The organism is Candidatus Tisiphia endosymbiont of Nemotelus uliginosus, from assembly GCF_964264755.1.
GTDB lineage: Bacteria > Pseudomonadota > Alphaproteobacteria > Rickettsiales > Rickettsiaceae > Tisiphia.
Map to the genome: position 1 here is coordinate 230,686 of NZ_OZ183481.1, position 57,335 is coordinate 288,020.

The 57,335-nt window shown below is 32.4% G+C and carries 65 protein-coding genes, 2 tRNA genes and 4 pseudogenes (2 of these 71 only partly in view); 37 read left to right on the forward strand and 34 right to left on the reverse strand.

Features of this window, described 5'->3' with window-relative positions; translation table 11 throughout:
- Positions 1–165 carry the 5' end (the start) of a 2-polyprenylphenol 6-hydroxylase gene (gene ubiB, locus ACFELW_RS01120; protein ID WP_375330175.1) on the reverse strand. The gene continues 1,218 nt to the left of window position 1, outside the view, so the window shows 165 of its 1,383 coding nt (coding positions 1–165); the start codon lies at positions 163–165; the stop codon falls past the left edge of the window.
- Entirely contained in the window at positions 162–926 is a 765-nt protein-coding gene (gene ubiE, locus ACFELW_RS01125; RefSeq protein WP_375330176.1) for a bifunctional demethylmenaquinone methyltransferase/2-methoxy-6-polyprenyl-1,4-benzoquinol methylase UbiE, read from the reverse strand. The genes ubiB and ubiE overlap by 4 nt, the downstream gene beginning before the upstream one ends.
- Positions 927–1,262: 336 nt before the next feature.
- On the opposite strand from ubiE, the gene mutM reads away from it, so the two are divergent.
- The 5 genes from mutM to ACFELW_RS01155 all read left to right on the forward strand — a co-directional run bounded on the left by mutM (position 1,263) and on the right by ACFELW_RS01155 (position 4,315).
- Positions 1,263–2,081 carry a bifunctional DNA-formamidopyrimidine glycosylase/DNA-(apurinic or apyrimidinic site) lyase gene (mutM, locus tag ACFELW_RS01130; RefSeq protein WP_375330177.1) on the forward strand — a complete coding sequence of 273 codons (819 nt, stop codon included), beginning with the start codon at positions 1,263–1,265 and terminating at the stop codon, positions 2,079–2,081.
- Between the two features lie 230 nt (positions 2,082–2,311).
- Positions 2,312–2,704: a DNA-directed RNA polymerase subunit omega gene (gene rpoZ / locus ACFELW_RS01140; RefSeq protein ID WP_341759663.1), complete on the forward strand. Its 393-nt coding sequence runs from the start codon at positions 2,312–2,314 to the stop codon at positions 2,702–2,704.
- Positions 2,701–3,090: a holo-ACP synthase gene (acpS, locus tag ACFELW_RS01145; RefSeq protein ID WP_341759664.1), complete on the forward strand. Its 390-nt coding sequence runs from the start codon at positions 2,701–2,703 to the stop codon at positions 3,088–3,090. The genes rpoZ and acpS overlap by 4 nt, the downstream gene beginning before the upstream one ends.
- A 201-nt stretch (positions 3,091–3,291) precedes the next feature.
- Positions 3,292–3,366 (forward strand) — tRNA-Cys (locus ACFELW_RS01150).
- A 19-nt stretch (positions 3,367–3,385) separates the two neighbouring features.
- Entirely contained in the window at positions 3,386–4,315 is a 930-nt protein-coding gene (locus ACFELW_RS01155; protein WP_375330483.1) for a site-specific tyrosine recombinase XerD, read from the forward strand.
- A 10-nt stretch (positions 4,316–4,325) separates the two neighbouring features.
- On the opposite strand, the pseudogene ACFELW_RS01160 reads toward ACFELW_RS01155, so the two are convergent.
- The 3 genes and pseudogenes from ACFELW_RS01160 to pheS form a co-directional block, all read right to left on the reverse strand.
- Positions 4,326–5,396, reverse strand: a pseudogene (locus ACFELW_RS01160) (phenylalanine--tRNA ligase subunit beta); the annotation flags it as partial.
- 102 nt (positions 5,397–5,498) lie between these two features.
- Positions 5,499–6,809: pseudogene (pheT, locus tag ACFELW_RS01170) on the reverse strand (phenylalanine--tRNA ligase subunit beta); the annotation flags it as partial.
- Positions 6,806–7,855, reverse strand: coding sequence for a phenylalanine--tRNA ligase subunit alpha (gene pheS / locus ACFELW_RS01175; RefSeq protein WP_341759666.1), 1,050 nt, complete (start codon positions 7,853–7,855; stop codon positions 6,806–6,808). The pseudogene pheT and the gene pheS, both read right to left, overlap by 4 nt.
- Before the next feature lie 430 nt (positions 7,856–8,285).
- Between pheS and ACFELW_RS01180 the strand changes: the two genes are divergently transcribed.
- A complete protein-coding gene (locus ACFELW_RS01180; RefSeq protein WP_341759667.1) occupies positions 8,286–8,453 on the forward strand; it encodes a hypothetical protein in 168 nt (55 codons plus the stop codon).
- 182 nt (positions 8,454–8,635) lie between these two features.
- Here the strand turns inward: ACFELW_RS01180 and ACFELW_RS01185 are convergent, their stop codons facing one another.
- Positions 8,636–9,235, reverse strand: coding sequence for a bifunctional (p)ppGpp synthetase/guanosine-3',5'-bis(diphosphate) 3'-pyrophosphohydrolase (locus ACFELW_RS01185; RefSeq protein ID WP_375330178.1), 600 nt, complete (start codon positions 9,233–9,235; stop codon positions 8,636–8,638).
- Between the two features lie 323 nt (positions 9,236–9,558).
- Here ACFELW_RS01185 and ACFELW_RS01190 point away from each other — a divergent pair, with 323 nt between their 5' ends.
- A complete protein-coding gene (locus ACFELW_RS01190; protein ID WP_375330179.1) occupies positions 9,559–12,555 on the forward strand; it encodes an NB-ARC domain-containing protein in 2,997 nt (998 codons plus the stop codon).
- A gap of 20 nt (positions 12,556–12,575) precedes the next feature.
- Here ACFELW_RS01190 and lpxB read toward each other — a convergent pair whose 3' ends face one another.
- Both lpxB and ACFELW_RS01200 read right to left on the reverse strand, forming a co-directional pair.
- Complete coding sequence (gene lpxB / locus ACFELW_RS01195; protein ID WP_375330180.1) at positions 12,576–13,739, reverse strand: lipid-A-disaccharide synthase; 1,164 nt, start codon at positions 13,737–13,739, stop codon at positions 12,576–12,578.
- Position 13,740: 1 nt separating this feature from the next.
- Positions 13,741–15,303: a phosphoethanolamine transferase gene (locus ACFELW_RS01200; RefSeq protein WP_375330181.1), complete on the reverse strand. Its 1,563-nt coding sequence runs from the start codon at positions 15,301–15,303 to the stop codon at positions 13,741–13,743.
- Between the two features lie 40 nt (positions 15,304–15,343).
- Here ACFELW_RS01200 and ruvX point away from each other — a divergent pair, with 40 nt between their 5' ends.
- A complete protein-coding gene (gene ruvX / locus ACFELW_RS01205) occupies positions 15,344–15,811 on the forward strand; it encodes a Holliday junction resolvase RuvX (RefSeq protein WP_341759672.1) in 468 nt (155 codons plus the stop codon).
- 173 nt (positions 15,812–15,984) lie between these two features.
- Here ruvX and ACFELW_RS01210 read toward each other — a convergent pair whose 3' ends face one another.
- The 12 genes from ACFELW_RS01210 to ACFELW_RS01265 all read right to left on the reverse strand — a co-directional run bounded on the left by ACFELW_RS01210 (position 15,985) and on the right by ACFELW_RS01265 (position 23,304).
- The gene (locus tag ACFELW_RS01210) at positions 15,985–16,401 is read right to left on the reverse strand and encodes a nucleoside triphosphate pyrophosphohydrolase (RefSeq protein ID WP_375330182.1); all 417 of its coding nucleotides are present in this window, start codon (positions 16,399–16,401) and stop codon (positions 15,985–15,987) included.
- Between the two features lie 417 nt (positions 16,402–16,818).
- A tRNA-Met gene (locus tag ACFELW_RS01215) sits at positions 16,819–16,895 on the reverse strand.
- Between the two features lie 52 nt (positions 16,896–16,947).
- A complete protein-coding gene (rpmE, locus tag ACFELW_RS01220; RefSeq protein WP_375330183.1) occupies positions 16,948–17,175 on the reverse strand; it encodes a 50S ribosomal protein L31 in 228 nt (75 codons plus the stop codon).
- A complete protein-coding gene (gene rpmB, locus ACFELW_RS01225; RefSeq protein ID WP_341759675.1) occupies positions 17,172–17,465 on the reverse strand; it encodes a 50S ribosomal protein L28 in 294 nt (97 codons plus the stop codon). Before rpmB ends, rpmE begins: the two co-directional genes overlap by 4 nt.
- Positions 17,466–17,566: 101 nt before the next feature.
- Positions 17,567–18,313, reverse strand: a complete 747-nt coding sequence (gene dapB, locus ACFELW_RS01230; protein ID WP_375330184.1) for a 4-hydroxy-tetrahydrodipicolinate reductase — start codon at positions 18,311–18,313, stop codon at positions 17,567–17,569.
- Positions 18,310–18,792 (reverse strand): flavin reductase family protein, encoded by a 483-nt coding sequence (locus tag ACFELW_RS01235; RefSeq protein WP_375330185.1) that lies wholly within the window; start codon positions 18,790–18,792, stop codon positions 18,310–18,312. The genes dapB and ACFELW_RS01235 overlap by 4 nt, the downstream gene beginning before the upstream one ends.
- Complete coding sequence (locus tag ACFELW_RS01240; protein WP_094648650.1) at positions 18,780–19,511, reverse strand: ABC transporter substrate-binding protein; 732 nt, start codon at positions 19,509–19,511, stop codon at positions 18,780–18,782. Before ACFELW_RS01240 ends, ACFELW_RS01235 begins: the two co-directional genes overlap by 13 nt.
- A 132-nt stretch (positions 19,512–19,643) precedes the next feature.
- Positions 19,644–20,378, reverse strand: a complete 735-nt coding sequence (locus ACFELW_RS01245; RefSeq protein WP_341759678.1) for a coenzyme F420-0:L-glutamate ligase — start codon at positions 20,376–20,378, stop codon at positions 19,644–19,646.
- Positions 20,368–21,033: a CADD family putative folate metabolism protein gene (locus ACFELW_RS01250; RefSeq protein ID WP_375330186.1), complete on the reverse strand. Its 666-nt coding sequence runs from the start codon at positions 21,031–21,033 to the stop codon at positions 20,368–20,370. Before ACFELW_RS01250 ends, ACFELW_RS01245 begins: the two co-directional genes overlap by 11 nt.
- Entirely contained in the window at positions 21,030–21,629 is a 600-nt protein-coding gene (locus tag ACFELW_RS01255) for a dihydrofolate reductase (RefSeq protein WP_341759680.1), read from the reverse strand. The genes ACFELW_RS01250 and ACFELW_RS01255 overlap by 4 nt, the downstream gene beginning before the upstream one ends.
- A 9-nt stretch (positions 21,630–21,638) precedes the next feature.
- A complete protein-coding gene (gene folP / locus ACFELW_RS01260; protein ID WP_375330187.1) occupies positions 21,639–22,898 on the reverse strand; it encodes a dihydropteroate synthase in 1,260 nt (419 codons plus the stop codon).
- Positions 22,885–23,304, reverse strand: a complete 420-nt coding sequence (locus ACFELW_RS01265; protein WP_341759922.1) for a dihydroneopterin aldolase — start codon at positions 23,302–23,304, stop codon at positions 22,885–22,887. Before ACFELW_RS01265 ends, folP begins: the two co-directional genes overlap by 14 nt.
- A 357-nt stretch (positions 23,305–23,661) precedes the next feature.
- Here ACFELW_RS01265 and ACFELW_RS01270 point away from each other — a divergent pair, with 357 nt between their 5' ends.
- Complete coding sequence (locus tag ACFELW_RS01270) at positions 23,662–23,802, forward strand: hypothetical protein (RefSeq protein WP_375330188.1); 141 nt, start codon at positions 23,662–23,664, stop codon at positions 23,800–23,802.
- 75 nt (positions 23,803–23,877) lie between these two features.
- On the opposite strand, the gene ACFELW_RS01275 is transcribed toward ACFELW_RS01270, so the two are convergent.
- The 3 genes from ACFELW_RS01275 to ACFELW_RS01285 form a co-directional block, all read right to left on the reverse strand.
- On the reverse strand, positions 23,878–25,689 hold the full coding sequence (locus tag ACFELW_RS01275) for an AAA family ATPase (RefSeq protein WP_375330189.1): 1,812 nt from the start codon (positions 25,687–25,689) through the stop codon (positions 23,878–23,880).
- Between the two features lie 117 nt (positions 25,690–25,806).
- The gene (locus ACFELW_RS01280; RefSeq protein WP_375330190.1) at positions 25,807–26,484 is read right to left on the reverse strand and encodes an IS982 family transposase; all 678 of its coding nucleotides are present in this window, start codon (positions 26,482–26,484) and stop codon (positions 25,807–25,809) included.
- Complete coding sequence (locus ACFELW_RS01285; protein ID WP_375330191.1) at positions 26,427–26,684, reverse strand: hypothetical protein; 258 nt, start codon at positions 26,682–26,684, stop codon at positions 26,427–26,429. The genes ACFELW_RS01280 and ACFELW_RS01285 overlap by 58 nt, the downstream gene beginning before the upstream one ends.
- Positions 26,685–26,759: 75 nt before the next feature.
- On the opposite strand from ACFELW_RS01285, the gene ACFELW_RS01290 reads away from it, so the two are divergent.
- From ACFELW_RS01290 to ACFELW_RS01355, 14 genes and pseudogenes are all read left to right on the forward strand, one after another.
- Complete coding sequence (locus ACFELW_RS01290) at positions 26,760–27,062, forward strand: HNH endonuclease (protein ID WP_375330192.1); 303 nt, start codon at positions 26,760–26,762, stop codon at positions 27,060–27,062.
- The gene (locus tag ACFELW_RS01295) at positions 27,055–27,471 is read left to right on the forward strand and encodes an SMI1/KNR4 family protein (protein ID WP_375330484.1); all 417 of its coding nucleotides are present in this window, start codon (positions 27,055–27,057) and stop codon (positions 27,469–27,471) included. Before ACFELW_RS01290 ends, ACFELW_RS01295 begins: the two co-directional genes overlap by 8 nt.
- The gene (locus ACFELW_RS01300; protein ID WP_375330193.1) at positions 27,453–27,791 is read left to right on the forward strand and encodes an HNH endonuclease; all 339 of its coding nucleotides are present in this window, start codon (positions 27,453–27,455) and stop codon (positions 27,789–27,791) included. The genes ACFELW_RS01295 and ACFELW_RS01300 overlap by 19 nt, the downstream gene beginning before the upstream one ends.
- Positions 27,792–27,810: 19 nt before the next feature.
- Entirely contained in the window at positions 27,811–28,347 is a 537-nt protein-coding gene (locus tag ACFELW_RS01305; RefSeq protein ID WP_375330194.1) for an SMI1/KNR4 family protein, read from the forward strand.
- A gap of 2 nt (positions 28,348–28,349) precedes the next feature.
- Positions 28,350–28,580, forward strand: a complete 231-nt coding sequence (locus ACFELW_RS01310; RefSeq protein ID WP_341759684.1) for a hypothetical protein — start codon at positions 28,350–28,352, stop codon at positions 28,578–28,580.
- On the forward strand, positions 28,547–29,083 hold the full coding sequence (locus ACFELW_RS01315; protein WP_375330195.1) for an SMI1/KNR4 family protein: 537 nt from the start codon (positions 28,547–28,549) through the stop codon (positions 29,081–29,083). The genes ACFELW_RS01310 and ACFELW_RS01315 overlap by 34 nt, the downstream gene beginning before the upstream one ends.
- A 60-nt stretch (positions 29,084–29,143) precedes the next feature.
- Positions 29,144–29,413, forward strand: coding sequence for a hypothetical protein (locus ACFELW_RS01320; RefSeq protein WP_375330196.1), 270 nt, complete (start codon positions 29,144–29,146; stop codon positions 29,411–29,413).
- A 10-nt stretch (positions 29,414–29,423) separates the two neighbouring features.
- Positions 29,424–30,881, forward strand: coding sequence for an NADP-dependent isocitrate dehydrogenase (locus ACFELW_RS01325; RefSeq protein ID WP_375330197.1), 1,458 nt, complete (start codon positions 29,424–29,426; stop codon positions 30,879–30,881).
- Positions 30,882–30,930: 49 nt separating this feature from the next.
- A complete protein-coding gene (locus ACFELW_RS01330) occupies positions 30,931–31,227 on the forward strand; it encodes a Na+/H+ antiporter subunit G (protein WP_094649016.1) in 297 nt (98 codons plus the stop codon).
- Positions 31,224–31,532: pseudogene (locus ACFELW_RS01335) on the forward strand (hydrogenase subunit MbhD domain-containing protein); the annotation flags it as partial. The gene ACFELW_RS01330 and the pseudogene ACFELW_RS01335, both read left to right, overlap by 4 nt.
- Before the next feature lie 186 nt (positions 31,533–31,718).
- Positions 31,719–31,955, forward strand: a pseudogene (mbhE, locus tag ACFELW_RS01340) (hydrogen gas-evolving membrane-bound hydrogenase subunit E); the annotation flags it as partial.
- On the forward strand, positions 31,948–32,406 hold the full coding sequence (locus ACFELW_RS01345) for a Na(+)/H(+) antiporter subunit B (RefSeq protein WP_341748710.1): 459 nt from the start codon (positions 31,948–31,950) through the stop codon (positions 32,404–32,406). The pseudogene mbhE and the gene ACFELW_RS01345, both read left to right, overlap by 8 nt.
- 130 nt (positions 32,407–32,536) lie before the next feature.
- Positions 32,537–32,800 carry a type II toxin-antitoxin system RelE/ParE family toxin gene (locus ACFELW_RS01350; RefSeq protein WP_375330485.1) on the forward strand — a complete coding sequence of 88 codons (264 nt, stop codon included), beginning with the start codon at positions 32,537–32,539 and terminating at the stop codon, positions 32,798–32,800.
- Between the two features lie 11 nt (positions 32,801–32,811).
- Positions 32,812–33,117 (forward strand): DNA-binding protein, encoded by a 306-nt coding sequence (locus ACFELW_RS01355; RefSeq protein ID WP_341759690.1) that lies wholly within the window; start codon positions 32,812–32,814, stop codon positions 33,115–33,117.
- Positions 33,118–33,262: 145 nt separating this feature from the next.
- Here ACFELW_RS01355 and ACFELW_RS01360 read toward each other — a convergent pair whose 3' ends face one another.
- Positions 33,263–33,565, reverse strand: coding sequence for a hypothetical protein (locus ACFELW_RS01360; RefSeq protein WP_375330198.1), 303 nt, complete (start codon positions 33,563–33,565; stop codon positions 33,263–33,265).
- Positions 33,566–33,805: 240 nt separating this feature from the next.
- Here ACFELW_RS01360 and ACFELW_RS01365 point away from each other — a divergent pair, with 240 nt between their 5' ends.
- From ACFELW_RS01365 to ACFELW_RS01390, 6 genes are all read left to right on the forward strand, one after another.
- On the forward strand, positions 33,806–34,453 hold the full coding sequence (locus ACFELW_RS01365; protein ID WP_341748707.1) for a heme exporter protein CcmB: 648 nt from the start codon (positions 33,806–33,808) through the stop codon (positions 34,451–34,453).
- A gap of 112 nt (positions 34,454–34,565) precedes the next feature.
- Complete coding sequence (locus tag ACFELW_RS01370) at positions 34,566–35,009, forward strand: DUF2670 domain-containing protein (protein WP_094649011.1); 444 nt, start codon at positions 34,566–34,568, stop codon at positions 35,007–35,009.
- A 42-nt stretch (positions 35,010–35,051) separates the two neighbouring features.
- Complete coding sequence (locus tag ACFELW_RS01375) at positions 35,052–37,595, forward strand: N-6 DNA methylase (protein WP_375330199.1); 2,544 nt, start codon at positions 35,052–35,054, stop codon at positions 37,593–37,595.
- A gap of 150 nt (positions 37,596–37,745) precedes the next feature.
- The gene (gene petA, locus ACFELW_RS01380) at positions 37,746–38,273 is read left to right on the forward strand and encodes a ubiquinol-cytochrome c reductase iron-sulfur subunit (protein ID WP_094649207.1); all 528 of its coding nucleotides are present in this window, start codon (positions 37,746–37,748) and stop codon (positions 38,271–38,273) included.
- 6 nt (positions 38,274–38,279) lie between these two features.
- Positions 38,280–39,491, forward strand: coding sequence for a cytochrome b (locus ACFELW_RS01385; RefSeq protein WP_375330200.1), 1,212 nt, complete (start codon positions 38,280–38,282; stop codon positions 39,489–39,491).
- A complete protein-coding gene (locus tag ACFELW_RS01390) occupies positions 39,488–40,282 on the forward strand; it encodes a cytochrome c1 (RefSeq protein ID WP_375330201.1) in 795 nt (264 codons plus the stop codon). Before ACFELW_RS01385 ends, ACFELW_RS01390 begins: the two co-directional genes overlap by 4 nt.
- A gap of 270 nt (positions 40,283–40,552) precedes the next feature.
- Here ACFELW_RS01390 and lon read toward each other — a convergent pair whose 3' ends face one another.
- Entirely contained in the window at positions 40,553–42,892 is a 2,340-nt protein-coding gene (gene lon, locus ACFELW_RS01395; protein WP_375330202.1) for an endopeptidase La, read from the reverse strand.
- 92 nt (positions 42,893–42,984) lie between these two features.
- Between lon and ACFELW_RS01400 the strand changes: the two genes are divergently transcribed.
- A complete protein-coding gene (locus tag ACFELW_RS01400; protein WP_375330203.1) occupies positions 42,985–43,983 on the forward strand; it encodes a serine/threonine dehydratase in 999 nt (332 codons plus the stop codon).
- Between the two features lie 48 nt (positions 43,984–44,031).
- Here the strand turns inward: ACFELW_RS01400 and ACFELW_RS01405 are convergent, their stop codons facing one another.
- The 6 genes from ACFELW_RS01405 to erpA form a co-directional block, all read right to left on the reverse strand.
- On the reverse strand, positions 44,032–45,672 hold the full coding sequence (locus ACFELW_RS01405) for a glycosyltransferase family 8 protein (RefSeq protein WP_375330204.1): 1,641 nt from the start codon (positions 45,670–45,672) through the stop codon (positions 44,032–44,034).
- Positions 45,673–45,866: 194 nt separating this feature from the next.
- Positions 45,867–46,400, reverse strand: coding sequence for a hypothetical protein (locus ACFELW_RS01410; RefSeq protein ID WP_341759697.1), 534 nt, complete (start codon positions 46,398–46,400; stop codon positions 45,867–45,869).
- A gap of 39 nt (positions 46,401–46,439) precedes the next feature.
- Entirely contained in the window at positions 46,440–47,084 is a 645-nt protein-coding gene (locus tag ACFELW_RS01415) for a hypothetical protein (RefSeq protein ID WP_341759698.1), read from the reverse strand.
- Positions 47,085–47,208: 124 nt separating this feature from the next.
- Positions 47,209–47,565, reverse strand: coding sequence for a 50S ribosomal protein L20 (gene rplT, locus ACFELW_RS01420; RefSeq protein WP_341759699.1), 357 nt, complete (start codon positions 47,563–47,565; stop codon positions 47,209–47,211).
- Positions 47,566–47,592: 27 nt separating this feature from the next.
- Positions 47,593–47,796 carry a 50S ribosomal protein L35 gene (gene rpmI / locus ACFELW_RS01425; RefSeq protein WP_094648668.1) on the reverse strand — a complete coding sequence of 68 codons (204 nt, stop codon included), beginning with the start codon at positions 47,794–47,796 and terminating at the stop codon, positions 47,593–47,595.
- 153 nt (positions 47,797–47,949) lie between these two features.
- Positions 47,950–48,282 (reverse strand): iron-sulfur cluster insertion protein ErpA, encoded by a 333-nt coding sequence (gene erpA / locus ACFELW_RS01430; RefSeq protein WP_094649311.1) that lies wholly within the window; start codon positions 48,280–48,282, stop codon positions 47,950–47,952.
- A 441-nt stretch (positions 48,283–48,723) separates the two neighbouring features.
- Here erpA and ACFELW_RS01435 point away from each other — a divergent pair, with 441 nt between their 5' ends.
- The 4 genes from ACFELW_RS01435 to ACFELW_RS01450 all read left to right on the forward strand — a co-directional run bounded on the left by ACFELW_RS01435 (position 48,724) and on the right by ACFELW_RS01450 (position 52,964).
- The gene (locus ACFELW_RS01435; RefSeq protein WP_375330205.1) at positions 48,724–49,875 is read left to right on the forward strand and encodes a deoxyguanosinetriphosphate triphosphohydrolase; all 1,152 of its coding nucleotides are present in this window, start codon (positions 48,724–48,726) and stop codon (positions 49,873–49,875) included.
- 3 nt (positions 49,876–49,878) lie between these two features.
- Complete coding sequence (gene argS, locus ACFELW_RS01440; protein ID WP_341759702.1) at positions 49,879–51,612, forward strand: arginine--tRNA ligase; 1,734 nt, start codon at positions 49,879–49,881, stop codon at positions 51,610–51,612.
- A 118-nt stretch (positions 51,613–51,730) separates the two neighbouring features.
- Entirely contained in the window at positions 51,731–52,531 is an 801-nt protein-coding gene (locus ACFELW_RS01445; protein ID WP_375330206.1) for an SPOR domain-containing protein, read from the forward strand.
- A gap of 199 nt (positions 52,532–52,730) precedes the next feature.
- Positions 52,731–52,964, forward strand: a complete 234-nt coding sequence (locus tag ACFELW_RS01450; protein ID WP_341759704.1) for a hypothetical protein — start codon at positions 52,731–52,733, stop codon at positions 52,962–52,964.
- Between the two features lie 65 nt (positions 52,965–53,029).
- Here ACFELW_RS01450 and ACFELW_RS01455 read toward each other — a convergent pair whose 3' ends face one another.
- Positions 53,030–53,443 carry a helix-turn-helix domain-containing protein gene (locus tag ACFELW_RS01455; protein ID WP_375330207.1) on the reverse strand — a complete coding sequence of 138 codons (414 nt, stop codon included), beginning with the start codon at positions 53,441–53,443 and terminating at the stop codon, positions 53,030–53,032.
- 125 nt (positions 53,444–53,568) lie between these two features.
- Entirely contained in the window at positions 53,569–54,294 is a 726-nt protein-coding gene (rph, locus tag ACFELW_RS01460) for a ribonuclease PH (protein WP_375330208.1), read from the reverse strand.
- 194 nt (positions 54,295–54,488) lie between these two features.
- Between rph and grpE the strand changes: the two genes are divergently transcribed.
- Positions 54,489–54,968, forward strand: a complete 480-nt coding sequence (gene grpE, locus ACFELW_RS01465) for a nucleotide exchange factor GrpE (RefSeq protein ID WP_375330486.1) — start codon at positions 54,489–54,491, stop codon at positions 54,966–54,968.
- 159 nt (positions 54,969–55,127) lie between these two features.
- Here grpE and ACFELW_RS01470 read toward each other — a convergent pair whose 3' ends face one another.
- Entirely contained in the window at positions 55,128–56,006 is an 879-nt protein-coding gene (locus tag ACFELW_RS01470; RefSeq protein WP_375330209.1) for a glutamine synthetase, read from the reverse strand.
- On the opposite strand from ACFELW_RS01470, the gene pgeF reads away from it, so the two are divergent.
- Both pgeF and ACFELW_RS01480 read left to right on the forward strand, forming a co-directional pair.
- Positions 56,007–56,747, forward strand: coding sequence for a peptidoglycan editing factor PgeF (gene pgeF / locus ACFELW_RS01475; RefSeq protein ID WP_341759709.1), 741 nt, complete (start codon positions 56,007–56,009; stop codon positions 56,745–56,747). It abuts the gene before it with no gap.
- A gap of 21 nt (positions 56,748–56,768) precedes the next feature.
- Positions 56,769–57,335 carry the 5' portion of a hypothetical protein gene (locus ACFELW_RS01480; RefSeq protein ID WP_375330210.1) on the forward strand. 768 nt of this gene lie beyond the right edge of the window, so the window shows 567 of its 1,335 coding nt (coding positions 1–567); its start codon is at positions 56,769–56,771; the stop codon falls past the right edge of the window.

Genomic DNA, 57,335 nt, shown 5'->3' on the forward strand with positions numbered 1-57,335 from the left:
GTCTTTTGGTAGTTTAAATAAACCAATCGGATAAACTATTATGGTTATCATCCAACCAAGAATTCTTAACCTAGATGGTAATTTTATGGTACCTGGATAAGTCAGAATTTGCTGCTTGCTTACCACTCTTAATATATGCCAAAAATTCAATAATAAGCTAATCATTTATAACCACTATGAATAGCAGCGATTCCTAAGTGAAGATTCTTATAACTAACATCGCTAAATCCAGCATCCTTTAACATAATTGCAAAATTCTCCTGATCTGGGAATAAACTAATACTTTCTACTAAATATTGATAAGCTGCTTCGTTGTTTGCTACAATTTTACCAATCTTAGGAATAATATTAAACGAATAAAACTGGTATAATTGCTTCAGACCCTCATATTGCATTTTAGAGAATTCTAAACATAGAAATTTGCCCTTAGGCTTTAGTACGCTATAAGCTTCTTTTAGGGCATTGTCAATTTTTGACACATTTCTAATACCAAATGCTATAGTATAGCAATCGAAACTATTATCAGGAAAAGGTAATTTTTCCGCATCAGCTACGACATACTCTAATCCATGTAATATGTTACTATCAACAGCTTTATTACGAGCTATCGTCAGCATGTCTAAATTTATATCACACAAAGTGACTTGGGGTAATATATTTTGTTCCTTAGCTCGCTTTATTATCCTAAAAGCTATATCACCGGTGCCACTTGCAACGTCCAATATATTTGATGCTAAATTAGGAATTTGTCTAACAAATTGATCTTTCCATAAACGATGTATCCCTAAACTCATCAAGTCATTCATTACATCATATTCATTAGCAACGCTAGAAAAAATATCTCTAACCATATCTCTTTTCTGCTCAAAGGACACTTTGGAAAAACCGAAATTTACTTGACTAGGGAAGTCGTTATTATTATCCATATATTTCTACGAGTTTATATTGCAAATCATTATACCTCTTGCATAACCTAATCTAATTGGTAATTTTGTTGTCAAAACTCGTCTCCGTTCCTCACGTACATCTTAGTACGCTGCGGTACTCGACTTCATTTTTCCTAAAAATTCCTCAATTATCTTTAGGTTATGCAAGAGGTCTATTATACTCTTCTATTCTGAAGAATTATTTTAGTATATACTAATTATGATATGCACTAAGTATTTTATGAAAAATATTTCTCTGAGATGACTATTAGTGCTAAGTTGTTTATGTGATATACATGGTATATAATAAATTAACAATAGTAGTAAAATGTAAAAATGCCAGAACTTCCTGAGGTTGAAACATTAAAACGCTGCCTAGAACAGCGAATAGTAGGGGCTACCATAAATAAGCTTGATAAAAGACGGGATAATATACGCTATAGACTGAGCGATCATTTAGAATCAGATGTAAAATCAGCAAAAATTATCGCTCTAAAACGTCGAGCAAAATATTTGCTAATTGATCTAGATAATTATTATTCGATTATTGTCCATCTTGGTATGACGGGTAGACTAACACTACAACCTAGCGATTATCAGCTACAAAAGCATGATCATGTGATTTTTTCTTTGGGGACTTGTGAGAAATTAGTTTTTAACGATTCACGACGTTTCGGTATGATTTATACCGGGCAAACAAAGCTCCTTGAAGAAACATTTTTAGCGAATTTAGGCGTAGAACCTCTGTCAGAGGATATGTCTTATGAATATCTAAAAATAAAATTGCTGAATCGCTCTGTTCCGATAAAAAACTTGCTAATGGATAATCGGATTATTGTTGGTGTTGGTAATATATATGCCTCTGAGAGCCTTTTTATGGCTAAAATACATCCAGGCAGATTGGGTAGTAGTTTGTCAAACAATGAAATAAGTAATTTGTTGTTAGCTGTCAAACATGTCTTAACAAAAGCCATATCAGCAGGCGGAACTACTCTCAAGGATTTTGTTAGCGGCGATAGTAAACCTGGTTATTTCCAACAAGAATTACAGGTCTATGCACGAGAAAATCAAAACTGTTTGAACTGCCAGGGAATAATAAGGAAAATAAAGCAATCCGGTAGGGCTAGTTTCTATTGTGCTACTTGCCAAGAATAGACTTCTTGTAAAACTCTACTTCTGCTGGTAATTTGTGCGTCGATCCGGTACTCGAATCCTCACGTACATTAGAGTACGCTGCGGTTCTGCGTTCCGTGTCTCCTACAAATTCCTCAGCATAAGCGAGTTTTGCAAGAGGTCTAATAATAGGAAGTAAAAATTCTATCCTTGAAATATACTTAGTTACTAAGTATACTTAGTTGAATTCTGTAAAATAAAAAGAGAATGTTATGGCTAGAATAACGATTGAAGATTGTATTGGAAAAATTCATGATAGGTTTGAGCTGGTAGCTCTGTCGGCTCAAAGAGCAAATGATATAAATTCTGGTAGCAAAATGACCATTAGTAACGTTAAAGGTGATAAGGCAACTGTGCTGGCATTACGTGAAATAGCAGCTGGTCATGTAACAGTTTCTACCCTAAAAGCCCAATTGCTAAAACGCCTTCGAACAAAAAATAGAATCGATCCTATCGATGAAGAAAACACTGATTCTTCTCTTGATGAGGTTACAGAAGACTTTGATTATTTACCAAGTGGCTCAGATATCAGTGTTACTGAGGATTATTCTGATTTAGATGATCAAATGTTTGATGATAATATCAGTGATAACGAACAAAAATGATTATTGGCATTGGTACAGATATAGTACAAGTTCCAAGAATAGAGAGGATATTAAACCTATATGGTCAACGTTTTATAGACAGAATTCTTTCTAAAGAAGAAGTGCAAAAGCTAACCTCTCTAAGTAAAGACCGATATGGTTGTTTTTTGGCAAAAAGATTTGCTGCGAAAGAAGCAGTTAGTAAAGCCCTTGGTGTTGGAATTGGCAGAAATTTACGATTTAAAGACATCTCTGTATTAAATGATGATTTAGGAAAACCGTTTGTTTGGATTTGCCATCCTGAGAATCCAAACAAATTTGAACAGAATTTTGGACAAATTAAAATTCACTTATCTATTTCAGACGATTACCCAACTTCTGTAGCGTTTGCAGTCATTACCTCGTGAGCGTTCATGGAAAAAAGTTAAAGCACAAGGTCATTGCGAACGTACGTGAGCGTGGTAATCCTTTCTGAGTATTTTTGGATTCCCGCGTCGCTGTAAAGCGGTTCCTCGCTAATAGACGTCTTGCACTTTAAACTTTTTTCCATGAAGGTTCACAAATAAGTTGCCTTTTCCTCTAATATTGGTTAGGATTCAACGTCTTTGGGCTAGGTAGCAAAGTGGTAATGCCGTGGACTGCAAATCCTCAATGCGCCGGTTCGATTCCGGCCCTGGCCTCCACAAAAAATATACTAATATGATGGGGTTTATTGAGCAATTCCTAGAAATGATGATAGCTGAGCGTGGAGTAGCTAATAATTCCATAGTTAGTTATAAATGCGATCTATTAGATTTTCAGAAATTTTTATTGCAAAATAAATTATTAGAGCTAAATATTAAAGCTGAAAATATTAGAGATTGGGTCGAATATTTAGCAGAAAATGGCTTGCAAGCAAGATCAATTAACCGGAAGATATCAACTATAAAAAACTATTATGAATTTTTAATTAGCGAAAAACATACAAATTATAATCCTACTTTGATGGTAGATCTACCAAAATATCAAACTAAACTTCCTGCTACATTATCGATCGATCAAATCAAAACTTTACTTTTATATTGTAATCAAGATAAAAGCCCTGATTCCGTACGCCTAAAAGCAATGATTTATTTATTATATGCAAGTGGGTTACGTGTTTCTGAGCTTGTTAGTATTAGACTAACTGATATTTTAGTAAATCAAATATCCCAAAATATTAAAAGAATATTTTCTATAACCGGTAAGGGCAATAAAGAAAGAATGGTGATCATCAATGAACAGGCTGCCCTTAGTTTGCTAGATTATTTAACTATTCGCAGTAACTTTATCAGCAGAAAACATTTAAAAAGTCAAATTTACTTATTTTGTTCTTCTGCCGCTAGTGGTCATATGACTAGACAGAATTTTGCAATTCTTTTAAAACAAGCAGCTATTAAGGCTGGGTTAAATCCAGATAATATCTCCCCACACACTTTACGTCACAGTTTTGCTAGCCATTTGCTAGAAGGTGGTGCAGACCTTAGAGTAATTCAAGAACTACTTGGGCATGCTGATATTAGTACTACCCAAATATACACCCATATCCAAACAAAGCATCTAAAACTTGCCTTAGATCGTCATCCGCTTAAGTCAGCTATAATCAAACGCTGAGCGTTCACATTTATTCTCTTAATTTACCTTGGAATTTCTCGTAAGCAGTTGCAATAACTTCCTGGTTTAATAAATTTAAGTCTGCTTCATTTAACGTCCGATCATCTGCTTGAAATTGCACTTTAATTGCCACCGATTTTTTACCGGAAGGCAGTTTATCTCCTGAATAAACATCAAATAGATCAACTGATTTTATCAGTTTTTTATTAGAATTTTTGATATAAGCAATTATCTTGCCAACCGGTTGTTCTAGATCAACTACAAAAGCATAGTCTCTAAAGGTTGGTTGGAAGTCGGAAACAATAAACTCGTCTCTTTTAGCAAATTTTGCTTTAGCAAATGGTATATTGGCAATATTTATCTCAAAGGCAAATATCTGGCAGTCAATATCAAAATATTTTAATATAGAGGGATGAATTTGTCCAAAATATGCTATGACATTCTTACCAAGTTTTATAATGTTTGAGTTTGTCGGATGGTAATAAGGTAAATCAACAGGAGCAAATTGGCACTTATCAATAGGTAAACCTGTATAATTTAAAACATTTTCTAAGTCAGATTTAATGTCAAAAACATCTACGGGGCGGGCTGTAGAATGGCAATCTTTTTCGTTATATAGCCCACATCTTATCGCCGAAGCAAAAATCAATTCGCCATCGGATGTGCAAGAGTTAAAAATTGGTCCCAATTCCATCAAAGCAATATCTTTGATGGATCTTGTTAGATTCTTTTGCACTAATTTAAGTAATTTGGCAATGATGCTAGGTCGCATATAATTATTATCAACATTAATAGGATTTAGCAAAAATAGATCCTCTTTCATTGGAGCAAATAATTTTGCTATTTCACTATCCATGAATGAGTTTGTTACTACCTCATCATACCCGCAACTGGCTAAAATTCTTTTAATATCAGAAACTCTTCGTTGTTCTTTAGGTACAATCCTTGCTAGTTGTATCTCTGGTAATTTAACCGGCTGTAACTTGTCATAACCGTAAATACGAACAATCTCTTCAACAATATCTTCTTTAATTGTGATGTCATGTCGCCAGGAGGGTATGGTAAGTTTGAGGCTATCACCTATATAGTCAATTGATGAGAAGTTGGTGACGTCGTCGCTCAATGCTCGCCTATTACTTATAGGCGTCGCTCCATCGTTCCTAGCCCCAAATTCTCCTGAATTGACTATATCTATAATAAAACCAAGCTTCTTTAGAATATCACAAATCTCGGTTTTGCTTAGGTTTAGACCGGTTATTTTAGCTAGGCAATTGATAGGGAAGACCAGGGATTTTTGCTCAAGGGTGAGTTCCCCATTATACACTATATCAGAAATTTCACCTCCACAAATAGCTAAAATCATTTTACTTGCAATATTTAAGGCTTTTAAGGTAAATTTTTGATCAATATTACGTTCAAAACGATAACGCGAATCAGTATCAATCTGCAGACGCCTACCAGTTTTAGTAATATATTTAGCAGAAAAACATGCCGCTTCTAGCAGAATATTTTGTGTTTCAAGCCCACAGCTACTACTATCTCCTCCTATAATACCAGCAAGAGCAAGTACTTGTCCGTCATCTTGAACTACCAAATCTCCTGCATCTAAATCATATTCTTTGCCATTTAAAGCTGCAAATTTAGTTTTTTCTTTAAGAGTTGCAACTTGGATATTATCTAATAATTTACTTCTATCATAGGCATGCATTGGTTGTCCGAAGCTATATGATATGTAGTTAGTAACGTCTACTATAGCCGAAACTGGTTTTACGCCAATATTTTGCAATAATTGTTTTAACCAATCAGGGCTTAGCCTATTTTGTAAATTTCTTATTTCTCGAAATCCGAATAAAGGACACGCCTCTTTATTTTCTACTTGTAAACTCAAGCTAGATTTAAATTCTCCGGCAATTTCCGCTGTCTCTAGTTCTTTAAGTGTACCAATACCACTAGCAGCAAGATCTCTAGCTATACCATAGACGCCAAGAGCATCGCCACGATTGGGGGTAACATTAATATCAAAGACAGGATCGTTATACCCATAATATTGTATAAGTGACTCGCCTACTTTAGCCTCTTGCGGTAGTTCTATGATACCTTCTGAATTAGTACCAAGTAATAATTCCTCTTCCGAACATAGCATACCACAACTTTTTTCTCCACGAATTACTGATTCTTTAATTTTAAATTTACCATTTGGAATTTCACAACCAATTTTTGCCAATACTACTTTAATATTCTCCCTAGCATTGCTTGCTCCGCAAACTATCTGTAAAATTCCTTCATTAGTTTGGACTTGACATATCTTAAGTTTATCTGCCGAAGGATGGGGTTTAGTAGCTAGTATGTGAGCTACTTCAAAATCTTTTAGCTCCGCCCTTCTATCTACGATTTCTTCTACTTCTAGACCGAGCATAGTCAAGCGTTCAGCAATATCTGTAACAGAAACATCTGTATCTAAGAATTTTTTTAACCATGATAGAGTAAATTTCATCTTGTTAACCCCCCAGCTAGAGTTGGTATATCAAAAGCAGAGAAATTATAGTGTTTTAACCATCTTATATCTCCTTCAAAAAATTGCCTAAGATCTTTGATCCCGTATTTTAACATAGCAAAACGTTCAACACCTAGCCCAAAAGCAAACCCTTGATAATGATCACTATCTACATTAACATTTTTCAGAACGTTTGGATGAACCATACCGCAACCAAGTACCTCAAGCCATTTATTGCTATCGGGCATCTTAATATCCACTTCGGCAGATGGCTCAGTAAATGGGAAGAAACTTGGTCTAAAACGTATTTCAATATTTGTTTGTTCAAAAAAGTCTTTGATAAATTCCGTGATAAGGTATTTTAAATGCCCCATATTAATATTTTCATCGAGTACTAGACCGTCAATCTGATGGAACATTGGTGTATGCGTCATATCGGAATCTGATCTATAAGTTCTACCAGGAGCAATAAACCTAAAAGGCGGTTTATCATTTTGCATGGTTCTAATTTGTATTGTTGAAGTGTGAGTACGTAGTAACAGAGGATCGGCTCCTTCTTTTGCTTTTAGGTAAAAAGTGTCATGCATCTGCCTGGCAGGGTGGTCTTCATAAAAATTGAGGGCAGTGAAATTATACCAGTCATTTTCGATATTTGGACCATCCTTAATGGTTAGCCCAAATTTTGCAAATATTTGAATTAATTCTTCGGTAGCTTGGGTAATTGGGTGAATGCTCCCCTTCTTGTGCTGTCTAGCTGGAATGGTTAAATCTGTCTTTTCTTCAGCAAATTGCTTATTTAATTCAAATTCCTCCAAAATAGTTTGTTTTGCTTGTAGCAAATTACTAATCTGCTCTTTAAGCAGATTAACTATCTCACCTAACTTTTTGCGATCATTTGGTTCAAGATCGCCCAGTTTTTTCATTTCTTGAGTGAGTAAACTTTTTTTGCCAAGAAACTCTACCCTAATTTGTTGTAATCCTGATAAAGTTTGAGTTGCCTCGATACTGCTTTGAGCAGATTCTAATATTTGGTTTAGATTATCCATAATTAAGTTAATTTAAGTAATAATATCAAGTAAATTAAAGGAGATTAGACTAAGTTTCATCAGATGTCTAGATTAAATAAATTATTATTGTTGTTTCGGATTGCTAACCCGACTAACATTAAGCAAAATTCATAGATGTCTATTAGTGAGGAGATACTTTAGTAGCGACGAAGCAATTGTAAGTTAAAAGTATGGTATATAGATATTGAAGCTAATGTAAATAGTGGTTTATATTGACTTTAAGGGGTATTAAGCAATAGCCATAATAATGACTATTGTTGTGTGGGTGTGAGCGACCGTGTAGCAATTAGTTTTAATATCGAACGGTTCCTGGTACTCTAGCCCAAATCCCCGAGACGTTTAAATAGTTAATGGGGATGCTTTTGCACGTCCGCTTACAATCGTAAACATTAAATATCTCGAGGTATGTATGCTATTATATAATAATTTTATTGGTATTGATATAGGAAAATTCAATTTTGTTGTTGCAATTCATGGTATAAAAGAAAATCGGAGGCTTGCTGTCCGATATGAAAAAGATGATCTTTCTTTCCTCTCTTTTATCGCTCTTGCTGCTATTAAATTATACCTTTGTTAACAGTGTCTAGATCATCCTATAAACTGTATATTATCTGCCATTTCATTCTCTTCTAATGGTCTTTTTCTTCTCTTATTTTTTCTTTATTTTCTAATGCAAATTAGTATAAGGTTTTAGATTTTAATTTATTTTTAATTTTTTTTAGCTTTTGGACAGGCAGAAAAGTTACTCAATAACTTTATTCAATTGTCATCGTACAAATTATAACAAAGATTTTCAACTGCCTGCTCATAAGCAACGAGTTCTGCTATAGTCCAATTAAATTGCCTAAAAATATTATATGCGTTATTGATCTCAGTATTAATAGCAGTTGTATTAATCTTCTGTTTAGAAAGTAACTTTCTTAGCTTTACTTCCTGCTTTTTTTTATATTTATCATGGTTTGCTGTGCCAGATTCTGCGATATTATGCATCCTCCTGCTCCGTATTTGTATTTCTATATTACGTTCATAGATACCAACTACAACTATGACGTGTAAGGAACGGTATCCATTATCCTTAGGATTAGCAATATAGTTTTTAGACTTCTTGATATTAATAGAGTAGAGACTGTAAATAATAGCCAATACTTTATAACAGTCTTCTTTTTTATCAACTATAACTCTAAAAGCAATTAGATCAGTTAATTCTTTCAAAGTGATAGTTTTTCTTAATATCTTCTTTAAAACAGAACAAGGATCTTTTAACCTATAATGTATTTCAGCTGCTATATCATTTTTGTCCAATTTACTACTAATAGAACTTATAATATTACGTAAATCGTTAGTATTTGTATCTTGCATAATTAATATCTACTATAGTTGCAGTGAGCCTGTTTAAAATATTTTATATTTTACAAATAATTTAAATTATAGTTTAACTTCCTAGGAGGCTGTCTAAAATAACTAAAGTAATTCTAGCCTGGAAGATATTTATTAAAACCTTAAAAATTTAATTAATTAAAAAATATTAAGTATTATACATTATTTCAATTATTAAAAAGCATTAAGTATTATACGTAAGTAAAAAATACATAGACATAATTCAGAGAATTAAGCAGACTATATCTTATATTTTAAATACAATCCTCAAGAGTATGAATAGTAGTTTAAATAATATATATATTATGGAAAATAAAGAAAACTTGTGTCCACAAGAGATTTGTAAAAAATATTTGTTAACAATTAACAATATTAGATTTACATCAAGAGAAATAGATGTAATAGCATGCATTATGCATGGGAAAAATACAAAAGGAATAGCTAATTTTCTATCAAATGAGGATAAACAGCTTGAAATTAGAACTATTGAAAGTCATATTTCTAATATCAAACGAAAAATATCAACAAATGCCCGAGAGGGGATTATAAACTTTATAGAAAAATCTGATAAATACAAACTAATACAGAGTTATTATTTCAGTTTATTAATTCAACAAAAATTCAGAAAAGTCTTGAAGGAAATATTAATATTAACAAAATCTGATAACATATCATTTTTTATTGTTTTGCAAGACATAAAAAATAATGGTTCAGGAAACAATGATTTAAACTTGTTGATCAATAAGATACGTAGTGATTTACAACTTATAGGAATAGCCGTTTTTGTAGAACTGCTAGAATACCTTAAGAATACGCCTATAGTTTTAGGCAAGCACAAGCACAGAGGCAAAAAGCAATTAAGGCAATGTACCATCTATGTTTTAGCGGTAAATGAAGATAATATAGATAAACAACAGGAAGGTGATAGTTCTATTATTATGTCTAATGATCAGGATATCTCTAAAGTATTTTTCCTTACACCGCAAGAAGAACAATATATAAAATTTTTACCTAAACAAGCTAACTTTGAATATATTGACATATCCCCATCCAAGCAATATTATTTTATTTTCTTAGAAATTATCGCAAGAATTTTTTCTAATGTGAATGTAGACAACACTATTCTTAAGTTTAGTGAAAGATATAATAATATTATATCAAATAATTCCGATTCAGTTTCTCCTCAATCTCATTTAACAGATAAAAATATTCAAGGTAAGGCTAAGAATATTTACCTACCAATAATTGGTGTATTGGTTTTGATTATTTGTAGTATTTATCTTTTAATATTTAGCCCAACTATTGAAAAAACAGTTAAGAATCAAGAAGCAGAAGTGCAATGGTCTAAACTACAATATCCAATAATATTTCCTAAAAATCTAACTAGCTGGAATATACCTAGACAAGATCATGTTTTTATTGGTAGAGAAAAACTATTGAGGGATTTGTATAATAAATTACATTACAATCATACATCTGATGTAACAAGTAATTTAGCAATTACTGCATGTGCTGGACTTGGCGGAATAGGCAAAACACAATTAGCCTTGCAATATATGAATCATACAAAACATCCTTATACACTTAAAGTTTGGTTTCTTGCAGAAAATATTGATCATTTATATAATAAATATGTTGAATTTGCTAAGTTATTAGGACATGCAGAAGTCATCTATACAAGAGAAAGCATTATCGCTTATGTTAAACAATGGCTAGCTAAAAATCCAGGGTGGCTTTTAGTTTATGACAACGTAAACAATTATCGTGAAATCGAACCATTTTTACCAGAATCTGGCGGATATGTGATTTTAACAACTCGTCAGCGTTATTGGCCAACAAAGTTTTCAGTGTTGCCTATTGATATCATGACAGAAGAGGAGGCTATCAAAACAATAAAGACCTTAATACAGCGAAATATAGCAGAAGAACAAAATACTATAAAAGAATTAGTTGGAGTTTTAGGATATTTACCCTTAGCACTGGTGCAAGCTGGTGCTTACATTAAACAAAAACATATCACTATTCCAGAATATTTGGATCTTTATAAAAAGTATGAAACAGAATTATTATCGGACAACACTTTTTTAGATGAAACAAATACCTATAATTACCCAGTAGCAATAACCTGGAATATTAGTTTAGAGGCAATTGTTAGAGATACTAAAATTAATAATAGACCACCTATAGCTATTGAGCTTTTAACAGTATGTGCTTACCTAGCACCAAATAAAATCTCTCGTAAACTATTACTCAAATGGTTACAAACAGCTTATCCTCATTTACCATCTCCACAATTAACGTTAAACAAACATATTGCTCTATTGTGGCAATATTCAATGATCAATTATGATGACAATGATAATATCGCTATTCATCGCCTAGTACAGGCAGTATTACGTCATCAACTTAGTCAATCGTTAGACAGTAAGGATAATATTTGTTCTACCTTAAATTTAAGATGGTTTGAGTCATTATTGCGGTTTTTTATAGATAATGAGCATGAGTTTAAGCTAACTAATTCTTTTCAACAACTTCTTGAAACTAGTCGGCAATTTAAAACTAAATTTAAGAATAAATATAATGAAGATCTTGCGGCAATGGACTTGATGATTTCTTCGGTCTATTTTCACCAAGAAAAATATGAAAATTTTCTAAAGATAGTTGATAAGGTTAATAAATATTTGCAGAAAACTGAAGGCTTAGAAATATTAAAATGTAAAATTCTATATGTATATTCGGCATATTTTTGTAAAATTGGTAATTATCAAAAGGCAGAACAAAAAATAAATACAGCAATTAAAAGATATAATAATATAAAAGTAGGTAAATCAATAAAGAATAATGATGTGAGAGGTTTAAAGGCGAAATTATTTTACCATAAAGCTAATCTTGTCTTAGCCAAAAATAAAAAAGCAAATAAAATTGATAGAAATAAACTAGAAATAGAAACGTCTATTAAATCAATTCAAGAAGCAATAGCTCTATTTAAGGAAGTTCATAACACTAGAGACTTTTTACAATCAATAGAATTATATGGAAAACTCCTTATTTTGACCAATCAAGTTGATAAAGCAATAGTAGAGTTTAATAAGCATAATGATTTAATTGAGAAAACGGCTGATAATCTAATAAAAATGTTTTTTTATATAACTTATTCAGATGCTTATTTTAGCAAGGGAGATTTCAACAAAGCTTTAGAATATTGCGATAAAGCTAAACAACAAGCAGAGAAATTACATCTTAAGAGTGAGATAAACAATATTAACAGTAAAGAAAAAACTATTAAGAGCTTATTGCAATAAAATTGAATATTTTTATTTTTTCAGCTTAAACATTCTGACTTTATGATATGGGCTGCAACAGTTGATGGAGAATTATGCCCTTTTAAACCTAATTCTATTAAGATTTTTTGGCTTTCTCTTACTTGTTCAGCAGCTTTTTCTTTATCAACTAACAGTGATGTAAGCCTTGCTACTATATTTGATTTAGTACAGTTAAATTGAATGAATTCTGGTAATATTTCCTTATTAGCAATAATATTAATCAAAGAGACGTAAGGTATTTTTATCAATAATTTTATTAGAAAAAAACTTATGATATTTAATTTATAAGCAACAATCATTGGCGTATTACAAGCAGCAATTTCTAAAGTATTAGTACCAGATTTTGCTAAAGCAAGGTCAGAGGCAGCAAAAATCTTAAGCCGATCACTTGAGAACTGGTAATTGAATGTTGCATCTGATAAAAATGCTTTAATTAAAGACTGATGACTAGGATCGGCCAGGACAAATATCACTTGAAGATTAGAGAACTGCTTTGCTAATAAATTAATTGCTTCTATAAAGATAGGGGCATGCCTTATTATCTCACCTTTACGACTACCGCAAGTAACACATAATAATTTTGAATGAATAGGTATTTGTAATTCTTGCTTTAATTGTTGTTTATCGTGATCATCATAAAAATACTGTTCTAATATTGGATGACCAATATACCGACAATCTAGCCCAACTTTTTGGAAATATGGCGGCTCAAATGGCAGCAAAGCTAACAAACAATCGTAAATTTTAGCGTATTTCATAGCTCGAGAAGGTTTGTATGCCCAGACTGATGGGGCAACAATATGCATGATCTTTAAGTTAGGTCTAATTTCTCGAACCTTCTTTGCCACCCTATAAGTAAAGCCTGGTGAGTCTATGGTAATTAATAAATCTGGATTATGTTGAATAATATCGTCAATAGTTTGTTGAATTAAATTAGTGAGCCTAAAAATATGTGGTATAATTTCGACGAAGCCCATGAGATTTATTTGACTAATCGGAAAAAGGCTACGCTCTAACCCCGCTTCTTCCATTTGGGGTCCTCCAACACCAACAAACTCTAACTTCATTTCCTCCAGTTTATAGAGTTCTTTTAGACTTCGTATCAAACGGCTCCCTATAAAATCCCCTGATATTTCACCAGCAATTAGGTAAATTTTAGCCATTTTACTTCTTACCACATAGGCTTAAACTTTTTTCAATCACTGTCGAACGGATACCAACACAATTAAGAATCGAATGAAATACATAGTCATGACTAATTTCAGTACCTAAATGATTAGCTATAGAACTCACCAAATCAGGATGTTTCTTTTTAAATTCATCCGATACCCAAACTAAGAAAGGTACTGTGGTTTGTTCTGGAGTCATTGTTCCACCGTGACCGTAATAACCATGCTCTCCTAAAGATTCACCGTGATCAGAAACATACATTAAAATGGCATTATTATTTTTTAATAAATCTATTACGTTATATAAAAAAAAATCAGTATACGCAATAGTGTTATCGTAATCATTAATTAACTCTTCAGGCTTACAAACACTTTGATCTACCATAGCATAAGAATCACACTTAGGAATAAATTTTTGGAATTCTTTAGGATATCTAGCAGAATATTTCCAATGGCTACCACTTGTATGAATAACTAAAACCTCTTTAGTAGTAGAATTATTTACAATACTTTTAACATAAGGTAACATTTTTTCATCATACTCATTCATTCTTAATAAAGCAGAGCCGCCTGGTACTATGGTAAACTTAACCTCATCATAAATGGCAGATTTTTTTTTACTATCTAAACATTGTAACAACCTTTGAGTTCCAATCCAATTAGTATTAAAACCAAGTGTGGTAAAAACTGATAAGAAGCTCGTGTCTTCCATGCTTTTCTCTAAATCTCTAGCAGGATGGCGAGACATAAGAGATGGAACTGAAATATATGTATGATTAGACGAAGACTGTGCTTTAAATGAAAAAAGATTTTCAACAGTACTTAAATATGGTGTAGTATCCCTGGTATAACCGTTAATAGCAAAATGATCAAACCTGGCTGATTCTCCTATAACAAGTACCGCTATAATATTTTGATCAGATTGATCGGCAAAAGAAAATTTCTTGTTTATATCCTCACGCATGGTGTGTTTACTATTAGAAAAACATAAATATGTATTATGTAGATATTGAATAGGAAAATAACTGTCTAGCAATTTAAACTGTGGTGTGATAATATTATTAACGGTAATTAAAAGGCAAATTGCTGATAGTAATTTTGTAACAAATAGTTTACTATCTAAAATGGAGAAGTGTTTCATTGTATAAACACAGCTAAATAAACTGAAAACTAACCAAACAACTAGCTTAATGCTGACTATTTCGTATACTTCATTAAAATCGGTGGAGAAAAAACTACCCATCATTTCTTTTGTAGGAGAAATTCTAAAAAAATATAGGTAATAGCTGGCAATTGCCCCTGTTATAAATAAAAATATTGTTCCAATTATAAAAACAAGCCGATGGATAGTTAAACCAAAAAAAATGATAAAACAAGTAAAGTAAATATACAGAAAGTCTTTACCTAACTCCAATATCGCTTTTACAAAAGTTACCTTGTAGTAACTGAATTTGTAACAAGAAACTACTGAATTAAAAAATATGAAATAAATAAGGGCAAAAACTAAAGATAGTTTTATTAATTTACTATCTAGGTGTTTTTGAATTAGCTCTGACATAAATAAACACGTACTTTGTATAAATTGTAACTTAGGTATCATGATAATAGCAACATTGCAAGAATTTTTTCAGCTTCTACACGCTAATAAACCAATTATTGCCATAGATTATGGAATACGGAAAACAGGCATCGCTATTTCAAATCAAGAACAGAGTATTGCTATGCCGATAAAAACTATTTATGAAACGAGAGAAGAAAATAAGATTAAGTCAATATTAGATTTAATCGCAACTTATTCCATCTGTGGTATAGTCATAGGTTTGCCTATTAGTATGAATGGTCACTCTAGTGAGCAAACTACAATTGTTTTAAAATTCAGCACAAAACTAAGCTTTGCGACAAATCTTCCTATATATCTACAAGATGAAAGACTTACTTCCCTTGCTGCCAATAGCTTATTAAAATCGTTAGGGGTAAAGAGACGAGAACGTAACCAAAAAGACGATTCAATTGCAGCAAGTATGATTTTAGAGACTACTTTAGATTCTATTAAGAAAGTTCGATAGACCTATAGCTTAACCGTGAGCGTTCAAGGAAAAAAAGTTAAAGTACAAGACGTCTATTAGCGAGAAGGCGTAAGCCAAGAAGCAATCCATTCCTAACCATTTTTGGATTGCCGCGTTGCCGCAAAGCGGCTCCTCGCAATGACGTATGACCTAAAAACCGTGACCGCTCACAATTATTTCGTATCAGATGGTTTTATTTCAGGATATTTTTCTGGTCTAGCTAAAAAATAACTAATATCTTTGTTGTCAGAGGACATTTCTATATGAGAGCTATAAATACGATTATCAAAACCACCATTTTGCTGCTTCTTAACAAGCCGCTTTGTTTCAATTTGTTCCATCGATAAGTTGTATTCTTTGCCTAACGCATAAATCACTTCAAGCAAATCAGCTAGTTCTTCAGAAACCTCATCTAGTGTTTTTGCCTCAATCACTTCCTGTGTTTCTTCCAACAATTTATCTTTAAGACGCTGAATATGTTCATCTTCTTTCATACTGCGTTCAAATACCGAAATCCCACGCGAACGCATAATTCCTGGTACTAAATCACGAATGAGTTTATTAGTTTTGAAACAATATCTTTCCGTCATAATTTTCTTATACCCATCTTCTATAGCTAACCCAAATAAGTTTTAGATATCCAAGACATCATTGCGACGAGGCGTGAGACGCACAGCTGTCGAAAATTAGAAGAGGAATCGGTGTTATAGGTCATCTTTTGGTTACTTTTATGGATTGCTTCGTCGACCTAGGGTCTTCCTCGCTAATAGACGTTAACCACATACAACTTTTAAACCATCCTGTCTAAAACCCCTTCCTTTTCTAACTTTCGACAGTTGTGACATTCTCGCAATGACGTTTTTATGCTGTTATAATTATAGAATAAAAATTGTAGGGTACATGCTCAAATCCTCACATACATTAGAGTACGCTGTGGTTCGAGATGAAGCGTCCCTTCAAATCCTTACACTAAGCGAGTTCTGCAGGAGGTCTAATACCGTTGTAGTTGGTTGCGGGGGTTGGATTTGAACCAACGACCTTCAGGTTATGAGCCTGACGAGCTACCAGACTGCTCCACCCCACGATAATAGATATTATTAAAGATATAACTAACTTCAGGAACAAGCAGAACTTGCTTAGGCTTTTTTACCGAAACTAAGCCCAGCAAATTTTTTGTTAAAGTCACTGACATTTTTGTTAGATTGGTTAACAACATTTCCAGATTCTTTAGTCCATGCTGGATGCTTCCTATAATCAACATCCATCAAAATTTCTTCTGCATAACCACCAGAATTTGTCTCAAAAACATCATCACTAATAATAATTTTGAACTTTTTATATTTCGGATGTATTCCAGCTTTCATAATACAGCACCAACTTTTTTCTCAGCTATCTTTTTTTTAATCACTTGTGCTTTGTCGGAAAGTATATCACTTGATATTTTAAGCATATATTCATCAAAACCACCTACCTTCTCGACAGAACGTAGACATTTAGCATTTACCGAAAGCTTGTATTCCTGCCCAGTAAGCTCACTTGCAAACCTTACCACTCTAAGATTTGGCTCAAAGCGTCTTCTAGTTTTTCTTTGCGAGTGCGACACTTTATTACCGTGTAAAACACCAACTCCACTAAGCTCACATCTACGAGACATCGTGACTCCTATAATTATTCATCAATATCACGTAATTATACTACTATTATGGCTTTATGTCAATATGTACAGCTGTAAATAATACAAATATTTGTTAATTGTTAAAACTTTTGAAGATATGGTAACATATCGCTCATTGAATAAAGAGCCGGTGGTTTATCAGATATCCAGATTGCCGCCTGAATTGCCCCATCAGCAAAGGACTCTCTTGACCCATGATGTTTCAGAGTAATGGTTTGGTTATCTCCTAAAAATAATACTTCGTGTTCTCCATGCAAACGCCCACCTCTAATAGAAGTAATGCCAATTTCACCAGCCTGTCTTTGTCCTTTTACAGTACGATCAAAGATCGCACATTGATTAAAATCTAAATTTCTAACTTTTGCCACAGCCTTACCTAACATTATAGCCGTACCAGACGGAGCGTCTTTTTTCATACGATGGTGACAATCTAAAATCTCTATATCGTAAGTATTATCTAGAATTTCTGCCGCCTTTTTTGCTAGCATCGCTAGTAAATTTGCCCCTAAACTCATATTAGCTGAATAAAATATTGCTAGACTTTTGGAAACTTCATGTAAACGATCAAGTTGATAGTTAGTCAGACCAGTAGTACCAATAACTAATTTGTTGTTGTACATAATGGCATAATCAAGCAGTTTGTCCAATATCTCGCTACTAGAAAAGTCAATAATCACCTCAGAATTTTGACAAAATTCAGCAAAATCCCTTATGCTATTTTTTCTAGAAAATGTAGCAGAAAGCGTACAGCTATTTAATCCATGCATTTTTTGAATTATCATCTGCCCCATTTTACCGGTAGCACCACAAATACCTATAGAAATCATTTTAACTCTCTATATTGCCTTAAACAATGCACCAATGGTTTTAAATTACTTTTTACCATAGTACTTATCACTTTACCAACCAATATAACATGATCCCCCACTTCATATTGACTAAATTTGTTGCACTCAATATGGCAAACTGCTCCTTCAATCAAAGGGCAATTAGTAATTTGTCCTAAATTATATGAAATACCAGCAAATTTATCAGTATTAAACTTAGAAAAATGTCTAGAAATATCCTCTTGATTTTCAGCTAGAACACTAACAGCAAAATACTCACTACCAGTAAAAGCACTCATACTAAAGGATTTTTTATTAATACAAAACAATACCAATGGCGGTAACAAGGAAACCGAGGTAAAAGAATCTGCCGTAAAACCAAATAGCTTGTTATTGTATAAAGTAGTAATAATAGTAACACCCGTAGGCAAAGTGCTAAGAGCTTGTTTAAATTGTTCAGAATCCACTATTGCAGCCATTTTTTAGTAATGCGACTAATTGTACCATCTTTTTTTAATTCACTAATAGCTTTATCAATATTTTCAACAAGTTTAGAATCTTTTGGCATAGCGATAGCAAGCTCAGATGAGAATTCTGTTAAACTAAAACTAGCAAGATCAGGATTATTCTCAATAAATTTCTTAGATTGCGATTCCTCTAATACTACCACATCTACAACTTTCGATTTTAATTCTTCGACTAGCATTAAATTATTTGACAAATAATTTGTTCTAATATTAAACTGCTTGGCTAAATCCTGAACTATCACTGCCCATGTTGTACCAAGTTGCACACCAACAATTTTATTATCCAAATCTCCAACATTTTTCAAATCATCTGCTGTTCTATATAATACTGATACGTTAGTTGTTACATAAGGGGCTGAAAAGCTAATGTGTTTCTTACGTTCTTCAGTCACTGTTAATCCAGCAATTACTATATCAACATTTTCACTAGCTAAGGATGCAAGTAAGCCATTAAAATCAAAATTTTTAATTATAACTTTCTTCTCTAATTTTTCTCCTATAGCATTAATAATATCAATGTCAAGTCCCACTATTTGCCCATTTTGAATAAATTCGTAAGGGGGATTATCTGCGGAAGTCGCAACTATTAAGTTCTTTTCCTGAGGCTTGTTATCACAACCAACTATCAAAAAAGAACATATAATAAGGAAGAAAAGCTTTATTAATTTCATAAAATTAAAAACTATTTTAATTATTACTATATTATCGCACTTCTTGCACTCATATACAACAGACTTTTTGAAATTAGCTGAACTACCTAATGAAAGAAAGTAGATATTTGTTGTTGAGCAAGTAGCATTGCTTTACTTTGGACACCATTTGGCAGCACGTAGTAGCGGAGAATATAAATCTTCATCCATAGGAATCAAGATATTTTTCTCTTCTTCTATTGTGGGAGGTCTATCAAGAAAGTAAATTTTAGGTGCATCTTTAATGATAGCAATAGGAGTTTGTTCATTACCTTCACCCATAACAAAAACTGCTGAAGTCGCCAAAGCATCTAAAATATTCACTTGTGTAACCCTTAATGGACTATTATAAAGATCAGGTTTATCAATATATGAATAAATGGGTATAAAACCACACCAACCAAGAGTGATACCGGTTACACCTCGTCTCATGATTGTTGTATGGCTGTCCGTAATCACAACACCAATCTTTTTAAGATTATGTCTCTTTTTTAAATATTCCCATATCCAAATAACTGTTTTTTGAATATTCTCAGGATACAAAACATATACTCCATGTACGTTTGATTCATCTATACCTGCAGAAGGTATAAGTATACCATTCTTGATAGTCAAATAAAGATCATAAGGATTACGGTCTGTTTCCAACACTAAATCCGCTTCTTGCTTAATCAATAAATTCTTACATATACTATCCTTTGAAACTAAACGTCCTTGTATGATGCTAATTATCTTGGATGTTATAGCAACAATATCTTCATCTACAAGCTCTTGGATATATTGATCTAAAATTTGTTCCAAACAATCATTAACCTCAATCCTGTGAGTTTTTATACCTTTAACAAGCATGACATTCTACCATTTTCATCATCCCATCAAGAAAGAACCATAGTAATTTAGCTCCTTCTTTTGCTCCATAAAAAACTTTCTGCTGATCGTTTTTGTTAAGAGACTTTATCAGACTAACTAATTGTTCTGTATGCCATTTATCAGCTTCTTGATGAACAGAAAAAAATTGCAATGTTTTATTATCTTGAATTCCATAATGCTTTTTTAAACCATCAATCTTAGAAGCAGCAACTTCTGGTGTTTGCCTTTCATAGGCATATAAAGCCCCTAATCCCGTCGGATAATCTGTTCTCACTAGCTCCAAATATCCTTCAACTAGTTTGCAAGTTGAAACTAATTCTGGAAAATTTGGGATTGATTCCCTTGATACACCTATCCCTTCAGCAAAGCGTAACCATAATTCAGGATGATTATCATCACCTTTCTCCTCATCAATCAAATTCTTTAGCAAAATTTGTCTTGCTTGAATCTTATCACAAAGAGTATGGATTTGGCTTATATATCTAGGAAAAGCAGAAACATGATGATAGTATTCTTTTACATAGATTTGTAATATTTCATGTTTCAACAATCCTTCATTCCATAACTTATAAAACGGATGTTTAAGTAAATGAAATACCTCAAGAGATGTATTAAGGTTTGTGCAAAATATCATGATATCTCCTTTATATTTGTAAGCTTACAAATAGTATAATTAGGGTGTTCTTTTAAAATTTTTTCATCCCATCCTTTAAAATATCTTAAATCAATGGATGTATCACCAGAATATAAGTGGTGTATTTTTGTTAGTATAAAATGAGAAATCAGATTATGTTCTAAAAATAAATGAGCAATCTCAGCTCCTCCAATCATAAAAAGTTTCTTTACTAAGTTTAAAGATTGAATATATTTTAGAAACTCATTCAATGAACTTACTATCTTTACATCGTTGGAAATACAATGATGATTACGAGAAAAAACAATAATATCTCTATTATAATCAATTGATGAGAAGTTGGTGACGTCGTCGCTCAATGCTCGCCTATTACTTATAGGCGTCGCTCCATCGCTCCTAGCCCCAAATTCTCCTGAATTGACTATAGTTAGAGAAGTTTTTGGTATTATGTTATAAGTCTTTCGTCCCATAATCATAATATGTCCACTAGTTGTAGCTCTAAAATGCTCAAGTTCTTCAGGATAACTCCAAGGTAAAGAGTTTCTATCACCAATAACTCCTTGTTGCGTTGCTGCCATGATACCTATTATCTTCATATGATTACCCTATTGATGAAAGCTTTGATAGGTTGTAAAAAATCGCATATGGTTCCTTACATTATGAACACGCAAAAAATCTACCTTATCTTTTAATGCAAGGGAAGTAGCAATAGTTTCAATGTCCCGATTTTTAGCATCAACTGTAGAAAATGCCTGAATATAGGATTTTCTGGAGTGTCCAACCATAATTTGAACATCTAAGCTCCTGAGTTCTTGAACATATCGTAAAATCTCTATGTTTTGATATGACGATTTTCCAAAGCCGATACCTGGATCAAGGATAATATTTTCTTGAGAAAAGCCGATATTTAAGAGACGCTCAATGGATTGCTTTCCCCATTCTTTTATCAAACTAATAGGTCTATGTTCTAAAGATAGAATTAATTCTTGATTAGGTGGAATACTCAATGAATGCATGAAACATAGTTTACAACCTTTCTCAGCAATGCTCTTCAGAGTTCTATTATCAAAATCACCTTTGACATCATTAATCCAACTAATCTGATAATTTTCAAGAAGTCGTTTAACAGTAGATGACCAAAAACTATCTATGCTAACTTTAAGCATTCCTTTATTTATTAATGTTGTAATCCCATCTAGAACAGGCTTTAATTTATTATATTCCTCCTCTGGTGTATGAATTACAGCACCTGGTCTTGTAGATTGAGTCCCAATTTCAATAATACTAGCACCATCACTAGCTAATTCTTGAATTTGCTCAATTGCTTTATCTGGATTGTTAAATTGTCCTCCATCTGAAAAGGAATCATTTGTAACGTTAACAACCCCCACAATTGCAGGATTTAGAACAAAGCTTTTAGAAAAAGAATTTGTTAAAGGCATCTTTGTCCAGGGCTGTACTTCCATGAGGGCTAAAAGATGTTGTAAGAATGGTCGAGTACTTAATTCTGGATGCGGTATTGTAAGCTGAGGAGTATTGATCTCAAGTTCATCCCAAAGTAAAATATCTAGATCAATAATACGAGGTGCCCATTTTTCATAAATAGCCAATCGCCCCATATCAGATTCTATCGATTTCATGGTTATAAGTAGTGCATCGGGTGATAAATCCGTCTCTCCCGCAACGATCATGTTTAAGAATGGTTTATTCCAAGATGGAGGGGTATTATCTGGCAAAATCGCTTCGGTTTCAAGTATAATTGAAGATTTAGAATTTCGTAAACAGCTTTGTGTTAATAAATTCACAGCCATATTTAAGTTATTAATACGATTTCCTAAATTAGATCCAATGCTAATATAAATCATTGTCCCCTCCTTTACTACATAAAGCAGAGCAGTAAGTAAAAGCAATATCTCCATGAACATCTTGGATGGGTGGTGACATTTTACGTGTTGTTACACTGACCGATTGAACAATATCACGATATCTCAATAAAGATTTATCAATAGCATGATAAACTTCTATCGTTAAATGTTCTATCAGATTAAACTGTTTAGTTTGGCAAAGAAATTTAATACTTTGAACAAGCTCAAGATAACAAATTGTATCTTCAAGTTTGTCGGTAGTTGTACCTTTTGGTGGGGCTGTAAATTCTAACTCAATATTAAAACTAACTAATTGCGAATGAAATTTTTCTTGATCACTACATCCAAGATGAATCCATATCCGTAAATCTGAGATTATAAGCTTTAAAAAATTCTTATTGAAAATTTACCTCTTATATAAGTTTATAAAAAAGACTTACCTAAAAATAGGCATTAAGTACCTTATTATAATAATATAGAGAATATATTGAGTCAATAATTTTTTGTATAAGTTCTATTTTTTATATTCTGGTCACCGCTTTATTAAATTGAATATTACTAAGGTACTTTTTATTATTAATGCCATAGAGACTAAATTCGCTAACTTTTCTTCTTGTTCTAAAATCTCAGGTAACACTTTCCAATATGATATTTTGAATCTATAGGTTTATTTGGACAAGCCAAAAGATGTTATCACCACACATTCAGCCTAAATCAGGATGAAAATTTTAAGGTTGCAGCTTACAAGAAAATTGCTAACATTATGGTTAATGCTGCTACTCAAGAGCAAAATTTTATTACCAAAGCAGAGGAGCAGAAATTTGACAATTGTGACATGGTAGATGAAGCATTTACCAAAAATTTACTTGGCGACATAGTTTTAAAATGTGATTTATACTGCTAAAAATTGCAAAGCAGGGAAGCATATCTTTAGTAGTTACCCATGTATACATATTATACAAGTGCTTACGCTCTATTATTAGAGCTTCGTTACTTCATATTCTAACTCCATATTTTTTCCACAAAATGCCATCGAAATTTTGAGTATTTGTTTTACATGCTGATATTCTTTTATCCTAGTATCATATTTCTTATCTATAATTTGTTGTAAGCCAGTTTTGGCTATTTGAGCCAAATCTTCTGAGGATTTAGCGATTTTATACTCGATAATCATCGCTTTATCACCTTTGCCAATTTTTGGAATCATCACAACGTCAGCTCTGCCATCCCCTGATTCTTGTTCACTTGATATTATATAATTAGGAGTTAACATATTAATAAAGCCAAGCATAAAGCCACTATAAAATAATTCGGCTTTTTTCTCTCCTATTTGATGAAAACTAGTAGAATTAAGTAACAATTCCTGCAGACGCTCTTTAAACGCCTCTATTTTACCATCTGGTAATAGAGTAACAAAAGAATAATAGCCAGAATTATCAATTTTTATTTGTTTAGTAACCCATTGTAGCATTCTCTTTTCATAAATATATTTCACCTCGTAGTTAGGAGCAGATAAATCATAAATATCTCTTTCTGGCATCTTGGTAGTTGTATTTAGGTAACCACTAAATAATAATAAGCTAAATAACCCTTCTGGTTGGTTGATATCAGCAAAATTTATATGTTTAGTAATAGAAGAAGTAATAGTTTTACCTGCAACTAAAGCCTGAATATCTGTTTGCATCTCATCTGAGAGCAATACATGATCAATCCAACCAGTTCCACCACTATCAATCCAATAATGATCCAGCTTGCCCTTCTGAGCTAAACATCTCATAATTGACCAAGGATTATAAATGACTTCTCCACCAAAATTATAGCCATTATACCAATTTTTAATTTGTTCTGGATTGGTTTCAAGAGGTACTTTGGTTAATAATTCATCAACTTCTGCTTGAGTAAAGCCATAGATGTCTTTAAAATTCTCATCTAGTAGACTACATTCAGTTAAATTATTCAAATCTGAAAACAAATTAGCCTTAGCAACACGCAATATGCCTGTAATGATGCCTTTTTGTAATGAATCATTGGTTTTAAGACTATTACCAAATATTGCCCGGAATAGAGCTAATACTTCCTCAAACTCTTCTGAATTATTGCCAAATTTCATATAGGCACTATTAATTGGCGTATCATACTCGTCAATTAGTATGTAAACTTTTTGATTAAAATGTTTATAAAGTAAATCACTTAGAAATTTTAAACTATTTTTAATGTCATCTTCTATTAATTTGCCTGTGAAATATCTTTGTAATATTTCCTTTTGTGCATCAATCAATAATTTTTCATCTTGTTTTATATAACGCTCTAAATAACGATGCCTGGCAAATAAATTAATTATTTGACTTTTGATCCCCACTTCAATTTCTTCATAATTACTGCCCCTAACGCCTTTGAAACTTATAATAATAACTGGGAATTGACCTTGACGTTTCATAGAGTTTGCTACATTAGCAATTTTTAATGGCTTTAGTTCTTTAGTTTCATCAAAACCTAAGTCTACCTCTCCACCAGTAAATAGTTTATAATTCATCTTTTGTTCTTGTGGCAGAATCCGCCCTTGCTCATCCACCTCTATCTCAAAAAATCTTCGCACCATATCCATATTCAAGCTCTTCCCCCACCGTCTTGGGCGGGTGATTAAGGTGACTTTACCACTATCTTCTAATAATTCTTTGATCATTAGACTCTTATCAACAAATATGTCGCTATTAATCAACAAATCGTAGAAGTCATCGGTACCAACAAACATTCTTGGTTGGTAATTAATATTATTTTTTTCTTCTATCATTGTTTTCACCTTTTCCTTCCAACTATAATATCCATTATACTACTTTTTTATTGTCCACTAATAGCTAATTAGCAAAATTTTTATAATTCTTTGTTTTTTTATAACGCGAGTTGCCAATTAATTTTGGTTATAAAAAGCTTCTATAGGAAGTAATTTTTTGATAGAAGGTTTACGATCCTGCAGCTGATAATTGATTAAACAAGATATCATATGGCTAAATGCATTAGTAACCGATCTATGCCTAGAATGCTCTAGTTTATCAAGAAATTTAAGTTTGCCTATTACGCTTTCTATTAAAGCTCTCTTCAGCAGTATAATCTTATCCATGATAGGCATTAACATGTTTTTCATATTCTTTTTTACTCGCGTTATTAGCTGAATACCTTGCGAATATAGGTCAGTAAATAATTCTTGGGATATATACCCACGATCTCCAAAAACTTTACCAAAAATTCCACTAATCATTGATTCTAGCCCTTTCCGATCATCTTTATTGCCACTGCTAAAAGATAGCTTGACCAAATTACCATCTGTATCAATAATTAAATGTAATTTAAAGCCAAAGAACCATCCTTTGGTAGTTTTGCCACGTGCTGCTATTCCTTGGAAAACTTTATGTGAATAGATGCGATAGTTTTGGCATACCGCTATACTAGTAGCATCAACAAAAGAAAGACTCGTGCATTCCTTAAGTAAATGATGCAATAATATCACTAAATATGGCATATTTCTACCTATTAATTTGGTAAAATGTTGGTAACTAACAAGCTTAAAATCTTCTTGATGGTCGTGCATAATTGCCTCTTGTAATAATGTTTAAAACAGTCGTAGCAAGAATCATAGTAACCAAGTAATATTGTTAGCACTTCACTTGTGGATAAATAATTACTTATACCTGGTCTAGCTATGCTACTATTAATTGCAGGGAAATTATTTGACAAACTTTTTATAAAATCATCGACAAAACAATAAATTGCAGTAAAATCTTTTTTCATAGGTTATTTTTTGTTATTGGAAATCATAAAATAACCTATACTCTTCTTAAAGTCTACCTTCTACACTTACATTAATTGGCAACTCGCGTTGAATTAGAAACCTTATTTCCTGAAGGAGTTCGGTTTAAAGAAAGTGGTTGTCCAGATTTTACTCCTTATGCAATTAAAGAAGTGGTGTTAGAAGGTTTAACAGGTAAGAGAAAAAGCGATGGACGGCGTGCAACTGCAGAATCCGGTCTAATCAGCAAGCCAGATGACTATACATGGCATCATGTGGAAGACGGTACAACGATGCAGTTAATACCCAAAAAATTGCATACAGAAGTTTGGCACACCGGGGGAGTATCGTTATTAAAAAGTAATAACAAAAATAAGTGAATATAAAGTAACAAATCAAGAGTTGCAAAATATCGAAACTAAAAAAATTTGTGAGTTACCTAAAGAATATAGAGAGTTTTTACTAGCATATAATGGTGGTAAACCATATTGGAACTGTTTTGAAATGGCAAATTATTTTTTAGATGGTAGATCAGATTTTGATTCTGTTCGTTTTTTTTATAGTATTTGCTTAGACAGTAACGCAGTAACCAAGAACTACGATATTTTTGAAATGATGAGAGTACATCAAAATAGAATACCAGACGAGCTATTAACTATTGCTACCGATTCATTAGGTAATGAAATATGTCTTTGTGTTAAAGGAGAAAAATATGGAAAGATATTTTTTTGGGATCATGAGGAAGAATCTCCTAGAGGACAAGAGCCTTGGTGGATAATATTTACCTAATAGCTAACAATTTTACTGGTTTTATCAACGGTTTATGTAAGTTTGATGAAGATGACCAAGGTAATGAAATAAGACGTTTTCAAGATGGTACTGTAAAAATAAATGGTCATCCAGACTGTATTCCTCATGCAAAAATATCAATTGAAATAAAAAAATTAACCTGTACTCGTGAGAAGGATGTAAGGATGGCAAATAAGGTGTCTGGGTTACAAGAAACTCCAGACGATTGGACTTGGCATCATGTGGAAGATGGAAAAACTATGCAATTAATACCATATGCTTTACATAAAGGAGTTGAACACACGGGGGAGCAGCAGTAAAAAAAGCAGAGAGAAAAAAATGATAAATAATATTAAAGTAGTAAAATCTCACAAACCAACAAATTTGGAAGAAATAGAAAAATTTGAGCATTTAATACAAGCTAAACTTCCTGGTGATTATAAACAGTTTTTATTAAAACACAATGGCGGACATCCATTGACCGCTACCTATAAATTAAATGAACCAATTAATGCAAAGAATGATGAAATTAGTGTTGATTGGTTTTATGCTTTATATGATGGTGATGTATCAAATATTACTACCCATTTTCAGCAATCATATAACGAAATACTTGGTCAATTTTTGCCGATTGCAGATCAAGGTGCTGGAAAATTATGCCTAGGAGTAGAAGGTGAAGATTATGGTAAGTTATATTATTGGGTTACTAATTGGAGTTTTTGGAATGAGGATGATTTAAATTATCTTTATTTTGTGAGTAATAGCTTTACTGATTTTATTAATGGATTATATGAAAAAACGATTCAGAATAATAATATCATCAGATGTTACCAAGATGGTACTGTGACAATAGAGCCATTACAAAAGCATGAGTAAAGATGGATAGTTTTTACAATAAAGTAATGGTTCCAAAACAAGCCCCTTGGTGGGAAAATATTTATCTAATTTCTGATAGTTTTACTGAATTTTTAGAAGGTTTATATGATTATGATATAGATGAGCAAGGCAACGAGATAAGGCGTTACCAAGATGGTACTATAACCAATCTGGGGACAAATAGAATCCAGAATTTCCAGTGGATCATGGTAGTAAATGGCAATCTGATGTAAGAAATTATTGGAAATGGAGAGTAAATAAAGATATAGTTAATAGTTGTATAAAAAGAGTATCTTTATTAAAACAGGATAGTAAACCTGAATTATCAGAAGAAATGGTAAAAAACGTAGAAATAAAACTTAATATATTCTTTCCAGAAGATTTTAAGATATTATGTAACTTTTATGGATATGACTTTTTTCGCTTATTTGATTTTTATAATTTTAGACGTGAAGAAGGAGTAATTGAGGAAACTAAGTATTATAGAGAAAAGCACAATTTACCTAGTAATTATTTAGTATTATTTTCTGATGATGTTTCTTTTGTATTATTGAAAATAATCTCAACTGATAAGTCTGAAGTTATTTGGTGTGATTATCAAGATTTTTTTAAATTATGTGAGGGGCATCCTATGCAATATAACCCAACAATTTTCCCGAGTTTTGTAGATTTTTATGAGTATCTTTTAGATGAAGAAGAAAAAATCCGTGCTGAAGATCAGCTTCTCGATGATTAATAATAATTTCTTCTAAATTATTATATTTTTTTCATTCTGCTACTTAGTGCTAGTGATTTTGTGGTGTATATTATAGCGAAGTTAAGAAAATTAGTTGCTATGTTAAATCTCATTCAGGGAAGGCTAGTTATAGTTAACCCGGCTAATATTACGCCAAATTCACAGATGTCTATTAGCGAGAAGGTTACTTTACAACATTACGTCATTGCGAGAAGGCGTAAGCCGACGAAGCAATCTAAGAAAGTGATTAGATTTGGATTGTTTCGTCGCAGCAAAGCTACTCCTCGCAATGACTTTGGTTTGATACGAATGAATGTTAATCTAATTTGATGAGGTTATAATGAAAGAATTCACGCCTATTACAGTGGCTTATGGTGATGGTATAGGTCCAGAAATCATGCAAGCGGTATTATATATTTTAAAGGAAGCTTCTGCTAGAATACGTATAGAAGTAGTGGAAGTAGGAGAAAAATTATACCAGAAGCATTATACTTCAGGGATAGCACAAGATACTTGGAAATCATTGGCAAGAACTAAGATACTTCTAAAGGCACCTATTACCACCCCTCTAGGTGGTGGGTATAAAAGTTTAAATGTAACTCTTAGAAAAGCCCTATCTCTTTATGCTAATGTTCGCCCTGCTATTTCTTATGCTCCTTTTGTTAAAACACTACATCCACATCTAAACGTAGTGATAGTACGGGAAAATGTTGAAGATTTATATGCAGGAATTGAATATCGCCAAACTCACAATGTTTATGAGTCTCTTAAGCTAATCAGCCGAGTTGGTAGCGAAAGAATTATTAGATATGCCTTTGAGTATGCAATAAAAAATAATCGTAAAAAGGTCACATGTTTCAGTAAAGATAATATTATGAAAATGTCTGACGGGATTTTTCATAAGGTTTTTGAGGAAATTGCTAATGAATATAAGCAGATTCAAGGTGACTATTATCTTATAGATATCGGCACTGCCAGGCTAGCAGCCCAGCCAGAATTATTTGATGTCATTGTAACTTCAAATCTGTATGGTGATATTATATCTGACGTATCTGCAGAAATTTCTGGTTCAGTAGGACTCGCTGGTTCTGCTAATATAGGGCAGAATTATGCTTTATTTGAAGCTGTACATGGCTCTGCCCCGGATATTGCCGGTCGTAATCTAGCTAATCCTTCTGGTTTGCTTAACGCCGCAATTATGATGCTAGTTCACATTGGGCAACATGATATTGCTGCATTAGTAGAGAATGCCTGGAAAAAAACCATTGAGGATGGGGTTCATACTGGAGATATCTACAATGACAAAATATCTAGCAAAAAAGTTGGTACTACGGAATTTGCCGATGAAGTAGTGAAAAGACTAGGTACTGAACCTTCTACCCTCAAAGCAGCTGCATATTCCTCAGTAGTTGCTCAACAACAAACTATTGAATATATATATTCGATTAATAGTAAAGAAGTTAAAGAATTGGTAGGTAGTGATGTATTTATCCAGATGACAGCTTTGACCGCCCATGAGGTAGCAGAAAAAATTCAAACTATCAGTTTAGGTGACTTAGAATTAAAAACCGTATCTTCTATGGGACTTAAATTATGGCCCAGAGATGAACGATTTGAATTATTATCTGATCATTGGTGTTGTCGCTTTATGGCAAAGAAGAATGGGGAAAGAATAACTCATTCATCTATAGCCCATTTACTTGAACTACTTAGCCAGGCAGAAATAGATTTTATTAAAATTGAGAATCTTTTTGAATTTGATGGGAAAGCAGGATATTCACTTGCTCAAGGAGAATAGCTAACCATAGCACCCTGGTTAGTTATAAATTTAATTTTTGAGGATAGTTATGATATTTATTATTGGTTATGGATTAACCCTACTTGGAATTATAGCAATATTTTCTGGCATTGTTGGGCTTTTTCGATTTCCTGACTTTTATACAAAAATTCATGCTGCCAGTGTAATTGAATGTTGTGGAGTACCTTTATCACTTGTTGGGCTTGCTTTTTTACAACATGATTTTACTAGCTCTTTTAAATTGCTTTTTGCGGCTATATTGATTTTAATATTAAATCCGGTATCTACTCATGCAATTGGTAAGGCTTCCCTATTAAGCCCAAATAACCAAAAAGGATTAAAATGATTGATCGCTTATTTGTTATACCAGACATAATAAATTTCCAACTAGCTAGCTGGTTGCTTGTGGGAATCTTGATATTACTTGTTGTCGTATCAATTAAGCTGATATTTTGTAACTCTTTATTAGAAACAGTGATAATAAACTCTATGTTTAGCTTACTTATTGGTTTATCTTATCTACTGATGGATGCTCCCGACGTGGCAATGACTGAAGTAGCTCTAGGAGCCTGTTTATCTAGCTGTGTATTTTTAGGGTTTCTAAGCAAACTGTCAGCCGTACAGAAAAGTAATAGACCTCCTGCAAAACTCGCTTATGCTGAGGAATTTGAAGGAGACGCGGAACGCAGAACCGCAGCGTACTTAAGTGTATGTGAGGATTCGAGTACCGCATCGACGTACAAATTACTAGCAGAAGTAGAGTTTTGCAAGAGGTCTAATCTTAAACCAACACGAGTAATAAGTTCAGCAATTATATGCATAATTTTTATAGTAGTATTAACCTTCGCAGGGATTGATTTATTAGAATATGGAGCGATAGATTCTCCATTGCAAAACCATCTAACCAAATATTATATTGAACATACTAAAAGTGACATTGGCATTCCATCTTTTGTTGCAGCCCTATTAGCTAGCTATAGAGGGTATGATACTCTTGGAGAAACTGCCGTCATTTTAATTGCTGGAATATCGGTATTATTACTATTCTCACAAAAAATTACTAAAGATGCTTAAAATAATACTGAGAAATTTTATTATTATAAAACATTCTACTCTTTTTATCTTACCCTATATATTTTTATACGGTCTATATATTCAAATTAATGGTGATGCATCACCAGGGGGCGGATTCCAGGCTGGTACTATATTTGCTTCTACGATAATTGGTTTTGATTTAGTTCATGGTCAATTTAAATTACGGCAATATTTCTCTACTGATTTACTAGTTGGTATGGCTACTATCGGAGTATTGATCTATGCCCTAACCGGTATGGTATCAATATTATTTGACGATAATTATTTAAATTATTATTCTTTGGCAGATGATAAATTGCTAGCTCAACATATTGGTATTTTTACCATTGAGATTGGTGTTGGACTTTGTGTTGCATCGGTTATGTGTTTGATATATTCTATTATTACTGCAAGTAATATTATTAAAAGTGAGCAGATTAAAAATCATTAGACAAGAAGCCTTCTCTGTGCGACAATAAAGTTGTGTATACTAGGAGGTTGCCTACGATAACGGAAGTAATTAATCTAATGCTAAAAATTAAAGACATACATTTTTTGTAACAAAGAATGGAAAATGCTATATTAAAGAATGGTTACAGAAACTAGATATTCAAATACGAGGACGAATCAATAATAGGCTAGTTAGATTGGAATACGGTGTATATGGAGACTATAAGCATATTAAGGACAATCTATATGAATTAAGGTTCTTCTTCGGAAAAGGATATAGAATATATTTTCTTGAAAAGGATAATAAAATAATTCTTTTATTAAATGCAGGCGATAAAGGCACGCAAAGTAGGGACGTCAAAAAAGCGCAAGAAATAATAGATATACTTAATTAGAGAATGATTATATGGAAAAATTTACCAATTACTTAAGAGAACAATTAGAAAATAAGGCAGAAGTTACGGAGTATGTGAATGCTGCTTTAGAACAATATTTTCTAGATCGTAATAAGGAATTATTTTTGTCTACTTTAAAAGAAGCTATTATTGCAAGTGGGGGGATAACGAAAATGTCTAAAGATACTCATATAAATAGACAACATATATATAAGATATTATCTAGTAAAGGAAATCCTAGTTTTGATAATATTGGCTCCTTATTAACTGCTTTAGGACTCCAGTTAAAAGTTGAGAGTCAGCCGCATCATTTATAGTCACTTACAAAAATATAGCTAACTGGCTCAACATATTGGTATTTTTACCATTGAGATTGGTGTTGGACTTTGTGTTGCATCGGTTATGTGTTTGATATATTCTATTATTACTGTTGAAACATAATAAGATAGTGAACAGAATTCTTTATAGTGCATTTTCGGCCATTAATAGAACATTTATATCATTATTTTGATTAGTTGGTATATCACCATTTATTACACCGCCATTTATAGGTTGTAAGGGAACTTCTGCTAACTGATCCAGCCCTGCTTCAGTATTAAAATAACGATTCGGCATCATACATTTTAGCACCTTATGTATGCCTAAACAAACAAGTAATCCAGTTGCTACTACCACGACGCTCCCAAGTCCTTTAGTAAAATAGCCCCATTTACTATTCAAGAAACTATTATCCTTTGACAAACCATCACCTGTATTATTGAGCATAGTTATATCTCCATTATTTGTTATAGTCATTTCATTTCAGAAGAATTGGGTAGTAGGAGTGACGAGTGACAATGTCCCCAACTTTTCATCAATTTACTATATATTTAAAAATTTTTCCAAAGTCTTAAGTTGCAGTCATTATTATGTTTGTTATAATTAACCAAAGTAATAGCTCCATTAGAAAACATATGTAGACAGAGCCAAGACCACTCTTAATTCAATCAATTCTACTATAGTTATATGCATAAACTAATACAGCTGATCAAATGGGAATATTTAATTCAAAATCGTATTAATAATCTTAGTAAATATCTATTTATATTCTTTTTATTTTGTATTTTCAGTACTGCTTTAATTAATGACCAAACAGATATTAAAAAATTTGGAATTATTTTTTCAGTAATTGTTTTACCGATAGCTCTAATTGGCTTTTCTAGTCTAATATTTCAGCAAGATGTTGAGGACGGAAGTTTAGAGTTACTATTATCTAGCTTCAATGAGAGTGAAATTATTGCCGCTAAATTAATTACCATAATTGTTAGTTCCCTCACCAGTGCTTTATTAAATATGCCAATAATTTATATTATCTTCGATCTTGACATGCTAACAGTAAGCTATCTTTTGATCAATCTAATTCTATTATTAATTTTGTCCAGTAGCCTATTAGTTTTAATTGGAGCTGTTCAAAGCTATTTTAGGTCAAATACTAATCTATTAGCAATATTAATCATGCCGCTACTAATACCCAACATCATACTTAGCGGTCTTGTTTTACAAAATTTTGATAATATCAATCTAATTTTTGTTATGATTGGTATCAATATGGTCCTTGTACCAATAATATTTTATCTCTCATCCTATCTAATTAAGAATATTTACAACATTTAATTTTAATTATACACTATACTGACCCTTGCACTAATAAAAAAATTGTTATTTTTTTACAATTCATGTAATTTCTACTCGTAGATTTTTTAACTATTTTTCGGTAATTATATATATGTGGCAAGCTTTAAGAAGACTAATAGCAGCTAACCCTATGGGAATGTTTTTATGGACTATCATAGCCAAATGGTACGTTATGATAGCTGTTGCTTCTCTGGTAATATTATTTTGGGTAGCTAAAGGACTCGAACAAATTGGACTTATCAGCTATATAACAACTGCTACCACTGAAATTCTTGATACGTCAAAATCAATTGCTCAACATTGTACTCCAAAATTAGGTCCCAACTTTGAAAATTTAACCAATTTTTGGAAATGTTTAGGAGATCCACCAAAATATGAGGTTAGAGAAGAAACCGGTGAGAAAGCTTTAGAAGACGGATTAAAGAAGTTATTGCCTAAAGATGGAACTGTACCGGAAATGCTCCCTTATCGCAATCCTTATGACTCTCCTGACAATTCTAACGATAGTGATGGTAAATCAACTGATGGCAAATGAGAATAATATAAGTATAAGTTAGGGTAATCAATAAAAATTAGTATGTTAAAGGATGGATACATTAATGACTTTGCAACAAACAAAGCTGTAGATTTAAAAAAGCCTGAAGAAAAAGTACGACAAGAATATGAAAAGATATTGTATGACGACTATTTTTATGACAAAGAGCAATTAGATATTGAAGTTTCAATACAAATGGGTAGTGCTGTAAAAAAAGCAGATATTGTAATATATAAAAATAAATCAAAAAATAGAAATCAATATAGCGATATACTTGGTATTGTTGAGGTTAAAAAGAAAAGTAGAAAAGACGGTTTAGAACAACTGACGAGTTATATGCAAGCTACTTCTGCTTTGTTCGGAGTTTGGACTAATGGAGAAGAAATTGAATATTTATATAAAAATTCTAAAGGAGAAGTAAAGAAAGATTGTCTATTTAACATACCGAAAAAAGGAGAAACGATAGAAGCAATAGGTAATATAACAAAAGATAAATTAAAACCTGTTAAAAATCTAAAACCTGTTTTTAGGCGTATACTAAATACTTTATATTCTAATACAAATATTAGTAGGAAAGAAAAGCTTGGAAGCGAAATGATTAAACTAATCTTTTGTAAGATTATTGATGAGAAATATGAACTTGATAGTTTGCCAAATTTTAGAATAACAACAGAAGAAATGGAGACAATAAATAATGATAAAAGTGAAAATGAAGAAATTAAGATAGCACAATATGGTAAAGTTAAAAAACGAATACAAAAATTGTTTATAAAAGTAAAAGAAGAATTAGAAGATGATGGAATTTTTATTACAAATGAAGAAATAACACTTGATGCAAAATCAATTGTTTATGTAGTTGGAGAACTAGAGCAAATCGCATTACTAAAAACTGAAAAAGATATAGTAGGGGAGGCTTTTGAAACTTTTGCAGAAAGTAAATTAGTTGGTGAAAAAGGTGAATTTTTTACACCTAGAGAAATTGTAAAGCTTGCAGTGCAAATTTTGGATCCATCCCCAAATCAGACCATTATAGACCCTGCTTGTGGTAGTGGTGGTTTTTTAATATATGCACTTGAACATGTTTGGAAAAAAATGGATCATGATCGAACATATAAAAATTCAACAGATATAAATAGGTTAAAAAAGCAAATAGCCGAAAAGTGTTTTTATGGATTAGAGAAAGAAATAGATTTAGTTAAGATATGCAAAGCATATATGACAATTATAGGTGATGGTAAGAGTAAAATTGTTCAAGAAAATACATTGCATCCAATTCATGAATTCCAGGTAAAAACAAAAGAATTAATTACAACTCAAAAAGACGGTGAAATTGAACTAAACACTTTTGATTTTGTTGTTACAAATCCTCCATTTGGTAGCAAAATCAAGGTTCTAAAAGAAGACTGTAAATATTTTGAACTAGGGCATCAATATAAAAAAGAAGGTAATTCTTTTATAAGAACTAATAAAGTAAAAGAAACTGAACCTCAAGAGTTATTTATAGAAAGATGTTTGCAATTATTAAAAGATGGAGGTAAACTTGCAATAGTCTTACCAGAGACTTACCTTCATGCCCCTTCTAAAAAACACGTTCTAGATTTTTTAGTTAAAGAAAATAATATTATTGCAGTTATAGATCTACCTCATAATACTTTTAGACCTTATTGTAATGCGAAAACTTGTTTATTAGTATTAGAAAAAGGCAAAAGACAAAATAGTGATATTATCATGGCTGTTGCAGAAGAAATGGGGCATGATCATACTGGAAGATTATTTTATAGGTACGATAGTACAAATGAGGTATTTACAAAAGAAATTTGGGACGATACAGAAACCATAAGAAATGAGTTGTTATCTAAAAAATTCAATAAAAATACCTTTATAACTTCAAGTTCTGATATCACCAATAACGTTTATGTACCACGCTATTACTGGAAAAAAAAAGAAGAAGAAATAAAAGAGATAGCTAATAATCAAAAATTTAAACTTATTACAATTAACGAATTATTAAAGCAAAATATTTTACAAGCATTTAACGGACACGGTTCACCGCCAAGCGAGTATAAAGGGACTGGAACAGTCCCTTATGTTAGAGTGGCTGATATAATTAATTGGGAAATTTACAAGAACCCAACTGCATTAGTACCAGAACATATATATCATAAAATCAAAGGTAAGAATGGTTTGTCTTTACAACAAGAGGATGTAGTCTTTGTTCGTAGAGGAAGTTATAGGATAGGGTCTGTTGCAATGATTTCAAAATTTGATACGAATGTTTTATTGACTAATGAAATTACAACTTTTAGAATTATTAATCAACATAACATTTACAATATTACATCGTATTATTTTCTATTTGCTATGTCTCATTCAATTACACAAAAACAGCTATATAACAAAATATTCATAGACACAACTCTACCAAATATAGGAGATAGATGGAAGGAACTTTTAATACCTATTCCATTAGATAGAAATAAAACTTTAGAGATTTCAAATAAGATTAAAGATACATTTACTCAAAAATGGCAAGCTTTGGACAAACTATCTTTTTTAAGGGATGAGTTTGGTGATATTGTAACATAGTTACATCCAATTCATATGAAAATATTGCTTAAGGTATCTAAAACTTATTCGGGGCTATATATACTGCTTTAACCTTAAGCTATACTTGATTTTTTATTACTTTTATAGTAACATATTACACAGATATCTATAAATTATACTGATCAGTTTATGTCAAATACTAATTGTTATGATAAGGCAACTCGTAGAGATTTTATAACCTTAACTGCTAGCAGTATGGTTGTGGTTGGAGCAGCGTGTGCTACCTATCCTCTTGTTAGTTCATTTAACCCTTCAGCAGATGTTCTTGCCCTATCTTCAATAGAAGTGGATTTATCTCATATCCAACCAGGACAAACTGTTACTGTTAAATGGCAAGGCAAGCCAGTTTTTATTACTAATAGAACTCCAGAAAAAATCGCTGAAGCAAGAAATGTAAATCTCGCCGAGCTAATGGATCCTGAGCTTGACCAAGATAGAGTTAAATCTGGGCATGATAAGTGGTTGGTGACTATAGGCATTTGCACCCATTTGGGTTGCGTACCGCTTGCAAACCAAGGCGATTATGACGGTTGGTTTTGCCCATGCCATGGCTCTCAGTATGATTCATCTGGTCGAGTACGCAAAGGACCAGCTCCTTTAAATTTGGCTGTTCCACCATATGAATTTATTTCCGATACAAAAATTAAAATCGGATAATTATTTATGAATGAAAGTAATTATCCTGAAGAATCCAATCCAAACAAATCCAATCCGATCATAGAATGGATCGACTACCGACTCCCTATTTTCTCGTTCTTTAAACATCTAGGCGAATACCGAACACCCAAAAATTTGAGTTACCTATGGAACTTAGGGTCAATAGCTGGTATTGCCTTAGTAATTCAGATAATCACTGGCATTATTTTGGCTATGCATTATACCCCTCACGTCGATTACGCCTTCGAGAGTGTTGAAAAAATTATGCGTAACGTCAATTATGGCTGGCTAATACGTTATATACACTCAGTTGGGGCATCAATGTTTTTTGTTGTCGTTTATCTACATATCTGTAGAGGGTTATATTATGGCTCGTACAAAAAACCTAGAGAGTTATTATGGCATATAGGCATAATAATTTTTCTTATCATGATGGCTACTGCCTTTATGGGATATGTGCTGCCTTGGGGACAAATGAGCTACTGGGGAGCAACTGTAATCACCAATTTATTTTCAGCTATACCTATCATTGGCAAATCGATAGTTACCTGGCTTTGGGGAGGTTTTTCAGTTGATAACCCTACACTTAACAGATTCTTTGCTTTACATTATTTATTGCCTTTTATTATAGTAGCTTTAGTCTTACTTCATTTAGTAGCCCTACATGTTCATGGTTCAAATAACCCCAAGGGTATCGATGTTAAATCCCCTAAAGATACTATTCCTTTCCATCCATATTATACTGTAAAAGATTTTGTTGGATTTGGTGTTTATTTTCTAATATTTGCTTTTTTTGTCTTTTTCAAACCAAATTATTTAGGACATCCTGACAATTACGTACCAGCTAATCCTTTGGTTACTCCAACTCATATAGTTCCAGAATGGTATTTTTTGCCATTTTATGCTATTTTACGGGCAGTACCGTCAAAGCTAGGTGGGGTAATATTAATGTTTTCTAGTATTTTGTTATTATTTATTTTACCTTGGCTTGACAGCTCAAAAGTTAGAAGTGCCAATTATCGACCAATGTTCCGTATAGCTTTTTGGCTGTTCATAGCTGATTGTTTGGTACTTGGATATCTTGGAGGAAAACCAGCCGAAGACCCTTATATTACCTTAAGTAGATTTGCTGCTACTTACTATTTCTTTCATTTTTTCGTTGCAGTACCACTAATTAGCAAGTATGAGAAAACTTTGCCATTACCGGATTCTATATGAAAGATAATAAAATTACCTCTTATATCAAATTTTACCTGTGTTTGTTAATTTTGTTAGTATCCAATACTATCACTGCCAACGAAGCATTACCTACAAAAAAGATTGCTTGGTCATTTGACGGAATTTTTGCTAGCGTTGATAGAAAAGCTGCCCAACGTGGCTTTCAAGTCTATAAAGAAGTATGTAGTGTGTGTCATGGTCTTTATAATTTATATTATCGTAATCTTAAAGATATAGGATTTTCAGATGAAGAAATTAAAGAAATAGCCAAAAATTATACGGTGCAAGATGGGCCCAATGATGCAGGAGAAATGTTTGAAAGACCCGCTCTACCATCTGATCCATTTGTTCGCCCCTATCCTAACGAACAAGCAGCAAGAGCAGCCAATAATGGGGCAGACCCACCTGATTTATCATTGATCATTAAAGCAAGACCTGATGGGGCAAATTATGTATATTCTATACTTACTGGTTATACTAATCCTCCTGAGAATTTTAAATTAATGCCAGGATTAAGTTACAATCCATACTTTCCGCATAGTCAAATTGCCATGCCAGCTCCACTAACAGATGGACAAGTACAATATATAGACGGAACAAATTCATCGGTAGAACAAATGGCTATGGATGTTACCGTATTTTTACAATGGGCTGCTGAACCTGAAATGGAAAACCGTAAATCTATGGGTTTGAAGGTAATGATATTTTTAGTAATTTTTACAATTTTCTTTTATATTTCTAAAAATAGAATTTGGCAAAATGTTAGGAACCATCATGAAAAAAATGGATAAAACTATAAAAAAAGGTAAGCGTTCACAGTTTTTTTGCTATTTTCTTATGATAATATCTCTCCACTACTGTAATATATGGCAAAAGTTTCCACTGGCATCAGATCGATTTTTAGGTTCTATGAACAAAATTTTAATTGTCTAGATTTTAAGTGTTTTTAAGCGAAAATTAATAAGATTTTTGCAGGAATAGTGTACCTATTTCAAAAAAATCTTATAATTTGCAACTAAAAAGAGTCAAAATCTAGACAATTAAAATTTTGTTCACAGAGCCTAGTTAGTAACTGTAAAATTATTATTGACCAAAGCTAATTTTAGCACTTCATCTACAGTTGATACTGATAAAATTTCTAAACTCTTTTTTATATTCGGTGGAATATCTTCTAAGTCTTTAACGTTATCTTGAGGTATTATCACCGTTTGTATACCACCTCGGCTGGCAGCTAATAATTTTTCTTTTAGTCCCCCAATTGGTAATACTGTCCCCCTTAGGGTGATTTCTCCAGTCATTGCTACAGTTCTGTTTACCGGTATTTTGGTCATAAGTGAAACAATAGTGGTAAATATTGCGCATCCAGCAGATGGGCCATCTTTTGGAATCGCTCCAGCCGGTACGTGCAAATGAATATCAAGATCTTTATAATCTTCGTATTTTAATCCAAAACTACTAGCTCTAGAACGAAAACAGCTATAGGCTGCTTGAGCAGATTCTTTCATTACATCCCCAAGTTTACCAGTAGTTTTAATGTCTCCTTTGCCATGAAATGACAAGGCTTCAATGGTAAGTAATTCTCCGCCAACTTCTGTATAAGCAAGTCCCGTAGTACTACCTATTTGATCTTCTTTTTCAGCTAGACCAAAATTATATTTCCTAACTCCTAAATATTCTTCAAGATTAGCAGATGATATTGATATGTTTTTTATTTTTTTGTTACTCAAAATTCTTTGCAATACTTTTCTTGTAACAGAGCCAATTTCTCTCTCAAGCGATCTTACTCCTGATTCTTTGGTATAATATCTGATTAATTCTAAAATTGCTCCATCATCAATAGTGAGTTCATTTTTCTTCATTTCATGCATTTTCAATTGCTTTGGTATTAAGTAGTTTTTGGCAATTTGTAATTTTTCTTCTTCAACATAACCAGAAATGTTAATGATCTCCATACGATCAATTAGAGCTCTGGGCAGATTATAAGAATTAGCTGTTGCAATAAACATTACCTCTGATAAATCATATTCTACTTCTAAATAATGATCAACGAAATGACTGTTTTGTTCAGGGTCTAAGACTTCAAGTAATGCAGAAGCCGGATCACCTCGAAAATCAGAACCCATTTTATCAATTTCATCTAATAACATAACGGGGTTATTAGTTTTAACTTTTTTTATTAAATTTATAATTTTTCCTGGCATAGAACCAAGATATGTTTTTCGATGTCCCCTAATCTCCGATTCATCTCTAATACCGCCAAGAGCAAATTTAGTATATTTCCTACCCATCGCTTCAGCAATGGATTTGACCAATGAGGTTTTTCCAACTCCTGGTGGACCGATTAAGCATAATATAGGTCCTTTAATTTTTTTAGAACGTTGTAACACTGCTAAATATTCAATAACACGCTCTTTGACTTTCTCAAGACCAAAGTGATCACGATCCAAAATTTCTCTAGTTTTATTTATATCAGTTTTATTATTATCAAATTTCCCCCATGGCATGGCTAATAATGTATCAAGGTAATTACGAACAACTGATGATTCACCTGACATTTGATTCATAAGCTTTAGCTTTTTCAGTTCTGCTTCAGCTTTTTCTTTTGCTTCTTTTGAAAGTTTTAAGGTTTTAATCTTTTTTTCTATATCAGAGAAATCAGATTTATCATGTTCGAGTTCTTTTTGTATAGCTTTCATTTGTTCGTGCAAGTAATAATCACGCTGAGTTTTCTCAATTTGTTTTTTTACTCGCAATTGTAAAGCTTGCTCTGCATCTATTTGAGCCATACTAGATGTTAATGTATCTATTATAGTTTTAATTCGTGATTGAGGTTTGGTCTCCTCTAACAAAGTTTGTTTTATTATTAATGGTACAGTCAAATAAGAAGCTAGTACATTAGTGACATAACTAAAATCTGTTGGATTTTTTGCTATTTCACCAGTTATCGTTTCTATTATTTCTGGATTAATTTTTTTATGAGTCTTAGTATATTTTGTAAATAACTCGATAACATTTGCTGTGGAAACTTTTAAAGATTCTACATCAATTACCTCTTCATCATGTAGTATGCTATATTCAGCTTCAAATATCTCTTTATTAGTGATGTTATGTAGGGTAACCTTATCGATTGCTTCAACTAGAATTTTGGCATTATTCTGTAACCTTACTGTTTGTATAATTTTAGCAATTACTCCTGTAGAATGGAGATCTTGAATATCTGGAGTATCTTGATCTTGTTGTTTTTGTAATACCAGTAATATATATCTATTATTATCTATAATTTTAGTGTCAAATAAGGCTTTTAGAGACTTAGTCCTACCGACAAATACAGGAGCAACCATACCGGGAAAGATCACCATGTCTTTTAATGCGATTAGGGGCAATTTTTCTTTATTTGTCATATTAAAAAACCTTAAGAAATTTATATACTAAAGAGGATAGTAACTATATAATATCGCCTTACTATGATTTCAAGCTACATTTAGTTTTATATATGCCTTCATCACCTCAATCTTCCAATATCATATCAATAGCAAGCAATAGGGTAAAACAATATCTTCATTTGACCCCAATAGTTCAATCTGAAATTTTAGATAAAATGCTCGGTCATGAAATTTTCTTTAAAATAGACTCGTTACAAAAAACCGGAGCATTCAAGGTTAGAGGGGTATTAAACCACTTATTAGAGTTGCAAGAACAAAATTGTTTACCAAATAAAGTTGTTGCATATAGTACAGGTAATCATGGAATTGGTCTTGCTTGGGTAGCAAAAACCCTTAACCTTAATGCAAGAATTTATTTACCAGAAAATACCTCTCCAATTAAACAACAAACAGCAAAATATTATGGAGCAGAGGTTATACTAACTAAAACTAGACAAATGGCAGAAGATAAAGCAAAGAGTGACATAGAAAATGATTTTTACTATTTGCATCCTTCCGATAGTGATTCTAGTATAGCTGGGGCTGGTACGATGTGTTATGAAGCATTGCAACAACTAGGATTCAGTCCAGATGCCATTTTTGCTTCTTGTGGAGGTGGGGGGTTGCTTTCAGGATCATATTTAGCGAAAGAATTACTATCTCCATCCAGCTTGCTGATAGGTTCAGAGCCGCTTAATGCTAACGATGCTTTCTTATCGATTAAGCAAGGTTCGATATATAGGTTTACTGATTCACCAAGTACTGTAGCAGATGGTTTGCGTACTTTAGCAGTTTCATCACGTACATTTAATTATCTAAATAAACTCGATGATTTCTTTCTTGCTGATGAACATTCTATATATTATTGGACCGCTTGGTTGGTTCATTTGCTACGAATTGCCTGTGAACCATCATGTGCTTTAAATATGGTTGGAGTAGTAAATTGGTTAAAGAAACAGTCGAAACCTAAGAAAGTTTTAGTACTTATATCAGGTGGGAACATTGATCCTATTATTTATCAGGAGCTTTGGAAGGGAGAATATCTTTCTAATTTGCCTAGGCTATTATAATTACTTATTGTACTCAAATCATTTGAGTATATACACTCTACAGAAAAACTATTTAGGGGAGTATGGCGTCCCCCAAGGCGTTAATTCTCTATAACGCCAATATTCTTTGTAAATATCGTCTAATTGTTCTATCTGTGCTTTTTCCACACCCCCAGCCCAAGGTTTTGTTCCTGAATAATGTAAAATAAATTTTGTATAATAATTTGTATTGGTTGTGCTTGATCTATAACTAGGTGTATGATTCCATTTATGTGAAATATGGTTAATTCTATCGTTAAAAGCTATATTTATTATATCTTGTTCAAACATTGAAAGAGAACATACAGTATTATTTAATGAATTTATTAAACAATCTTCCGCTTTATTATTTCTCATATTTTCTAAATTAAACCACATAACACCGGCATTTATATAAAAATACGGTAAAGCATGATTACACCCAAGTTCGTTATGACCAGGATTACCGGCATCATAGCTACCTGCCACAAAATAATCTGTCATATCAATAGTTTTAAAATAGCTTAAATCTTTTAAAACTATTAAATCAGCATCCAGCGATAATACCAAGGTTAAATTCGGCAAAATTTTACTAAAAAATGGTCTATAGCTTATTAAAAGAGGCCAGTCACAATTTTTAAATTTACTTTTTATTAATTCTATCGGCAGTAAATTATTATCAACATTTATAAAATTTATTTTGTAAGGCTTTATATCCTGCATAGATGACAGTTTTTTTTGCGATTCTATAGATATAGGGTCTTCCTGATCCATAATAAAATAAAAATCATAGAAGCTATCTAAGTCTGAATTTAACAAAGCTGATGCAATGGTAGTTGCAGCATGTACTGCATACTTATCATTTATAACAAGAGCAATATTAGTAACATTATTAGCCTCTATTCCGCTTAAATTCAAGGCTCGTTGATAGTTAGCAACGGCTGTCTTAAGGTCTATGTTCGCTTTCTCTAAAACAGAAGATCGACCTAATATATTAATCATGCTAAGCCTATAAAAAGCTTTAGCTGATAATTCAGGAATATTTAATGCTATCAGCTTATTAAGAAAAGCTACTTCATCTTGCATATAACCACTAAAATATTTTAGTAAATCTTCTTCTTTTAGGTCTTTAATAAAAGAAAAAATTTGTTCTTTATGATCTTTAATAATAATATGAGCTAAATTAAGGGCATATTCTGATTTATATAATAAATCTAAAGAATAGCTGCTGTTTTTTATGCCCCTATATAATTCAGCTTTTTCCTTTTTTAAAAGTTGTAAACGTGATAAACAATCGTAACCTTTGGCAATTGATACCCTATCTACCGCTTCTTCAATTTGGAAAAGACAAACCTTTTCAATGTAGTTTTTTCTTTCATCAGTTAAAAAACTATTGTTTAGATCATTAACCACCATATCAAATTCAAAACGATTTTTTCTTAAATTTGAGTAAATACGAGAGTAAGCATAATCACTTACTCTTTCGACAACTGATATTTTCCCATTTTGAATATTATCATTATTTTGCAGTGACACTAAGTCATTTGAAAATTTTTTTATTTTTATTTTTCTTTTGTCATAAGAATAACCTCCTAATATACATAATGATATTATTAGAAGAGCTAATGCATATTTATATTTTTGTATCCTTATCTTCATTATCTTTCTCAACGCCTTAGGTTTTGTAAACATTTTTCTTTAATGTGCATAATGCTCACAACAACCTAGATATTTTGATGACAAAACTCCCCCTAAATGCAACATGCACTTCTCATTCTAAAATTTTAAACAAATGAAAGTATAACTATTGTATTAATTCATTTCTAACTTTCATAAAAAAGATATTATCATAAAAAATTTTTTATTTAAACATAGCCAACACGACGTTATTCCACACTCTTTTTAATCGCAAGAACTTCTGGTGATAACTGTATTAATCTTGTCTGTAACCTAGGTAATAATTTTGGTTGATATTTAGATAGGTATTGCTCTGCACTATTTTTATTATCAATTACGTTTATTGCGTGATGAATTGAGAAAGATTTGCTTATATCAAATTCTAAATTACCAATATATAAGACATCGCCTCCTTTAATAGAAAAACTTGCTATGTTACGAAGATTTGCAATAGAACGAACGACTGTAGGAAACCAACCTTTATCAGAAATAAATCCGCTGAGAGAGTATGTGCCCGGTTCAAGAACTTGAACTTGACTTTTAATACCAAAAGTAACTTGAGTTTGATTTTGCTCGTTACGCCACGTAGCATCGCATAGGGTAAAACTTCGTGCCAGATAACATGAACCTAATACCACAGCCTGTTTATTTTCTGCAATAGATATCAATTGCTTTGTCGAAATGCTTGCACACCCAGTCAGCAACATAATCAAAATATATAACATGAATATAGATTGCTTCATCACATCGTTCCTTGGTTATCAAATTTAAACTTAATTCAATTACTTCTTAACAAATTCTGTATTAATAACATTATCCGAGTTCTTAACTTCAGCAACATACGGTGATAGCTGAATCAATTGTGTACGTAATTTATCTGAAAACTTAGGATAGCGTTTCTCTAAAGCTTTTTTTGCTACGTCTGTATTATTATGTACCGAAATTGCTTTCGCAATTATAGCAGAACTTCTGAGATTAAAATCCATATCACCAATATACAGCACATCTCCACCTTGAGCATCGAATGTAGCAATATTGTGAATATTATCGGCAGTATATGTGTTTATATACCCTGCCCATGAATCACTCTTATATGCCGTAAAATATGTAAGGAAATATTTGCCAGGTAGGACAGCATGGATGCATATTTGCTGAAATTTTGATGATTCCATCATTTCAGTTGGGTGTTCTATATCCGATCGTCCAATTATACCTCGTCCTTCAGTTATACTCCAACCAGTCTGACAAGGCTCAGGATCATAATCTTTAATTATCAACCCAACCGGAGGGGTTGATGCCATACAACTACTTACTATAAGAGCCATTTCACCACGCTCAACTGCATCCAGTTGTTTTTGGTTCACGGTAGAAGAACACCCGCTAAATAATAAAGGAAAAATGAGGAGTATTAGAACTAATCTTTTCATAATATGATTTTTTAAAATAATTATTTAATTATAGCAAAAAATTAGAGAGATTTTAAAAATCGCTAATACTCACTAATTTTGTGTGCATCACCTAAGTAGGATGACATAAGCAACAAAAAATATATTATTGCAACTGAGCCTTAGCTTGAGCCACTATATCTGCAAAACCTTGCGGGTTGTTAACTGCCAATTCAGCTAGCACCTTACGATCAATATCTATTGCAGCTTTTTTAAGCCCACCCATAAATTGGGAATATACTAAATCATGCTCACGCACTGCTGCATTAATTCTTTGTATCCAAAGCCCTCTAAAATCACGTTTACGATTTCTACGATCCCTATAAGCATATTGTAGAGCTTTTTCAACTTTCTCAATTGCTACCTTAAAGCAATTATTAGACCGCCCTCTATAACCTTTAGCAAGTTTGAGAATTTTTTTATGGCGATTTTTTGAAATTTTTCCTGATTTTACGCGTGACATATCTCACCTATTTCCTTAGTTAAATTGTTAAATTCCATATGGAAGGAAGAATTTTTTTAAATTCTTTGCATCTTGAGTACAGAGAATCGTTGTTCCTCTAAGGTTACGAAGTTGAGCTTTTGTCCGACGTCTCATGAAGTGTTTTTTACCAGCTTGAGTAGCACAAACTTTACCAGTAGCGGTAAGTTTAAAGCGTTTTTTTACAGCTGATTTTGTTTTTAACTTAGGCATTATTAATTCCTTATATTTGGTATTTTAAGACTGTATAGCAAAAATTAGGCATACCAAAGCCATATTGCTACAAATCTAGTATAATGTTTTTAATGAGTTATTGCAAGTTAATTTTTTATACAACACTAGCTATGAGTGTTCACAGCCTAATTATCACACAGAGAAAGAGTTGCCACACCCACACTTAGTTTTTGCATTGGGATTTCTAATTTCAAAATAGGAACTACCTAACTCTTCGATAAAATCTATTATACAATCAGCCATGAATGGCTGTGATATTGCATCAATAACCACTTTAGTATTATCTTTCTCTATAACACAATCATCTTTTGTTATGTCATTACTTGGCACGAGGGCGTAATTATAAACAAACCCAGAACACCCACCACCATCAACAATTATTCTAAGAACCAAATTGGGATTATCTTCCAATTTGATTAACTCGCCCACTCTTTTAAAAGCATTATCGGTAATTTCTATTGACATGACATGATTATATTATTAAAGACCCTTAAAATAATCCTAAAAAGCTAATTTTGCAACAGCTTCATTTAAAAACCTTGAAAAGCTTAGTAGGTGATTCTATACTATAGTCAATTCAGGAGAATTGGGGACTAGGAACGACGAGTGACGACGTCACCAACTTCTCATCAATTGACTATATAGCTAATCCGGTTAACATTATGCCATTAATATTAGCAAGAAGTAGCATCGCACGACAAAGCGATCCTGTCTTCTGTCATCCCTACGAAAGCAGGGATATTAGATTCCGCACCGAAGCGGGAATGACAGGGTAAAAACGTCATTGCGAGGAGCCGAAGGCGACGAAGCAATCTCTTGTTGCTTTTTGGATTGCTTCGTTGCTACTAAAGTAGCTCCTCGCAATGACAGAGAGGTTATCTAGAACATAATATTAGGAGTTAATATATGCTTGCTTCATATGCAGTAGACCCCAGCAATAGTAGGGGAAGATTGTTTAACGAATATCCTACAGCTTACAGAAATGAATTTGAACGAGATCATGATCGTATAATTCATTCAAAGGCTTTCAGGCGTTTGCAATATAAAACCCAGGTTTTCATTAATCATGAAGGCGATCATTATCGAAATCGTCTTACTCACTCAATTGAAGTTTCTACGGTTGCCCGTTCTATTGCTAAAACCCTTAATTTGTCAAGTGATTTGGCAGAAACTATAGGTCTTGCCCATGATCTTGGACATACTCCTTTCGGTCATGCAGGAGAGGTAGCTCTAAATAAGTGTATGCAAGACTATGGTGGATTCTCCCATAATGCTCATTCATTAAAGATTCTTACTAAAGTAGAGAAAAGATATGCAGCTTATGATGGATTAAATTTGACATGGGAAGTGCTAGAAGGAATTGTCAAACATAATGGTCCTTTAATAAATAATATACCTGAATATATAGTAGAGTATGATTCACAACATAACCTTGACTTAACTCATTACTCCTCAGCTGAAGCCCAAATTGCTTCGTTAGCTGATGATATTAGTTATATTTCCCATGATTTAGAAGATAGTGTTGGTGGTAAGATTATTGACTTTAATCATCTAACGGAAATTAAATTTATTGATCAATATGCTTTTGAAATTAAGTCTCAATTTGAGAATATAACAACAACTCAGCTTATATATGAAGTAGTACGTAAATTAATCACCGATTTAATTGCTGATTTACTACTACAAACAAATAATAATCTACAGAAACAGAAAATAATTACAACCGATGATATACGCCATCTTGATTATCAGCTTGTTGATTTTACTGATGAAGCAAAAGAGCGTATAGTAAAAATTAAACAATTCTTGTATGATAAAGTATATAAGCATAATAAATTGACCTCGATGCTTTTAAAGTGTCAAAGAATCGTACAAGATTTATTTAAGATATATATGGATAATATTGATTTACTACCATTTAGTTGGAAAGAATTAATTATACCAGGGAATACAAAATCTAAAGCTGGTATAATAGCAGATTATATAGCCGGCATGACTGACCGGTTTGCTATTCAAGAGCATCAAGATATTTATTCCTTCAATTCTAATAATATTTAATTTATGAATATATTTAATAAATTACGTAACGATATCATTAGTGCAGGCAGAAAAATATGCGATAATGATGATGTGTTACAATTGGCAGCTGTTGAAATTCCTAAAGATAAGTTCAATGGGGATCTTTCAAGCAATATAGCTATGATTATTGCAGCAAAACAAAATATCAACCCTAAGGAACTAGCTATTAAATTTAAGGAGATATTAACGCCTCTACCATATATTGCCTCTATAGAAGTTGCCGGTCCAGGATTTATTAACTTTACTATTAAAGCCGATATGTGGCATAACTCTATTAATGACATATTACTAGATAAAGAGGAGTTTTTTAAGGTTAATTTTGGTAATAATCAAAAAGTCAATATTGAATACGTCTCTGCAAATCCAACTGGTCCTATGCATATTGGTCATGCTAGAGGAGCTGTGTATGGCGATGCTTTAGCCAAGGTTCTAGATAGTACCGGCTATATTGTTACCAAAGAATATTACCTTAATGATGCCGGCTCCCAAGTGGATGACTTAGCTAACTCAGTTATGTTACGCTATAAGCAAGCATTAACAAAAGAAGATATCGTGATACCAGCAGGGCTTTATCCTGGAGAATATTTGGCAGATATTGGGCAAAAATTGGTAGAAAGATTTGGAGATAAATTATTAACAGTGCCGGATAGCGAACGTCATGAACTCGTTAAGAGGTTTGCAATAGAAGAAATGTTAGTGATAATTAAGCATGATTTAAAGGAGCTAGATATTGAACACGAGGTATTTTTTTCAGAAAAATCACTGCATGATAGTGGCAAGATTGAGGAAGTTGTTCAGTTGCTGAACGCAATGGGGCTAATATATGAAGGGCAGTTACCCCCACCTAAAGGCAATGCAGATGAACCTTGGGATTCAAGAACTCAAAAATTGTTTAAATCTACTGCTTTTGGCGATAATCAAGATAGACCAATAGAGAAATCTGATGGTAGTTGGTCATATTTTGCCTCTGATTTAGCTTATGCTAAGGATAAAATAGATCGTGGATTTGATCATCTAGTTTATGTTCTAGGGGCAGATCATTGTGGTTACGTAAAAAGAATTGAGGCAATAGTTAAGGCTCTTGGTAGAGAAAAAGTTAAAGTTGATGTTAAAATTTGTCAATTAGTAAATTTTGTTGACAATGGTATCGCTGTAAAAATGTCAAAACGTAGCGGTAATTTTACTAGCGTGCAAGATGTAACAAATGAGGTAGGTAAAGACATAATAAGATTTATAATGCTAACTCGTAAAAATGATGTTACTCTTGACTTTGACCTAGCAAAAGTAAAAGAACAATCAAAAGATAATCCAGTGTTTTACGTACAATATGCTCATGTTAGAACTATGTCTATATTGGAAAAAGCTAAAGAATCTATGCCAGAAACATATAATAAATTCTTAGAAAAAGAGTATGATTTGTCTTTACTTTCTACTGAAGAAGAAATAGAAATAATTAAACTGCTTGCTTTATGGTCAAAAATCTTAGAGACTTCAGCAAAATATTTTGAACCTCACAGAATAGCTTTTTATTTGATTAATTTAGCTTCAAAATTTCATGCTTTATGGAATTTTGGCAAAGAGAATAATGATTATCGGTTTTTAATTGAAGATAATATAGAGCTAACTGTTGCTCGCCTTGCTTTAGCAAAATCTATTCAAAAGATTATAAAAGTTGGTTTTGATGTTATAGGGGTAACGCCTATGAATAAAATGTAACTATTATAGCTAACCTAATTAGCATTACAGTCAATATACAGAAGAGCTACTTTAGAGCGACAAAGCAATTATCCTGCACCGAAGCAGGGATGACACAAAAAAGTTATTTATAAAAAATATGGTTAATCGTATTTTTCTAATTATTATTTTTCTCTCAATACTTAGTGCTATTACATATTTAGTGTATACTAATTATAATCAAGATAGTGGTGGTCAGGTAGTGACGATTTACCATGATCAATCGCCGACAAAAGTTAAGCCACAAGATAGCGGGGGGATAGTAATACCAAATGCCAATAATATAATTTATGAGAATTTACAACAAAAAAAGATTAGTAAGCCTATAACGTTGCAACCTGAACCGGAAAAGCCATTAAATATTACTAAACAAAAATCAGTACAAGGTGATGAAGATATTGACTCTATAGATACAATCTTATTTGATATAATAGAAACTGATCAGGTTAAGCATAAGAAACTCAAACTAAGTAAAAATGAAGATGGGACGGAAGTAATTTTACCTAATATAATAAAAAACGAACCGGTACAAACAGAGAGTTTAATAGAACAACAGCCTAATTCAAATAAGGCAGGTCTAAATATAATAAAAGTTACTGAACAACGTCGTAAAATCGATGATACGCAGTTATTAAATAAGTCAAATCAAGGGGGGTATAAAATCCAGATAGCTTCGGTAAAATCTGAATCAGAAGCCAACCAAGAAGGGGAGAGAATCAAAAAAAAATATGCGAAAATCCTTAATAATAATACGGTGATAAATATCAAAAAGATACAATCTGATAAAGGGAGTTTTTTCTATTTAGTCTTAGTAGGTAACTACCAAAATATAAACCAAGCTAAAGCTATATGTAAGAAACTTTCTGACAATCATCAAGCTTGTATAATTACCAACCATTGATGTGTCAAATTGTGAGTGTTCACCAATTTCATTGCGAGGAGCCGCTTTGTAGCGACGCGGCAATCCAAAAAATGACTGGAAAATTGCTTCGTCTGCTTACGCCCCCTCGCAATCTTATATATCCCCACGAAATTGTTGCAAAATAGCAAGAATTGATAGAATATCATCATTATTTAATGATGATGGAGATAGTAGGGTTATGGATGTAAAAACAGTATTAAATGAAGTAATAAAAGAACATTGTCCTTTTATACATAATAATCGTTTAAATGCGTTACTTGATGTTGCAGAAGGCTTGACAGTAAAAGATAAAAAGATTTATTCGTATTTTACCCTTGGGAAATTTATTATTGAATTTAATTATTTGCATACCATAAAACCATTGCTAGAACCCCTGGCATCTATTATAAAGACGGAGCTTTGTCGTGCTTAATTTCGTGGGGATATATCAGCTCGCAATGACGTTTGGGACTCTAGAACTTATTCGGGTTAGATATATTAAGGCTTGTGATATTTATCAATCATCCAATTTATAAATGTATTATCAACAGACTGCTTTTTTAGATAATATTCATATACTTCTTTTATTAGAGCTGTAAGATTGGCAAATGAAAAGTTTAAATTTTTCTCAGTTAACATATTAATAGTTACACTAGTGGATTTGCTAAAGATTTTCATCTGATCAACAGTCATTACCTCAAGGTTTACTTCGTTATCAACAACAAGAGCTTCCAAATTAACATCTAATGCCTTAGCAATTAATTGTAAATTAGTAGCACTAGGGTTTTTTGAACTACCGTACAAAATACTATAAACAGTATTTCTACTTATTCCAGTTTTCTTCTCTATCTCTACCGCATTGATATTTTTTTGAATCATTAATGAGTTAAGTTTGATTTGTAAGTTTACCATAAATAAAGCTTTGTCTATAAAAATTAATATTTCTAAATATTAAGGTATATTTATTAAAAAGTAAACAACTAATAATTAATTGTTTTTATAGTCAGACTAGTTTTTGAACCTTAAAAGGTAAAATATTAATTCTTACCACTTAATAATATTTGATTTTGCAACTTGAATAGATCAGAGGTTGCACTTCTTGCCAATTGTAGCATAGCATAAAATTGTTCTTCAGAAAAGGGGGTTTTTTCAGCTGTACTTTGAATTTCTATTATATTTCCATTGTCGGCAAAAACAAAATTGGCATCTACCTCAGCATTACTATCTTCTAGATAATCAAGATCAACTATTGGTTGCCCTTTATATATACCACATGAAATGGCTGCTACTTGTCTAATTAAAGGGTTAGTTTTAATAACCTTCCTAGCAATTAATGCTCTAATTGCTAAATGAAGTGCAATATAGCTACCAGTAATTGCTGCTGTTCTAGTTCCGCCATCAGCATTAATTACATCACAATCAAGGATGATTTGTTTTTCCCCCAAGGCTTTTAGATTAATTGCCGTACGCATCGATCTGCCAATTAGCCTTTGAATCTCCTGAGTCCTACCTGACTGCTTTCCTTGCGTTGACTCACGCTTCATACACTGGTGAGTTGAACGTGGTAACATACCATATTCAGCACTTATCCAACCTTGATTTTGCCCTCGTAGAAATGGCGGGACATTTGTTTCATAGGTTGCACTACATATTACATGGGTATTGCCAAACTTAACAAGACACGAACCATCAGCATTAAGCAGAACTGAAGGTTCAATTGAAATGTTACGTAATTGATTATTTTTTCTATCAAAAGCTCTCATAGTTTATTACTTAATTAAAATTGACTTGAAAATACAAAGCTTTACACTATATGTTAAGAAAGTAGATTTTTGCAAGAAAAAAGGCTGTAAGTATGGAAAAACAACAAAAGAACAATAGTAATAATCAAGAAATTGATACTGATGCTAAGGAACAATTACTAAATGAAGTAGAAAACCAACCTTCTGATACTCTAATGTTACAAGATAGCTTACAAGAAATTGTTAGTTTGAAAAATCAAATTGAGATTTTGCAGGATAAGTTGCTAAGGACAATAGCCGAATCTGATAATACTAGGAAACGCCTAGAAAAATCAATTGAAGAGGCAAGAGACTATGCAATTTTTTCTTTTGCTAAAGATTTGCTCAGTGTTAATGATAATCTTTCTAGAGCTTTGGAGCATAAGCCACAAAATATGGAAGGGGATATAGCTAATATTATTACTGGAGTAGAGATGACTAAAGGTGAGTTGACTAGCATACTACAAAAACATGGTTTAGAGTCAATAGAACCATTATTAGGGGAAAAGTTTGATTACAATATACATCATGCAATTTCACAAATACTATCAGATGAATATGATCAAGATAGCGTCATAGCAGTTATGCAATCAGGGTATAAGATAAAAGATAGGTTACTTAGACCTGCTACAGTGCAAGTATCGAAGAGAATATAGCTAACACGTTAAGGTTCTAGATAGTTTTTACGTCTATTAGCTAGGAAGTAGCGAAGCACGATGAGTAACCCATAAGAGCAGTGGATTATCTCTTGACCACTACGTGGTATGGCTAATAGACAAAGCAATTTTAACCCTAATTCGTTATATTCTCTCTATTTATAAAAAAAACTGTAAATTAAATAATTCTAATGCTTCTGCTAATGATTTTGGTAATGGCACTAAATTATATTGTTGATCAAAAGCATTACCATATATTTTGCTGATATTATTAATTTTGTCAGGAAATTCTAGACCTAATAATATAGAATTTAAAATAGTGAAAATTGCCAAATAAGGATCGGTTAGTGGGCTTGCTATTCGATGTTCTAGTCTTCTAGGAAACGAGTCAGGAATACGTACAGCAACAGTTCTATTGTTATTACCAAAAGACACATTAGTTGGTGCCATAAAATTTTCATCTAAACGAAGATAATCATTTTCATTCGGCATAAATACCAAAAAACTATCGAGCATATAATGACAGATGCTCTGCCCTATTATATCTAATGAATATGGATTGCCACGATCACTACATGATCTTGCAACGACGTTTGGGAGAGTTTGCTTCGCTGCTACTAAAGTAGCTTCTTGCAATAACGTTGAAGAGTCTACAAAATTTACATGAAAATGCATACTACTACCATAATCACTCAGAAATGGTTTGGCAGAAAAATTTACCTTGCCCTGCAATTTTTTTGTAATAATTTGTATTTTAGACTTAGTGCTACTAATTTTTCCTATATACTCAATTATGTTAGTAGAAGGTGGTAAATCTATCTCAAATTGATTATCGCCTTTTTCTTTCTTAACTGTTATGCCAAGCAGAGTTTGTAATTCGAGTGGATCAATATTTTTACTTAAATAAAATTCTATTTCCACTCCAATGCAAGGTATTAACGAGTAATCTGTTTGAAATTTATTGATGATTTTTTGCAATGCATTGCTTTTTTGCAAATGATCTGATAATTTATATATGAATTTTTGTGGGGTTGACATGTGGATGAATTTATAAAAAATAAAGTTTATTATAAAATTTTTGATAAAAGCTTCAAGCAATCTAGTCATGTTTATAGTAAAAAAAATAAGTTTGCTGTGCCTAATCACTTAGAAACAGTTGAAAATAATAGGCTAGCAGTAGTTAAACATTATGGTGCAGAAGATATTGTTATTTTGCAGCAAGTGCATGGCACCCAAGTTGTTGATGCTGATTTAATTACTGATAATGACATTGATCCGGAAGCTGACGGGGTTGTTACTACCAAAAAAAATCTAGTACTAGCAATACAGACAGCTGATTGTGCTCCTGTTTTGTTTAGTAGTAAGGATGGCACGGTTATAGGGGCTGCTCATTGTGGTTGGCTTGGGGCTAAAGCTGGTGTCATTAATAATGTGGTAGAATTAATGCAAAAGAAAGGAGCAACAAATATTAAAGCTCTTATTGGTCCTACTATTCAACAATATTCTTATGAGGTTGATCAGGAATATTATGATAATTTTATAAATCAGCAGCCTAATTATTCAAGATTTTTCATTAGATCTTCGAAAAAAGGACATTATATGTTTGATTTACCAGATTATGTAGATTTTCAATTAGAAAAAGCTGGTATTAAAGACATGACCATTATAGTAGAGGATACCTATAGTAGACCTGAGAGATATATAAGTTATCGACGTTGCTGCCACACTGGAGAATTATATAACACCACCATATTATCTACTATTGTAATTAAAAACTAAAAATGTATTTAAGGAGATATTATGAAATCACATAGTTTTACATCTGATGATGCTATACAAAGTTCGGATGAAAATTTACAATTTATAGCAGAATGCTTTGATCCTAAATATGACAAAGATTATAAAGATGAGATTGAAGTACAACGTAGATTTAATAAGGATATAGAACGAAAAGCGGTCTTTTATATTGAGACTCCAAATGGGGGGCTAGTAGACCTAGTAGCTCAGTGTAAGGTAGGTAAAGATGATGAGTATAAAGTAACCTATCAAGACATGCATAAGGCATTAACCAATGATTATAAATTGTCAACACAACAAACAGAATATATTTTAGCAGCAAATTATCAAGCTGGTATAGCTGGTGGTATGGCTGGATTTAACAAGTTGAAAACAAAAACATACAATAATTGCTACTATAAGGATGGTACGGATGTTATGATGAATGAGTGGCTAAGAGATGGTGTTGTGTCGAAGATTATTATAGATAAAGATAATAATCTATCATATGTTGGAGAACAGAAAACCATATTTGATTGTAGTAAGTGCGTTTTAGCTCCATTTTCAGACCTTAGAGATATGGTAGGTACA

Coding starts and splice junctions, on each gene's coding strand:
- ACFELW_RS01190 (WP_375330179.1), top strand. CDS start 9,559: ATGGAAAATAAAGAAAACTTGTGTCCACAAGAGATTTGTAAAAAATAT.
- dapB (WP_375330184.1), bottom strand. CDS start 18,313: ATGATTTCTATAGGTATTTGTGGTGCTACCGGTAAAATGGGGCAGATG.
- rpmB (WP_341759675.1), bottom strand. CDS start 17,465: ATGTCTCGTAGATGTGAGCTTAGTGGAGTTGGTGTTTTACACGGTAAT.
- ACFELW_RS01400 (WP_375330203.1), top strand. CDS start 42,985: ATGCCTTCATCACCTCAATCTTCCAATATCATATCAATAGCAAGCAAT.
- ACFELW_RS01365 (WP_341748707.1), top strand. CDS start 33,806: ATGCATAAACTAATACAGCTGATCAAATGGGAATATTTAATTCAAAAT.
- lpxB (WP_375330180.1), bottom strand. CDS start 13,739: ATGGCTAAAATTTACCTAATTGCTGGTGAAATATCAGGGGATTTTATA.
- ACFELW_RS01235 (WP_375330185.1), bottom strand. CDS start 18,792: ATGGCTGCAATAGTGGATTCTGAACAATTTAAACAAGCTCTTAGCACT.
- ACFELW_RS01255 (WP_341759680.1), bottom strand. CDS start 21,629: ATGAAGATAATAGGTATCATGGCAGCAACGCAACAAGGAGTTATTGGT.
- ACFELW_RS01245 (WP_341759678.1), bottom strand. CDS start 20,378: ATGCTTGTTAAAGGTATAAAAACTCACAGGATTGAGGTTAATGATTGT.
- ACFELW_RS01270 (WP_375330188.1), top strand. CDS start 23,662: ATGGTTAATGCTGCTACTCAAGAGCAAAATTTTATTACCAAAGCAGAG.
- rpmI (WP_094648668.1), bottom strand. CDS start 47,796: ATGCCTAAGTTAAAAACAAAATCAGCTGTAAAAAAACGCTTTAAACTT.
- ACFELW_RS01445 (WP_375330206.1), top strand. CDS start 51,731: ATGGTTAATCGTATTTTTCTAATTATTATTTTTCTCTCAATACTTAGT.
- ACFELW_RS01330 (WP_094649016.1), top strand. CDS start 30,931: ATGATATTTATTATTGGTTATGGATTAACCCTACTTGGAATTATAGCA.
- ACFELW_RS01325 (WP_375330197.1), top strand. CDS start 29,424: ATGAAAGAATTCACGCCTATTACAGTGGCTTATGGTGATGGTATAGGT.
- petA (WP_094649207.1), top strand. CDS start 37,746: ATGTCAAATACTAATTGTTATGATAAGGCAACTCGTAGAGATTTTATA.
- acpS (WP_341759664.1), top strand. CDS start 2,701: ATGATTATTGGCATTGGTACAGATATAGTACAAGTTCCAAGAATAGAG.
- ACFELW_RS01360 (WP_375330198.1), bottom strand. CDS start 33,565: ATGCTCAATAATACAGGTGATGGTTTGTCAAAGGATAATAGTTTCTTG.
- ACFELW_RS01200 (WP_375330181.1), bottom strand. CDS start 15,303: ATGTCAGAGCTAATTCAAAAACACCTAGATAGTAAATTAATAAAACTA.
- ruvX (WP_341759672.1), top strand. CDS start 15,344: ATGATAATAGCAACATTGCAAGAATTTTTTCAGCTTCTACACGCTAAT.
- ACFELW_RS01375 (WP_375330199.1), top strand. CDS start 35,052: ATGTTAAAGGATGGATACATTAATGACTTTGCAACAAACAAAGCTGTA.
- rph (WP_375330208.1), bottom strand. CDS start 54,294: ATGAGAGCTTTTGATAGAAAAAATAATCAATTACGTAACATTTCAATT.
- ACFELW_RS01415 (WP_341759698.1), bottom strand. CDS start 47,084: ATGAAAAGATTAGTTCTAATACTCCTCATTTTTCCTTTATTATTTAGC.
- ACFELW_RS01470 (WP_375330209.1), bottom strand. CDS start 56,006: ATGTCAACCCCACAAAAATTCATATATAAATTATCAGATCATTTGCAA.
- ACFELW_RS01280 (WP_375330190.1), bottom strand. CDS start 26,484: ATGCACGACCATCAAGAAGATTTTAAGCTTGTTAGTTACCAACATTTT.
- ACFELW_RS01435 (WP_375330205.1), top strand. CDS start 48,724: ATGCTTGCTTCATATGCAGTAGACCCCAGCAATAGTAGGGGAAGATTG.
- ACFELW_RS01450 (WP_341759704.1), top strand. CDS start 52,731: ATGGATGTAAAAACAGTATTAAATGAAGTAATAAAAGAACATTGTCCT.
- ACFELW_RS01355 (WP_341759690.1), top strand. CDS start 32,812: ATGGAAAAATTTACCAATTACTTAAGAGAACAATTAGAAAATAAGGCA.
- ACFELW_RS01240 (WP_094648650.1), bottom strand. CDS start 19,511: ATGAAATTAATAAAGCTTTTCTTCCTTATTATATGTTCTTTTTTGATA.
- ACFELW_RS01370 (WP_094649011.1), top strand. CDS start 34,566: ATGTGGCAAGCTTTAAGAAGACTAATAGCAGCTAACCCTATGGGAATG.
- ubiE (WP_375330176.1), bottom strand. CDS start 926: ATGGATAATAATAACGACTTCCCTAGTCAAGTAAATTTCGGTTTTTCC.
- ACFELW_RS01385 (WP_375330200.1), top strand. CDS start 38,280: ATGAATGAAAGTAATTATCCTGAAGAATCCAATCCAAACAAATCCAAT.
- folP (WP_375330187.1), bottom strand. CDS start 22,898: ATGATTTATATTAGCATTGGATCTAATTTAGGAAATCGTATTAATAAC.
- erpA (WP_094649311.1), bottom strand. CDS start 48,282: ATGTCAATAGAAATTACCGATAATGCTTTTAAAAGAGTGGGCGAGTTA.
- ACFELW_RS01210 (WP_375330182.1), bottom strand. CDS start 16,401: ATGACGGAAAGATATTGTTTCAAAACTAATAAACTCATTCGTGATTTA.
- rplT (WP_341759699.1), bottom strand. CDS start 47,565: ATGTCACGCGTAAAATCAGGAAAAATTTCAAAAAATCGCCATAAAAAA.
- ACFELW_RS01455 (WP_375330207.1), bottom strand. CDS start 53,443: ATGGTAAACTTACAAATCAAACTTAACTCATTAATGATTCAAAAAAAT.
- ACFELW_RS01345 (WP_341748710.1), top strand. CDS start 31,948: ATGCTTAAAATAATACTGAGAAATTTTATTATTATAAAACATTCTACT.
- ACFELW_RS01305 (WP_375330194.1), top strand. CDS start 27,811: ATGATAAATAATATTAAAGTAGTAAAATCTCACAAACCAACAAATTTG.
- lon (WP_375330202.1), bottom strand. CDS start 42,892: ATGACAAATAAAGAAAAATTGCCCCTAATCGCATTAAAAGACATGGTG.
- ACFELW_RS01390 (WP_375330201.1), top strand. CDS start 39,488: ATGAAAGATAATAAAATTACCTCTTATATCAAATTTTACCTGTGTTTG.
- argS (WP_341759702.1), top strand. CDS start 49,879: ATGAATATATTTAATAAATTACGTAACGATATCATTAGTGCAGGCAGA.
- rpmE (WP_375330183.1), bottom strand. CDS start 17,175: ATGAAAGCTGGAATACATCCGAAATATAAAAAGTTCAAAATTATTATT.
- ACFELW_RS01285 (WP_375330191.1), bottom strand. CDS start 26,684: ATGAAAAAAGATTTTACTGCAATTTATTGTTTTGTCGATGATTTTATA.
- ACFELW_RS01275 (WP_375330189.1), bottom strand. CDS start 25,689: ATGATAGAAGAAAAAAATAATATTAATTACCAACCAAGAATGTTTGTT.
- ACFELW_RS01405 (WP_375330204.1), bottom strand. CDS start 45,672: ATGTTTACAAAACCTAAGGCGTTGAGAAAGATAATGAAGATAAGGATA.
- pheS (WP_341759666.1), bottom strand. CDS start 7,855: ATGGATAATCTAAACCAAATATTAGAATCTGCTCAAAGCAGTATCGAG.
- ACFELW_RS01410 (WP_341759697.1), bottom strand. CDS start 46,400: ATGAAGCAATCTATATTCATGTTATATATTTTGATTATGTTGCTGACT.
- mutM (WP_375330177.1), top strand. CDS start 1,263: ATGCCAGAACTTCCTGAGGTTGAAACATTAAAACGCTGCCTAGAACAG.
- ACFELW_RS01185 (WP_375330178.1), bottom strand. CDS start 9,235: ATGCAAGATACAAATACTAACGATTTACGTAATATTATAAGTTCTATT.
- ACFELW_RS01155 (WP_375330483.1), top strand. CDS start 3,386: ATGGGGTTTATTGAGCAATTCCTAGAAATGATGATAGCTGAGCGTGGA.
- ACFELW_RS01310 (WP_341759684.1), top strand. CDS start 28,350: ATGGATAGTTTTTACAATAAAGTAATGGTTCCAAAACAAGCCCCTTGG.
- ACFELW_RS01250 (WP_375330186.1), bottom strand. CDS start 21,033: ATGATATTTTGCACAAACCTTAATACATCTCTTGAGGTATTTCATTTA.
- grpE (WP_375330486.1), top strand. CDS start 54,489: ATGTTACAAGATAGCTTACAAGAAATTGTTAGTTTGAAAAATCAAATT.
- ACFELW_RS01180 (WP_341759667.1), top strand. CDS start 8,286: ATGCTATTATATAATAATTTTATTGGTATTGATATAGGAAAATTCAAT.
- rpoZ (WP_341759663.1), top strand. CDS start 2,312: ATGGCTAGAATAACGATTGAAGATTGTATTGGAAAAATTCATGATAGG.